The sequence below is a fragment of the Staphylococcus sp. FW104-15G4D genome (assembly GCF_058790135.1).
Map to the genome: position 1 here is coordinate 1 of NZ_JBYTCH010000004.1, position 57,671 is coordinate 57,671.

Consider the following 57,671-nt stretch of genomic DNA (forward strand, 5'->3'; position numbering starts at 1 on the left):
GTGACAATGGCAAGGAGGTCACACCTGTTCCCATGCCGAACACAGAAGTTAAGCTCCTTAGCGCCGATGGTAGTCGGACTTACGTTCCGCTAGAGTAGGACGTTGCCAGGCAAATAAATCGTATGGATGCGATGAGCCGAATCGAGACCGCAAGGTCTCTTTTTTTATGCGAAAAAATAAAAGGTGAGAAATCACCAAGAGCCATAGCTATAGAGGAGAACTATTCTCTGCGAAGAGAAAGCGTTTGAAGCTGATGAATTAAGGAAAGAACGCCACGAGTTTAGTCGGGCTAAACGAGTCAGAGAGAGACGCAAATGAAGAAAGATGCGAGCGCTTGTCTCGAAGCAGAGGAAGGGCCTTAGCGCTGATGGTAGCCGGCTTACGTTCTAAAGTAAAATAAGTATTTTTAATACTTAATTTTACTTACTTAATGGCTAAAGCCATTAAGAACCAATTGCCAGGCAAAACGAGAGACCGTAAGGTCTCTTTTTTTATGCGAAAAATAAAAGATGAGAAATTACCAAGAGCCATAGCTATAGAGGAGAACTATTCTCTGCGAAGAGAAAGCGTTTGAAGCTGATGAATTAAGGAAAGAACGCCACGAGTTTAGTCGGGCTAAACGAGTCAGAGAGAGACGCAAATGAAGAAAGATGCGAGCGCTTGTCTCGAAGCAGAGGAAGGGCCTTAGCGCTGATGGTAGCCGGCTTACGTTCTAAAGTAAAATAAGTATTTTTAATACTTAATTTTACTTACTTAATGGCCAAAGCCATTAAGAACCAATTGCCAGATAGTAATATACCGCAAGCTTTTTTTATTTAAGAACTAATAGAAAACAGATGAAATTGGGTCATACGAAAAAGCTTGAAAATAATACTTACAATAGTAAGATTATTTTCAAGCTTTCCTTGTACCTTTTAAATTAATAAAGAGTATAACATTTTATTTTCATTAATATATATATTTGATGGATCAAATTGATTTACGCGTTCTTTTAATTGAATGAGATCGTTATGGTGCTTAAGTTGAATACCAATAATAACAGTACCTGTTGTTTGAGAGGACTTTTTAAGATATTCAAATTTAGTAATATCATCTTGAGGACCTAGTACATCATTAACAAACTCTCTTAAAGCCCCTGGTCTTTGAGGAAAATTAAGGATGAAGTAATGTTTCATCTCTTCAAATAATAATGAACGCTCTTCAATTTCTTTCATTCTATTAATATCATTATTACCACCGCTTACAACACATACAACAGTTTTACCTTTAATTTTTGCTCTATAGTTTTCAAGAGCAGCTACACTTAAAGCGCCTGCGGGTTCAGCTACTATAGCTTGTTTAGAGTACATATCTAGTATAGTAGAACATACTGCTCCTTCATCTACTTGTACATAATCATCTACATTATGCTTAGCTATATCAAATGTAATATCTCCAACTCTGGCTACTGAAGCACCATCAACAAATTTATCAATGTGATCTAAAGTGATGACCCGTTTGTTTACGACTACAGATTCATACATACTGCAGGCGCCTGCAGGTTCAACACCAATAATTTGTGTGTTTGGGGAATAAGCCTTGAAATATGTGCTAATACCAGATATTAAACCTCCACCGCCTATAGCAGAAAATAAATAATCAAATTTTACTCCATCTGCTTCGGATTGTTCAATAATTTCTTTGGCAAGTGTTCCTTGGCCTGAAATTGTAAATACATTATTAAATGGATCAATAAAATTCATTTCATTTTCTTTAGTATAAGCTAAAGCTTCTTCTAAGCAATGATCAAATGTATCACCAGTTAGCACGACTTCAACATTATCGCTACCAAAAAATTGAACTTGGTTTATTTTCTGAAGAGTTGTAGTAACTGGCATAAAAATTACAGCTCTAAGATTTAATTTCTTAGCAGTGTATGCCACGCCTTGAGCATGGTTACCAGCACTAGCACAAGTGATACCTCGATTTTTAGCTTCTTCAGATAATACTGAAATAGCATTATATGCGCCTCTTAATTTGAAAGAACGAACCCACTGTAAGTCTTCTCTTTTTAAATATACTTTACAATCATATTTTTGAGAAAGATAGTGGTCAAGCTGTAATGGCGTTTCTTTCACGATATCTTTGAGGCGTAAAAAAGCTTCATCTATATCTTGTGTCGAAACGGTTGTTTTAACTGTCATAATATTCAACACCCTTAAAATGTTTTTTCATATTTTTCTATTAGATCTTCATATTGTAAAGTAATGGCAATATCATCAAGTCCATTTACTAATTTATTCTTCCATGTTTCATCTATTTTAAATTCAAAAGTTTGTTCTGAAGATGATACGGTTTGCGAAGGTAGATCTACCGTAATTTCTTCAAATTGAGCCAGATGTTCTCGTGCTTCCTTATCAAGTGTAATAGGGAGCATTGCATTCTTCGTACAATTCATATAGAAGATATCACTGAAACTACCTGCGATAATGATATTAAAACCATAGTCTTTTAAAGCCCAAGCAGCGTGTTCACGACTTGAACCACACCCAAAGTTGTCTCCCGTTATTAAAATAGAAGCATCTTTATATTCTGGCTTATTAGGGTTAAATTCTGGATTATCTGAACCATCAGGTAAATAACGCCATTCATCAAATGCGAAGGGACCAAAGCCGGTTTTAGAAATACGTTTGAGATGAACTTTGGGTATAATTTGATCTGTATCTATATTGTCGTAGAAAAGGGGAACAACTTTACCTGTGTATGTTGTAATAGGTTGAATTTCCATCTATACGACCACCTTTCTTACGTCTACAAATTTACCGTTAATAGCAGCAGCTGCTGCCATAGCAGGAGATACAAGATGGGTTCGTGCACCTTTACCTTGACGTCCTTCGAAATTACGATTACTTGTGGAAGCACAGTGCACACCTTCAGGAACTTGATCGGGATTCATACCTAAACACATTGAACAACCTGGTTCTCTCCATTCAAAACCTGCTTCTTTAAAAATGACATCTAGACCTAGTGCTTCAGCTTCCTTCTTAACTGTTCTGGAGCCAGGCACTACAATAGCTGTGATATTAGGATGAACTTTATTACCTTTAACAATATGACTTGCTTCTACTAAATCAGAGAGTCTTGCATTCGTACATGAACCTAAGAATACATAGCCTAATTCAATATCTTCGGCTTTTTGACCTGGTTTGAGTCCCATGTAGTTATAGGCACGTTCATCATTAGAATCTTTAATTTCTGGGAAAGGAGAGCTAAAATTAACTCCCATTTCTGGATTTGTTCCCCATGTCACCTGAGGTTCTAAGTTTGAAACATCTAATTCAATAACTTTATCGAAGTACGCATCCTCATCGGAATATAAAGTTTGCCACCAATCAATAGATTGATCAAAATTAGTAGCGTAAGGACGACCTTTAACATATTCAAAAGTCGTCTTATCAGGTTGCATCATACCGTATTTTGCGCCTGCTTCAATTGCCATATTACAAATTGTCATTCGAGCTTCCATAGACAAACTCTTAATCGTTTCTCCTGTAAATTCAAGGGCATATCCTGTACCAAAATCAACGCCATATTGGTTAATTAAATAGAGTATTATATCCTTGGCATAAACGCCGGTAGGTAGTTTACCATTTATTTCGATTTTTAAATTCTTAGGTTTAGTTTGCCAAAGTGTTTGAGTAGCAAAGACATGTTCAACTTCACTTGTACCAATTCCAAATGCGATTGCACCAAAAGCACCATGTGTCGCGGTGTGAGAATCGCCACAAACAATTGTCTTTCCTGGTTGAGTTAAACCTGTTTCAGGTCCTACCATATGAACGATACCTTGTTCATCAGATCCCATATCAAAGATATGGACGCCAAAGTCTTTGGCATTCTTTTGTAGGGTAGTAATCTGTTTATTTGCTATTTCATCTTTTATGTTAAAAATGTCGATAGTCGGTACATTATGGTCTAAAGTAGCAAACGTGAGATCAGGTCTTCTTAATGAACGATTCTGAATTCTGAGTCCCTCAAAAGCTTGAGGAGAAGTAACTTCATGTATGAGATGTAGGTCTATATATAATAATTGTGGTTCACCTTCATTCCCATGTAGAACATGTTTATTCCATACTTTATCGAATAGTGTTCGTCCCATAATACTTCTCCTCCCTTTTATAAATAATTATTCTTTAGTAGTTTAAATATTTCAGAAGTTTTGTGACTTCCACCTAAATCTGCTGTAGTATGGCCAGACTTAATGAGTTTAAATACATGTTTTTCAAGTTCTATTGCGGCTTGTTCTTGATTTAGACTTTCTTTTAAACAAAGTGCCAAAGATAGCACCATACCAAATGGATTAGCTTTATCTTGGTTAGCGATATCAGGTGCCGAGCCATGAATAGGCTCATATAATCGTGTCCCTTGTTCCCCAAAACTTGCGGAAGGGGATAAACCAAGTGAGCCTGGTATTACTGATGCTTCATCACTCAAAATGTCTCCAAATAAATTTTCGGTAACAATAACATCAAATTGAGTAGGGTGTGTGATTAAATGCATGCTACAGGCATCTACTAACAAGTGGTTGACTTCAACATCTGGATAATCCGCTTTAACTTCATTCACCACTTGACGCCAAAGTTTACTTGAAGATAATACATTTTCTTTATCAACGGATGTTAGTTTTTTTCTTCTATTTTGAGCTAAATTAAATGCAACTCTAACGATTCTCTCTATTTCTTCACGAGTATAAGTAAGTGAATCTAGAGCTGAATGATTATCATAGTGACTTGGTTCACCAAAATAAATACCGCTAGTTAGTTCTCTGACAATCACTAAATCAGTACCTTCAACTAGCTCTTGTTTTAATGGAGATAAATGACTGGTACCCTCACTTACAATGGTTGGACGTATATTTGCATATAAATTTAAAGCTTTTCTAAGTTTTAATAGCCCATGTTCTGGACGATTTTTAGGATTTGACCATTTGGGACCACCAATTGCACCAAGTAAAATGGCATCTGAAGATTTACATGCTTCTAATGTTTCTTCAGTAAGAGGTGTACCATAGTTATCGATTGCCGCACCTCCAAAATGATGATGTTCTATTTGATACTGGAAGTCATATTTATGACTGATTAGTTCGAGAAGCTCTAATGTACCATTTATAATTTCTGGTCCTATACCATCGCCAGGTAAAGCTACGATTTTGTAACTCATGAATGAATACCTTCTTTCTTTTGTGTTTCAGAAATATATTTCGCATGAGCTTCTATATAGGCTTTACAAGAAGCCTGTAAAATATCATGATCAATTCCTATACCGTTGACTGGTGTACCTTCGATGATTAAACTAACGTGAACTTCTGCTTGCGCATCTGCACCTTCAGTGATTGAGTCAATCCTATAATCGATAAGTTCTGTCTTTCTTTGGAAAATACGATCAACAGCATTATATATAGATACGATTGAACCTGTTCCAATACTTGAATCTTGATAAGTTTTTCCATTTTTATCTTTAATCACGACCACAGCACTTTGTAGCCCTTTAGATACATATTGCAGTTGTAAATTTTCTAATTGATAAATCGCTCGTTGCTCATGCTCAGATCCTTGAATGATTGCATGGATGTCGCGATCAGAAACTGATTTTTTCTTATCAGCAACTTCTTTAAATTGTTTAAATAAGTTGATTTGATCCTCAGTGCTAATGTCATAGCCTAATGATTTTAGTTTCTCAGCAAAAGCATGCTTTCCAGACAATTTACCAAGAGGTAATTCAGTTGTACTTACTCCGACTAATTGAGGCGTCATAATTTCATATGTTTCACGATGTTTGAGTACACCATCTTGATGTATCCCCGATTCATGACTAAACGCATTTTGACCGACGATTGCTTTGTTTCTTGGAACTCGAATTCCTGCGTATCGTGATATGAGGTCTGATGTTTTCTTAGTTTCATCAAGTTTAATTTGGGATTCAATACCATAATGATCACGTCGAACATAAAGTGCTAATGCAACTTCTTCAAGCGCAGCATTACCCGCACGTTCACCAATTCCATTCACAGTACCTTCGATGCGTCGTGCACCACCTTCAATGGCTGCCAGACTATTAGATACAGCCATACCCAGGTCATCATGACAATGGGCACTGAAAACGATTGGTTGTTCAGAATGGATGGATTTGGTTAATGTTTTGAAAATTTGTTCATATTCTGTAGGATAACTGAATCCTACAGTATCTGGGATGTTAATAATGGTAGCGCCAGCATCAATAGCAGTTTGCACACAATCAATTAAGAACGGAATTTCGGTTCTAGTCGCATCTTCAGGGGAAAATTGTACTACTTCAAAGAATTGTTTAGCGTATGATACATGTTCTTTGATAGATGCTAATACTTCCTCTTGAGACATTTTTAATTTATGCTCTAAATGAATAGGGGATGTTGCAATAAACACATGTACTTGCGGTTTAGCAGCTAACTTTGTTGATTCATATACAGCGTCTATATCTGACTTTTTACATCTAGCTAAGCCACAAACTGCTGTAGTAGTTAATGCCTTTGCAATTGATTCAACTGATTTAAAACTTCCAGAGCTTGAAGCGGGGAAACCAGCTTCTATGACATCGACTCCCCATTTTTCTAATTGCTTAGCAATTTTCAATCTTTCGTCAAAGGTAAAGTTGACTCCCGGTGTTTGTTCTCCGTCTCTTAGTGTTGTATCAAAAATTTGAATATGGCTTTCCATTTTTAACATCTCCTTATTATTTTTGAATACTTTTAGCTTTAATAAATGGCATCATTTTTCTTAATTCACGACCAACCGCTTCGATTTCATGACCATGTTGTTGTTCACGTAATTGGTAAAATTCTTTAAAGCCATTTTCATTATCTTTAACAAAACGATTAGCAAAGTTACCGTTTTGAATATCTTCTAATACAGTTTTCATGTTGTTTTTAACTTCTGGAGTGATAACACGTGGTCCAGATACATAATCACCAAATTCAGCTGTATTTGAAATAGAGTAGCGAACGTTTTCCATACCGCCTTCGTACATTAAATCAACGATTAATTTCATTTCATGTAATACTTCGAAGTATGCTAATTCTTTTTGATATCCAGCTTCTACTAAAGTTTCAAAACCACTTTGAATTAATTTATGGATACCCCCGCAAAGTACAGCTTGTTCACCGAATAAATCAGTTTCAGTTTCTTCTTTGAATGTAGTTTCAATAACACCAGCACGTGTTGCACCAATACCTTTGGCATAACTTAGTGCGATATCACGTGCATGACCTGAAGCATCTTGTTGTACACCGAATAATGCTGGTACAGCAGTACCTTCTACAAAGGTACGTCTTACTAAATGACCAGGACCTTTAGGTGCTACTAAGAATACATCTACATCAGCAGGGGGTTGAATAACTCCAAAGTGAATGTTAAATCCGTGCGCAAAAGCTAATGCATTGCCTGCTTCTAAGTTAGGTTCAATTTCATTTTTATATACATTACCTTGGATTTCATCAGGTAATAAAATCATTACTACATCTGCTTGTTTAGTAGCCTCATTCACTGGATAAACATCAAATCCATCTTCTTTAGCTCTATCGAAAGAATGACCAGGTCGAATACCAACGACTACATCATAACCATTGTCTTTTAAATTTTGAGCGTGTGCATGTCCTTGTGAACCGTAACCAATTACTGCAATTTTTTTACCTTGTAAAGCATCTTTTTCAACTGATTGATCATAATAAACTTTTGTCATAGTGAATTCCTCCAATTACTTCCTAAAAATTCTTAATTTTCAAAATATTTATGTTATAAAAATATGTAAGATGATAGTTATGTCTCAATCATCAGTTTTTTCACATCGCTAGCGCATCAAACAATTTTTTAAACACTCGTAACACTTAATACATTGATTTGTTGTTCTAACTTTTTTAATACAATATTGAAAGCAGCTTCGTCTTCAATGTGTACTTTCAGTTCTAGATTAGAAATACCTTCATTATCTGACCTCTTAACATGCAGCTCATCAATGTTACATTGTAATCGAACAAAAGCACTTGTAATACGATGTAATGTACTCACTTGGTCGGCGACCACAAATTGAATTGTACGTTTCATTATAATCCCTCCATCTCGTGATTAGATTTACCACTAGGTACCATAGGATTGACAGGTTCTACAGGAGAGATGCGAACTTCAATTAATGCTGGACCATTATGATTGAAAGCTGCATCGATTTGTGATTCAAGTTTGTCCGGTGAATCAATTAGATATCCATTGATACCATATGCTTCAGCCATTTTAATAAAATCAGGTTGATCATTAAATACTGAATGAGAGAAGCGCTGGTTAAAGAATTTGTCTTGCCATTGTTTAACCATACCTAACGTACCATTATTAATTAACACTATTTTCACGTTCAGGTTGTATTCAGGCAATAGCGCCATTTCTTGATTAGTCATTTGGAAACCACCATCTCCGACGAAGCATACGACAGTTTTATCAGGGGAAGCGAGTTGTGCACCAATCGCAGAAGGAATACCAAATCCCATCGTACCTAATCCGCCACTAGTTACCCATTGACCATGGTCTTTGAAAGGGTAGAACTGAGCAGCCCACATTTGATGTTGACCTACATCAGTAGTGACGATTGCATCGCCATTTGTAATTTTTCCGATGTATTCAATTGCCTTTTGAGGTTTACTAAATGTATCATCTTCATTTTTATCGTATTTGAATGGATGTTTTTGCTTATTCTGTTTACAATAATGAATCCATTCTTCATGATGAGCTGTTGTGACATTCTCAGAAGATAAAGCTTCTAAAACGAGTTTACAATCGGCAACAATACCTAAATCTGTTTGAATGACTTTATTGATTTCTGAAGGATCGATGTCTACGTGAACTATCTTAGCGTTTGGTGCAAATGCATCAGGTTTGCTAGCTAGTCGGTCATCAAAACGACTACCTAAATTAATGAGTAAATCACATTCAGTGAGTGCCATATTACTTGCATATGAACCATGCATGCCTCCCATTCCTAAGAACAGGGGATGTTCGTAAGGTATTGCACCAAGACCTAATAGTGTGGTTACGGTAGGGATTTGATGTTTAGTGACAAATTCTGTTAATAATTGATTTGATTTAGAATGATTGATACCTGAACCTGCGAGAATAATAGGCTTTTTAGATTTACTAATATATGAAACTAATGTCTTAATGTCTATATCTTCTGGTTCACTTTTAACTTGATAATGAGGCAAATTGATTTCATTTGATAAACCAACGTTTGTTGATAAAATTCCCATGTCTTTCGGGAAATCAATGACGACAGGACCTTTTCTTCCTGAATTAGCCACATGAAATGCTTCATGAACTATTTTTGGAATATCCTCAACATTTTTAATTTGATAATTTTGTTTAGTAATTGGTGTTGTCATAGAAAGTAAATCTGCTTCTTGGAAGGCATCTTTTCCAATTCCTGGTGTTGCTACTTGACCTGTAAAAACGACTAAAGGTAAAGAATCACTATGTGCATCTGTGATACCAGTAATTGCATTTGTAGCTCCTGGGCCACTAGTGACAACAACTACACCAGTTTTACCTGAGACACGTGCATATCCTTCTGCGGCATGGGTTGCACCTTGTTCATGTCTTGCTAAGATATGCTTGATTTGCCCATCATAAAATGTGTCATAAAGTGGCAATACAGCACCGCCTGGGTAACCAAAAATAAAATCAACGTCCTCATGTTGTAAAGCTTCGACTAAAAGTTGAGAACCACTACGCATTTGATTAACAGTTTGTTGTTGAAGATATTCTGGTTCTTGTGATTCAGAAACATTAAATGTATCAGTATTTTCTTTACTAATCGCGGTTACCGTTGTAAAAGAGGGGCTTTCTTTTTGATTAGACATCGTAATCATCTCCTAATTAAATAAGGTTTTCTGGAACTTGCATAATACCACCTGTATTAGCACTTGTGACTAAAGAGGTGTATCTAGCCAGATATCCTGTTTTTACTTTTGCTTTAAATGGTTGTAGCTCTTCACGTCTGCGATAAAGTTCTTCTTGTGGCTGGTCAACATCTAACTTTCTATTTGTTAAATCAATTGTAATTTCATCTCCATCTCTAATTAATCCGATAGGGCCACCAGATGCTGCTTCTGGGGAAATGTGTCCCACAGCAATACCTCTTGTAGCACCTGAAAATCTACCATCAGTAATTAAAGCCACATCTTTTCCTAATCCTCGGCCAACAATAGAGGAAGTAGGAGCTAACATTTCAGGCATTCCCGGACCGCCTTTAGGACCTTCATAGCGAATAACTACAACATGACCTTCACGTACAGTATGATTGTCAATTGCTTCAACAGCTTCATCATGAGAGTTAAAACAAATAGCTTTCCCTTTAAAGACTTTAATAGAGGGATCTACACCACCTACTTTAATCACTGCACCTTTGGGAGCTATATTACCGAAAAGTACTGAAAGTCCACCTTCATGATCGTAAGGGCTATCAAGAGGATGTATAACATCAAAGTTTGTAATTTCCTTTCCTTTATTATTTTCTTTTAATGTTTTACCAGTGACTGTAATTCTTTCTGGGTGTAACGTACCATCTTTTTTCATTAACTCATTGATAATAGCTGGAACACCACCAGCTTCATGTACATCGTGCATAGAGTAAGAAGAGCTAGGTGCGATTTTTGAAAGGTAGGGTGTTCTTTTCGCAATTTCATTAATACGTTCTAAGTCATAATCAATGCCTGCTTCATTTGCGATTGCTAATGTATGCAACACAGTATTAGTTGAGCCGCCCATTGCCATGTCTAATGCAAAAGCATCATCGATTGCCTCTCGTGTAACGATGTCTCTTGGTTTTATATCATTTTTAATATTATCTACTAATCGAAAAGCAGCTTGACGAATCATTTCACGACGTTGGTCACTAACTGCTAAAGCTGTTCCGTTATAAGGTAGGGCGAGTCCTAAAACCTCCATCAAACAGTTCATAGAATTTGCTGTGAACATACCAGCACATGAACCACAAGTAGGGCAGGCGTTTTGCTCCATATCTAAAAATTCTTCTTTAGAAATTGATCCTTCTTTAAAAGCGCCGACTGCTTCAAACATTGAAGATAAAGTAAGTGCTTTACCGTGAGCAGATAGACCAGCTTTCATTGGGCCACCCGAACAAAAAATTGCAGGGACATTTGTACGTACCGCAGCAAGTATCATGCCCGGAGTGATTTTATCGCAGTTAGGAATATAAAAAACACCATCGAACCAATGTGCATTAATTACTGTTTCAGCTGCATCTGCAATAATTTCTCTCGAAGGTAATGAATATCTCATTCCAATGTGTCCCATTGCGATGCCATCATCTACACCAATCGTATTAAATTCGAAAGGGATTGCACCCGCTTCACGAATAGCTTCTTTCGCGATATCAGCAAGTTCTCTTAAGTGAACATGTCCTGGTACGATATCGATATAAGAATTACAAATTGCCACAAAAGGCTTATTCATATCTGTAGGTTTTTGAAGAGCGCCCGTCGCATGTAAAAGACTTCTTGCTGGAGCCTGTTGATCTCCTTTTTTGATCATGTCGCTTCGCATATTTGATTCCCCCGTATGAGTATTAAGAACAATAAAAAACGTCCCAATAATAATTGGGACGTTTGAAAGTCCCATTCAACTAGAAATAGGACTTAAACATTTAGTAGTTCAACTAACTAAAGTTCGAGTCCTAACGAGTATAATAAAATGATAATAATGTTTTGAGTTGTCGGTAGATAATGTGATGTATGATAAGTCATTTTATTATACTCCTTTCGGTGAATGGATAAGTATTCTTAATAATTTGAATTGTCTTAAAATTTGATAAACTTAATTTACTACATGTGAAATAGCGTGTCAATAAAAATATAGAATTTTCTAACAATTATTTTTAAGTATGTTTCTAGAATTTTCACAAAGAAATTTATAATAAAATTTGTTACAATGAATGAGTTAATAAAGGACGAAATAATAATGTATCTTCGTAAATAGGAGAATGAATGTTGATTACTATACACAATTTAGATGAGATGAAAGAATTTGCTGATGTTTTAGTGAAAAATTTAAAGTCAGGAGATTTAATTTTATTGAACGGCGATTTAGGTGCAGGTAAAACGACTTTAACACAGTTTATAGGAAAAGCTTTAGGTGTGAAACGAACTATTAATTCACCAACATTTAATATTATTAAATCTTATAAAGGGAATGAACTCAAACTTCATCATATGGATTGCTATCGTTTGGAAGACCATGAAGAAGATTTAGGATTTGAGGAATATTTCGAAGACCATGCTGTTACAGTCATTGAATGGAGTCAGTTTATTTCTGATTTATTACCTTATCAACATTTGACAATCAACATTAATGTTATAAATGAAAATGAACGTACAATAATGATTGAAGCACAAGGTGCACATTATGAAATGTTAAGGGAGGTTGTTATCAATGAATTATCTGCTCATTGATACATCTAATCAGCCGTTATCAGTTGCACTCATGCAGGATGAAAAAGTGTTAATTGAACAAACTACAAATATTAAACAAAATCATTCAGTTCAATTGATGCCTGAGATTCAAAAGTTATTTGAACAGTCTCAAGTTGATAAACAAGAAATCACAGACATAGTTGTTGCAGAAGGACCGGGTTCATACACAGGTTTAAGAATCGGTGTGACTGTGGCTAAAACGTTAGCTTACGCTTTACAAACTCGATTATATGGTGTGTCATCACTTAAAGCTCTTGCTGCAACTATTAAAGATGAGCATAGATTATTAGTACCTATCTTTGACGCAAGAAGAGAAGCGGTTTATACAGGTGTTTATCAATACGTTAATGGTGAATTAACTACAATCATTGAGGATGGATATTTATCAATTAATGATTTAAAAGATAAACTTCATGCGCTAAATCAAGAATATGTTTTTATTGGGTTTAATTTAGAAAATATAAAGCATTTATTAGATAGCGAAGTGATTGAAAGTTTACCTAAAGCTTCAGTTATGAAATCCTTAATTCAACAACCTGAAAATATCCATTCATTTACACCGAAGTATCATAAATTATCAGAGGCGGAAAGAAATTGGTTAGACCAACAGAAGAACAATTAAATATTAGGAAAATGAGTGTTGAAGATGTTCCTCAAGTCTTTGATATAGAGCGCGAAAGCTTCAATGATAGTTCATGGACGATTGATGCCTTTTATCATGAAATAGAACAGAATCAATTTGCAACATATTTTGTGATTGAATATGATGATAAAATTATTGGATATTTAGGTATGTGGATTGTTATAGATCAAGCTCAAATTACAACAGTCGCCATTAAAAAACAGTATAGAGGGTACGGACTAGGTCAATTATTACTTAAATATGTTAAAAATTACGCAAGTCATACCTGTGAAGTAATGAGTTTAGAAGTTCGTTTAGATAATGTAGTGGCGCAACATGTATATCAGAATTTAGGATTTGAATATGGTGGAAAAAGAAAAAATTATTATGGTGAAGGTGAGGATGCACTAGTGATGTGGGTGAATTTAAAATGACACAACAAACTTTAATTCTAGGGATGGAAACCAGTTGTGATGAAACAAGTGTAAGTGTGATTAGAAATGGTCAAGAAATACTTTCTAATACAGTATTAAGTCAAATTGATAGTCATAAACGATTTGGTGGAGTTGTTCCTGAAGTCGCAAGTAGACATCATGTTGAAGGTGTAACAGCTACGATTGAAGAGGCACTTGACTCAGCAAACGTCACTATGCACGAGATTGATGCTATAGCAGTGACGCAAGGTCCAGGATTAATAGGTGCATTACTAATAGGAATAAATGCTGCAAAGGCGCTCGCTTTCGCTTATGATAAACCTATTATTCCTGTTCACCATATTGCTGGCCATATTTATGCAAATCATTTAGAGCAACCACTTACATTTCCATTAATGGCTTTAATCGTTTCCGGTGGTCATACAGAGTTAGTCTATATGAAAGATCACCTGAATTTTGAAGTTATTGGTGAGACGAGAGATGATGCTGTTGGAGAAGCTTATGATAAAGTGGCTCGTACGATTAACTTACCTTATCCTGGAGGACCACAAATCGATCAGCTAGCTACTCAAGGTCAAGATGTATATGATTTCCCAAGGGTTTGGCTTGAAAAGGATAGCTACGATTTTAGCTTCAGTGGATTAAAAAGTGCAGTCATTAATAAATTGCATAATCTAAGACAAAAAAATGAAGAAATTGTAGAAGAAAATGTTGCTACAAGTTTTCAAAACAGCGTTGTTGAAGTATTATCTTATAAAGCTATTCATGCTTGTAAATCTTATGACGTTAAACGACTTATTGTGGCAGGTGGTGTAGCAAGCAATAAAGGATTAAGAACATCACTCAAAGAAGCTTGTGATAATGAAGGCATTACTTTAACGATCCCAAGTCCATCCTTATGTACAGATAATGCTGCAATGATTGGAGCTGCGGGTCATTATCTTTATCAGGCTGGATTACGAGGTGATTTAGCTTTAAACGGTGAAAATAATATAGACATAGAAGATTTTACGATGAGTAAATAAACAAAAGAGCACTATATAACGTATGAACTTAACTGTTAATATTTCGTTATATAGTGCTTTTATTATTGTATAAATATTTAAATAGTTATTACTGTAAAAGTCAACTTATTCATCTACTTGTGTTTTAGCGCGGTGATAAATATCATCTGGAAAATGAGTAATTCTAAGCAATTCAATCGCATTGCGCGTATTTGCTTTGCCTGATTTGATTTTATAGTCAAAATAAATTTCATTGTTTTGAATAGACTCATTAAAATGATAATTATGGTAATCCTTTTCTAATAGGGTGGACAATTCAATATCATGCGTAGCTGCAACAACTTGATAATTTGGCAGTTCATTTAAATAGCTGAGTACTGATTCAGAGGCAGCAATACGTTCTGTTGTATTAGTTCCTTTAAAAATCTCATCTATGAAACAGTAAATTTTAGCTTGTGTATGAATATTAAAAAGTCGTCTAATTGACTTTAATTCAGCCATAAAATAGCTGTCCCCTGAGAGTACATCATCTGCGTTAGCCATTGAAGTAAAAACGTAACCTGGTTGGTAGTTAAATGATTCAGCAGTAGCAATATTAAGGGATTGAGCCATAATAACATTCAGTGCTACAGCCTTCATGAAAGTCGATTTACCAGAAGCGTTCGAACCTGTAAGTAGAAGGTTGGTATCCAAGTTTAAATCATTAGGAACGGCCACTTCTTCATCTATTAGTGGATGAATTAAACTTTGAAAATGCATACCCTCCATGTATTGATCAGCATGAGGTATACAATAATGAGTTAACGTACGTCTATACATAGCTAAAGAGTAGTGATTATCTAGTGTACTAATATAGTCGTAACATTCTTCGACTTCATTTTGATATTTAAAATAACTATGTTGTATTAGATGAAATAAAACATAATCAACCATAAACATTAATTTGACAAGCATTATCGTACTGCCTACAACATCATTGGATTCTAATTGAGCTAGCAATCCACTAAAACGTCGAGAATTTTTAAAGTGATTAAAATTAATATTTATGTCAGGTGTTCCCTCTATCTTAGACAAAGCCTTACATTGTTTGATTACATTAGCAGTATAAAAGATTGATTTTAAATCCTGTTCATAAGTTTTCTTTAAATTTAAAGAAAGCACAATATTTAAGAAGAAGCTTCCAATAAATAAAAAGACTCCTATTTCTGGTGAAATAAATATAGATAAAAATGCAATTAAAGGTAATAAAGGACAAAACATTAAGAGATTGTTCTTAGGAATTGGTGTTAATTGATCTGGGAATAATGGGTATACAGTTTTGCCTATTTTAGAAAGTATGTAAGATACATTTAAACGAAAAGATTTATCCTCGCTATAACGCTTGATGAGTGATCGATTTTCAATCGAGAACATTCCTCTTAATGTAGCATATAATTTCATTTCTCCAATAGCGGTAAAATTAAAGTTTATTTTATGAAATAGAGCTTCAATATTTAAATCTGACCAAGTTTTATCATCTATAAGAGGATGTTGATCAGTGTAATTATCCTTATACTCTTGATATTGAGCATCAAACCTAGAATTAGGCCTTATAAATGTCTCTAATTTAGCTTTCCTATCCCAAAGCGTATTAATTTTAGCGATTGTTTTTCTCCTTTCGATAAATGAAACGGTGATATTTACAATCGCTATTAAAATAATAAAGATAAGAACGATGAGTCCAAACGTCTGATTATTAGTCATAAATGTCTCCTCAATATAGTTATAGTTAAATTATTTCATAAATAAATTTTAGACTCAAATCTTCATACTAAATATAAGATGTCAATAGGGAACGTGCGTACTTATCAACAAAATGTGTGTAAACTGTGGATAAACACTGTTGAAAAGTGTGGATATTACCGTGTATAACTCGAATAATTTTTAGCGAAAGTGTTAATTTACTTGTGGATAACTAGGATAAGTGTGTGGATAGCTATCAAATTAACAATATAGCGTGTGAATAAAATTTGTGTAATAACATACTAAAAGACACTAAAAAGTAAGAAATTCTACCTTTAAGTGTCTCAATAATAAATGGATATTTATAATTTTTCTTGTAATTCTTCCCATTCTAACATTACTTGTTCTAATTTTTGTTCGGTATTATTTTTTTCCTCAGCTAATTCTGCAGCTTTCATTGGATCATTAAATACTTCTGGCTGAGTTAATTGTGTTTCAATATAAGAAATATGAGTTTCAAATTCTTCAATCTTAGTTTCACATTGTTCAATCTGACGTTCGATTTTACGTTGATGACTTTTCTGTTGTTTTTGACTTGAATATGCTGAAGAAGAAATAGAAGTGTCATTATTGTTATTGGTTTTTGAAGAAGAATTCTTCAATTCTTCTTGAGCTTTTAGTGCAGCAGTTTCTTCAGTTTTCTCAATATAGTATTGATAGTCCCCGAGATATATCTGTCCACCTTCATGATTCAAATCAAATACTTTATTTGCAAGCTGATTAATAAAATATCTATCATGAGAAACAAATATTATTGTACCTTCAAAATGTTTTAACGCTTGTTCTAACATTTCTTTTGAATCGATATCTAAGTGGTTGGTAGGTTCGTCTAAAATCAGCACATTGTCTTTTTGCAACATTAATAAAGCTAATTGCAAACGAGCTTTTTCACCGCCAGATAGGTCATTAATTATTTTTTTAACATCTTCTTGTACAAATAAGAAACGACCTAGTACAGCACGTACATCTTTTTCATTCATAGTAGGGTACTGGTCCCAAACGTAATCTAAAATTGTTTTATTAGATTTGAATTCAGCTTGTTTTTGGTCATAGTAGCCTATTTGAAGATTTGCTCCAAAAGTAATTTCTCCACCAAGTTTGTTTTGCTTATCGGCAATTGTTTTGATAAGTGTCGTTTTTCCTACGCCATTTGGTCCTATTACTGCGATATGATCCCCCTTGAATACTTCGATATTAATAGGTTGAGTGATAGGTGAATCATAACCAATTTTTAGGTCACGAATATGCATGACATCATTGCCTGTATTTCTTTCAAAGCCAAATTGGATATTTGCGCTTCTAGCGTCAATCATTGGCTTATCTATACGTTCCATTTTTTCTAACGTTTTACGTCGACTTTTAGCCATGCCACTTGTTGAAGCGCGTGTAATATTCTTATCAACAAATGTTTCTAATTTTTGAATTTCTTCTTGTTGCTTTTCATACTCTTGCATACGTTTTTCATAGTATTGGTCACGTTGCTCAATAAATTGTTCATAATTACCTACATAACGTTTAACGTCTCCAAGGGCAACATCATAAATTTGAGTAACTATTTTGTCTAGGAAATATCTATCGTGACTAATTATGATAATGGCGCCTTTGAAATATTTTAAATAATCTTCTAACCATTTAGTAGTCTCTAAATCTAAGTGGTTTGTTGGCTCATCTAGCAATAGTAAGTCGGGTTCATTTAATAACATTTGAGCAAGAGAAAGTCGTGTTTTTTGACCACCACTAAAATCATTAATGGGTTTGTTAAAATCACTTTCAGTAAAATTAAGCCCGTGAAGAACTGTTTTTATTTTACTTTCATACTGATAACCTTCAAGTTGTTCAAACCGGTTTGTTAATGATTCATAACGTTCCATATGCTCTTGATAAGTTTTGGTTTCATATTCATTTGTATGTTGTGCCAACCAATCTGTTTCCTCTTTAATTAAGTTTTCCATATTTTTTATATGTTCAAATGGTTTTGACATCTCTTCGAAGACAGTAGCCGTGGAGTTAAGTGTCATTTGTTGCGTGAGGTAACCCATTTTTAAATTTTTTATTTTCGATATATGACCACTATCGTAACCTTCTACGCCGGCTATGATTTTCATTAATGTAGATTTACCTGCACCGTTTCGACCAACGACACCAATTCTTTCACCAGTTTTAACTTCAAAGTCTACATCAGTAAAAATATCTTCACCATCGAACGATTTCGAGATGTCATTAAGTTGTAAAAGTATCATTCGATTCTCACCTTTCTAATTCTATTAAATAGTTATAGACTATATGTAATCAATAAGATTTAAAAAATTTTAATTTTATGTGAATTTTAAATAGTTAAGCATTATTTTTTAATAATAGGGTACATCTACCTCATAAGGTATGACGATTAAGCTATTTATTGACTCAATTATCTTTATTTTACAGCATTCGCGCATTACATGAAACTGAGATATTTATTTTTAAAAATCAATAATGTATAATATTTAAGTATTCATTGAAGGCAATTATTTGTTTATTTAAACGCCTTACAACTTGCACGATAAAACGTTTGAATACATAAATATAATTCATTCAAACTTTAAGGGGGACATATTGGATGCCAGAAAATATTAAAATTCCTCGTGCTACATTAAAGCGTTTACCTTTATATTATAGATTTGTGAGTACATTAAAATCTAAGGGTATCGACCGTGTGAATTCTAAAGCAATCAGTGAAGCTTTACAAATAGATTCGGCAACGATTCGTCGTGATTTTTCATATTTTGGTGAATTAGGTAAAAAAGGCTATGGTTACAACATCGATAGTATGCTTGAATTTTTCAAGTCTGAACTAAGTGAAAGTGATGAAATTAAAATTGCGATAGTAGGTGTTGGTAATCTAGGTCGCGCGTTACTTACTTATAATTTTTCAATACACGCTGAGATGACAATTACTGAAGCTTTCGATATTAGAGAAGATCTAATTGGAGAGAAAGTGGGTAAAGTCGTTGTTAAAAATATCAATGAAATTCAATCTACATTAGCAGCAGAAGAAATTGACGTTGTGATATTAACGACTCCTGAAAGTGTAGCACAACAGGTTGCTGATCAACTCGTTGAAGCGGGTGTGAAAGGTATACTTAACTTTACGCCAAGCAGAGTTAAAACACCACAAGATGTACAAGTTCACCATATTGATTTGGGTATTGAACTACAATCACTATTGTTCTTTATGAAGAACTATAGTAATAATAATTAATAACTTTTAGCATCCTAATTTAGGATGCTACTTTATTATGTAAAAATGATATAGTATACGTAATAAAATAAAGGGGGCACAAGCCATAATGAAATTTGAAGCAAACTGTACATTTAAAGCACATATCCCTCAAATGATAAGGGTTCCTGGAAAATTAGTAATCAATGAGAATACTTTACAATTCAAAGCTTATGGCAAAGAATATACTCCATTTGATATAGAGTTAGATATTAATAAAGTTGTGAGATATAAGTGCTCGAAAGGACTGCTGGGAAGTAAATTATTTGTTTACTATAACAATCATGAGTGGTATAAATTTAGTCATTTTTCAAAAGAGGATTTAAAATCATTGAGTAAAGAATTGAAAATACATTAGGTTTCAAAAAATATTGAACTTGCAATTTTTCATTTTTTCTAATATAATACCTTAGTATTTATATCGGAAATAGGTGATTAAATGACATGGATGATAATTAGTGGACTTATTGTCGGAGTATTATTAGGGTTCGTAATGCAACGAACAAGATTCTGTCTAGCGGGCGGTTTCAGAGACATGTATGTCCAAAAAAGTAATAAAATGTTTTATGCATTGCTCGTAGCTATAACAGTTCAGAGTTTGGGATTACTCATATTAACAAGCTTAGGTATTATTGAAGTGCCTACACATACATTTCCAGTATTAGGGACGATTATAGGATCATTTATATTTGGCGTTGGTATTGTATTAGCTGGTGGCTGTGCCACAGGTACGTGGTATCGTGCTGGCGAAGGTTTAATTGGAAGTTGGGTGGCATTAATTTTATATGCTATAACTTCTGCAATTACTAAAACAGGAGTACTCCTTCCTGTTATGAATATGATTAATAAGCCTACGAACGTGAATGCGAGTGTAAGTCATTCAACAGGGCTTCCTAATTGGGTACTTGTTTTAATTTTAGCAATTATTACAATTACAATGGTTGTGAAAACTATACGTAAACCGAAAGTGATGGTGCCTAAGTTAAAACAAAAATATACAGGTATTAGACACTATTTATTTGAAAGAAAATACCATCCATTTATAGCTGGTATTGCCGTAGGACTTATTGCTTTACTAGCATGGCCCATGAGTGAATCAACTGGTCGACCTTATGGACTTGGGATTACGACTCCATCTGCTAATTTGATTAACTTTCTAATATCCGGTGACACTAAGTTCATCGATTGGGGCGTTTTATTAGTGCTCGGTATCTTTATTGGTTCATATATTGCTGCTAGAGGGTCTAAAGAATTTAAATGGAGACTTCCAGATAAGAAGACGATTCGTAACAGTGCTATTGGTGGCATATTGATGGGATTTGGTGCTTCAGTAGCTGGTGGATGTTCAATTGGTAATGGGTTAGTAGAAACCGCAACAATGAGCTGGCAAGGATGGTTAGGTTTAGCATCAATGATAGTTGGTGTATGGTTCATGAGTTATTTTATTTTTATTAAACCAATGAAAAAGTTTCAACAATCATCTAATGAAAAATCTAAACGTAAACAAGTGAGTCAACAAACTCAGACAACATAAGGTAAGGAGGATAAGAAATTGGTACATGAATTAGGTACTGTTGGAATGGTGTGTCCATTTCCACTTATTGAAGCGCAAAAGAAAATGGAAGAGTTAGAGCAAGGCGATGAATTAAAAATAGACTTTGATTGTACGCAGGCAACAGAAGCCTTACCAAACTGGGCAGCTGAAAATGGATATCCAGTCACTAATTATGAACAATTAGATGATGCTTCTTGGACGATAACTATTCAAAAACCTTAAATTTAATTTAGACGTAAGCTAGTGATATCATACGATGTCACTGGCTTTTTTATTTTAATATATTCAAATACTCAAGTTATGATGTCACTTAATCTTACAATTAGTGTAATTTTATCTTACCGATTTTTGCACTTCTACTAAACACTCTTTATGATGTTGCTAAAGGAAGTGGTAAGAATGAATATGGATGATACAATTTTCTTATTTCTATGTACATTATTAGTTTGGTTAATGACTCCAGGATTAAGTTTATTTTATGGAGGTCTAGTCCAATCTAAGAATGCATTAAATACAGTAATGCAAAGTATGGCTGCAATAGTTATCGTTACCTTTGCGTGGATGATTATTGGTTTTTCTATTAGTTTTGATCAAGGTAATGATTGGTTAGGTGGCTTAAAATTTCTAGGTCTAAACCATGTAGGCTTTGCTATTTCTAAAACTATTAGCCCTCATGTCCCTCTCGCACTCTTCATGTTATTCCAAATGATGTTCTGTACTATAGCAGTTTCTATTTTATCAGGTTCAATTGCTGAAAAAATGAGATTTATCCCTTATCTTATTTTTGTCGGTTTATGGGTTGTATTTATCTATAGTCCAGTAGCTCACTGGGTGTGGGGCGGCGGATGGATTAGTAAACTCGGTGCTATTGATTATGCCGGGGGTACAGTTGTGCATATTACCTCAGGGGTGTCTGGTCTTATATTAGGAATAATGATTGGTGTAGGTAAAAAGCAAGAGAAACATACCCCACATAACTTACTAATAACTCTCATCGGAGGTATTTTAGTATGGTTGGGTTGGTATGGCTTTAATGTAGGTAGTGCATTTACTTTCGACCAAATCGCAATGATTTCATTTGTTAACACAGTCATCGCTGCAAGTGCAGGTGCGCTAGGATGGTTAATTTTAGAGTATGCTTTGAAAAAAACGACAAGTCTTTTAGGATTATTATCAGGCGCTTTATCAGGTCTCGTTGCTATTACTCCAGCAGCAGGTTATGTTAACTATTTAAGTGCCATGATCATAGCTATAATTGGTGGTATCGGTTGTTATGTCGTTATTAATTTAATTAAAGTGAAGTTACAATATAATGATGCTCTAGATGCATTTGGTATTCATGGTGTAGGGGGAGTATTAGGCGCAGTTTTAACAGGTGTGTTCCAGTCTCATAAAGTAAATGATGCTATTGAAAATGGACTCATATATACAGGTAACTTTAAAGTCATTTGCATTCAATTAGCAGCAGCAATAGCAACTGTCGTATTTAGTGCAATAGTTACATACATGATAGCTAGAGTAATTAAATCATTCACTCCTTTAGCAACTACTGAAGAGGAGGATAAAACAGGTCTTGATGCAATCGTTCATGGAGAAAAGGCCTACTTCTATGGCGAATTGAACAAATTCAATCGCCGTATGAAATTTTAAAAATTATTTTCAAAAATAAATACACTCACCTTCATATCAATTAAACTTTAGTATTTAAAATGTAATTGATTTAAGTATTTAAAGCGATTACATATGTGATAGAATAAGTTTAAGTTATTGAATATATGATAGGTGAGTTTTCTTATGAAAAATATTTCTGATATCGCCAAGCTAGCGGGTGTATCAAAAAGTACTGTTTCAAGGTTTTTAAACAATGGATCCGTTAGTAATAAAACAAAAGAAAAGCTGACAAAAATTATTAAAGAGTATGATTATCAACCTAATCAATTTGCTCAAAGTTTAAGAGCAAGACGTACAAATCTTATTGGAGCAATTATTCCACGTATGAATTCATTCGCAGTTGATGAAACTATTAAAGGTGTCATCAACCAATGTCATTTACATAACTATCAACTCTTATTAAATTATACTGGACTTGAACTAGAAGCAGAACTTGCAGCATTAGAAACATTATCAAGAAGTAAAGTAGATGGTATTGTTTTAATGGCTACAAACATTACTGAACAACATATTCAAATTATAGAAAAGATTAACGTACCGGTTATTATTGTAGGGCAAGAACATGCACAATTGCATAGTATATATCATGATGATTACCAAGCTGGATTTGAAATAGGTATGAGAATAGGTCAAAAAGGACTACACCAAGTCACTTTATTTAGCGTTAGTGAACGTGATGTTGCTGTTGGTATTAAACGTAAAAAGGGACTAATAGATGCTCTAAAACAATATAATATTGAACCTAAGATTTATGAAACTACATTTAAATATGAAGAAGCTCTGGTAGATGTTGAGAGATATTTATCCAATATAACGGAAGTTGATGCAATTGTCGGTGCAACGGATTCAATTGCCTTAGCAATTCACAAATTTTGTGCGGATCATAAGAAAGATCTATCTCCTCATGCAATTTTTGGATTTGGTGGTGATCCAATGACACAAGTAGTGTCTCCGATAATTGAAACAATTCACTTAAATTATAAAGAAGCAGGAGAGCAAGCACTTAAAGAAATTAATCAATTATTAAATCATCAAACTACAGAACTTAAAATAAAAATTCCTGTCATTAAGTAAAAGGTGAGGGATTTTTATTTTATAATAATTTGGAACCGATACCACTACGATGATTAAATTTGTTAAGATATATACTTAAGAAAATTTATTTATCATAAAAACGTTAAAGTATTGTGGTTTTCATTTTCATAAATAAGCGTTCTTAACAAAAATTCTACATCGTAGTGTTAAGCTAATATGTTAAAATAATAAAGTTAAGTAAAAGTCAAATCAGTCGAGATTAGGAGTGAAAACATGGCGGAATGGACACGTGAAGCACGTTATCAACGAATAGAGGATGTTGATACAGAGACATTTAAAAATTTAAAACAACGAGTCGATGCTTCTCCTTATAGACAGACATACCATATTCAGCCTGAAACAGGATTGCTCAATGATCCAAATGGTCTCATTTATTATGACGGCTATTATTACATATCACATCAATGGTTCCCTCTAGGGGCGGTTCATGGTTTGAAATATTGGTTTAATTATAAAAGTGATGATTTAGTACATTTCAAAGCACAAGGTCCTATATTAGAGCCTGACACAAAATATGATAGTCATGGTGTTTATAGTGGTAGTGCATTTGAGTTTAATGGTCATCTTTATTACATTTATACCGGTAATCATAGAGACAATTATTGGAAACGTACCTCCAGTCAAATGATTGCTCGCGTTAAAGAAGATGGTTCAGTTGAGAAGTTTCCTAAACCAGTAATTCATGGACAACCTGATGGATACACAAGTCATTTTAGAGATCCTAAAGTGTTTAAAAAAGATGATCAATTGTATGCAATTATAGGAGCCCAAAATAATAATGAACAAGGGCGGTTACTACTATATCAAAGTGATGATGTTGTTAACTGGACATTTCTTGGTGAAATTCAAACGAATTTAAATCATTTTGGTTACATGTGGGAATGCCCTGATTATTTCGAATTAGATGGACAGGGTGTTATTTTATTTTGTCCGCAAGGGATTGAAGCGGATGGAAATAAATATCGCAATATTTATCAATCTGGCTACATGATCGGTCATTTAAATATTGAAAATATGACATTTGATCATCAAGAGTTTCAAGAGTTAGATAGAGGCTTTGATTTTTATGCACCTCAAACATTTATAGATAAAGATGGAAAACGCATATTAATTGGTTGGATGGGCTTACCAGAAAGTGATTATCCGACAGATAGTGAAGGTTGGGCACATTGTTTAACGATTCCAAGAGAACTTACTCTCGAAAATGGTAAATTAAAGCAACGACCATTAAAAGCTCTAGAAACTTTAAGAACGAACAAAGAGACTGCATTAGGGTATGCAAATAAATTTAACCGCAAATTGCACCCCTATGAAGGCAAACAATATGAAATGATTATTGATATTTTAGAAAATGATGCAACTGAAATTTATTTTGAGCTTAGAAGTTCTAGAAATGAGTCTACATTGATTACCTATAATCAACGTGAGAATTCGCTCACATTAGATCGGTCAGAAAGTGGTTTATTACCTACAAATGTGGATGGCACAACGCGTTCAACCATTTTAGATACACCTTTAAACCAGTTACACATTTTTGTAGATACGTCGAGTATAGAAATATTTTGTAATAATGGTGAACGTGTACTTACATCCCGTATTTTCCTAAGTGAAGCTTCTACGGGTATCAAAGCATCTACTGAGTCAGGACAAGTATATTTACAATTTACGAAATTTGAACTAAAGGGATGATATATAATGAGAAGGTTGTTTGCAATAGGTGAAGCACTTATCGATTTTATACCACATGTCACAAATTCAGAACTTAAAGACGTAGAACAATTTAGTCGTCAGGTAGGTGGGGCACCTTGTAACGTAGCAGCAACAGTGAGTAAACTAGGTGGTCATTCCGAAATGGTCACGCAATTAGGACATGATGCATTTGGTGACATTATTGTTGAAACCATTGAACGCATTGGTGTAGGTGTAGACTATATTCAACGTACCAATGAAGCAAATACAGCACTAGCTTTTGTAAGTTTAAAAGAAGATGGTCAGCGAGATTTCTCGTTTTATCGTAAGCCTTCTGCTGACATGCTTTATGATCCCTCACATATTGAAGATATAGAGGTTACTGATCAAGACATTCTACATTTCTGTTCTGTGGATTTAGTTGAAAGTTTAATGAAACAAGCACATTCAAAAATGATTGAAAAATTTGAGAAGGCTAATGGAACGATAGTATTTGATCCTAATGTACGCTTACCTTTATGGGAAGACCCAGAAGCATGTCGTCAAGCAATTCATGAATTTATTCCTAAAGCGAATGTAGTAAAAGTTTCAGATGAAGAACTAGAATTTATAACAGGAATGAAAGATGAAACTAAAGCTATACAGTCACTATTTAAAGGTAACGTGGCTGTAGTGATTTATACTAAAGGTCCGAAAGGGGCACAAGCGTTTACTAAGAACCAATTTACTATAGAACATCAAGGTTTCAAAGTTAAAGCTATAGATACTACAGGTGCCGGTGATGCCTTTATAGGAGCCGTTATTAGTCGTATATTATCTTCAGATATTATTGATGTTGCTCAATTATTTGAAAATGAAGGTAATAGCATTCTCGAATTTGGTAATAAAGTGGCAGCTATAACAACTACAAGATATGGCGCCATTGAAAGTTTACCCACAACAGAAGAAATTGAAAAAGGTTCCTAAACTCATAAAGAAACCCAGCTTATTCACTATAGAGTGATAAATAAGCTGGGTATTTTAAAGTGTGTTAGATTTTTTTAACATTACGCACAGACGCGAAACAATTTTCACCATTTTTGAAATAAACGATACGCTCTTTAGAATCAATCGATTCAATGTTATGTCTATTCACTACAAAGCTGTTATGACATCTAAAGAAACGTTCATCAAGTTGAGCTAACTCTTTAAGATTACCGTAAAATTCAATTTGACGGTTATCTAAGTGTGCGATTAATCTGTGTGACTTAGTTGATGATTCAAAGAACATAATATCGTCATATTGAACATACACAGAGTTACTACCACGTTTTAACTCAATTGTTTCAACATTACTTTCTTTAGATAGCAACTTAAGACGTGTATGAGCAGTTTCAAGACAGTCAATGATTCTTGTTTTTAGTTCTGAAGGATCATCTTTGAAAATGAAATCCATAGCAGCCACTTTATAAACAAAAGTGAGATAAGTAAGTTCGCTGTGACTTGTTACAAAAATAATGTTACCCACAGGGTCATGTTTACGAATTTCACTACCAAGTTTAATACCATTCATATCAGCTTCTAATTGAATGTCTAAGAAATAACAACCAATATCATTCATTTCTTTTGATTGCTCAAGCACTTCATAAGGATCATCAGTTGCGAGAGCTAGTTCCATAGGTTTTTCTTCTATCATGATGTAATTTTTGATAATTGAAACCATGTTTTCTCTTTGTCTAGGATCGTCTTCGCAAACGAATATCTTCATCTATATTTCACATCCTTATGCTTCCGTATTAATAATTTCTACTTTTTGAACGAAATATCCATTTTCGATAACAGTATCTAATAGGACGTTCTCATTTTGGTCAGTCAGTTCTTTAAGCGTAGATAGACCTAACCCTCTGTTATCGCCTTTAGTTGAAAAGCCTTCTTCAAATAATTCATGTATTTTAGGGGTATCATCGCTACATTTATTCATCACAATGAATGTAACAGATTCTTCATTATTAATAAAAGCAATTTGAATAAGTGGATCATCAAGAACTTCTGAAGCTTCAATGGCATTATCCAAAATAATTCCTGAAATACGGCTGAACTCTATAGTGTTCATTTCGATTTTATCAATTTCATCAGGAACCTCTATACTAATCGGTATTGCTTTCTCTTGAGCTTGAAGAATTTTAGTAGTAATTAACCCTTTAATTTCTCTAACTTTAAGATTTTCAATACCATTTATTTTTATAGAGCGCGTTTTCATATTATCCTTCATAGGAACAATTTGTTCATTGAAATATTTTTTAAGACCTTGCATATCATCTTCACGAATAAAATCTGAAAGCGTAGAAAGAATATTGACGTAATCATGTCGGAACTTACGCATCTCATTATTGATACTTTCGATACGTAGCGTATATTCATAGTACGTTTCAATTTCTTCAAGATTACGCTTATACTTCATTTCACGTAGAGTGAACGTTGACATGATTAGAATTACTACACTTAAAAATACGATAAGAGCTACTAATAAGACAGCGTATAATTTGAGACTGTCATTTGCTTGCATATCTGTTTGAGAAACCATATAAAGTAAAATAAAAGATACTAATAGTACAATAGTAATAATAAATAAGTATCTTTTATTGAGTGATAGGTATGATTCTTTAAGTTTTTTAAATAATAATTGAGTTAAATAAGCTATAATTAGAGCTATAACTACAAAGAAACTGAAGTGTATCGTTAATAAAACTAATCTATTGGGAATCCAATCTTTTATAGTTAAATATATGTATACCGTTATGAAATTAGTTAAATATAAAATCATATTGGTGAATAAAACAACAATCACGGAATATAACTTAATCTTGGTGTAGAAGAATATTGTAATAATTATTACTAAAGCAATAAGAGCTTTACTATGCCAAAAATAATAAAGTATAGTAGAAGGGATTACAATCGATAAAATGATTAAATAATCCCTCAAATTAAACTTCATATTAATAATAACTTTTGTAACCCAAAATATTAAAAAAACCTGTAGGGCTGCAAATGGTAAAAAATTAATTTCATCCATAACTTACACACTTTCTGTAAAGTTTACTCGTAAAGTTTAGATAATTCCTTAGGTACCTCAGGTTCATCGAAATAAGAAGCGCATGGATTTGCTCCTGCTACAAAACCAATGAATTCAAATATCATAGTAAAGAATTTTATAAATAAATTAAATAATCCTTCCATAATCATGTATCCTCCTTAGGGAAAAAAATAGATAATAGTGTCAATGACTCTAAAAATTCGCCAAATAAAATAAGTTTATTAACTGGCTCAAATGTAACGAATGAAACTACTAGAATAAAGCAATATAAAACAATGGAGAGTATTTTCTTACGTTTTAGTAGGCGTTTAGGTATGGGTTGTTTTTTCGTTGCTGCAGGTGCATTCTTAATAACTATAATAAAACCTATCAATGCCAAAAATAATAATATTAGATATTTTACATCAAACTTTATTATCAAATATGGGAATAAAATAAAAAGAATTATATTTTGAATATGACATAATAGGGATGATTTTGCGTGTGCACCATGAGCATTACTTCTAATTAAAAAATAACTTAAATGAGTTAAAAGTGTGTAATAAAAAGTCTGGAAAATTAATGCTAACCCGTATACAATAATTGTTTTTTCAATATTTGTTAATACTACCTGCATACCTAAGCGAACTTTCAAAAATTGTATATGATCTAAGTTGTTTTTGCGTTGTAAATAGTTAGCAAATTCATCAATTTTTCTATCTATTATATTCAATCGTCTATTACTCTCCTCATAATACATTATACAATTTTGCGCAACTCATTTTAAATATTATGCCTAACTGTTTAAAAAATATACCTAAGTGTTATTTTTAATTCCCAAGTGATATTTTAACATAAATAGAAATACACTTAAGTACATTTTTTGACGAGTTAAGGAATTATCGTACTTTAATGTAAAAACCATGTTTTAATAGACTCATATCACAGAGATGTGATAGAAAGATAGTTGAAAAATTTGCTTAATCTTAATTGAATGATTCTTCCCAAATCATTCAAATCCATTATTTAGTTGGAAGGAGTGAAGTGTAATGGCTGCAGATATCGTATCTACAATCAGTGATTTCATTAAATGGATCATTGATACAATTAAAAAATTCAAAAAATAAGTTTTGAATTCTTTCATTGTAACTTTGTTTTCTTCGTATAGTATGACTAAGTAATGGGTTGTTAAGCCATCCCAACTTAATAACCCAAAGTTAATAGCAAGTGAGCAGCATTTGCTATAAAGCTGTAGTTTCCTTGGACTCAGTGTTACGTATTATTCTTAGCTACCTTTAATTAGGTAATTATTTCTAGCATGTAAGCTATCGTAAACAACATTCAATTTATCATTAATAAAATAGATAAATTCACTAAAATTTTTTCATAATTAATAACATCCCCAAAAAATAGATTGAAAAAATAACTGTAAAAACATTCCCTTAATAATAAGTTATCAAAGCCGTGAGTCCCTCCCAAGCTCACGGCTTAATTTTATTTATATAAATTAGGTTTTAGATTTCTAAGTACAGGTATAGACTCTCTTTGTTGATCAACCAATTCTAAATCTACATTAGTGGTGAGGACACCTTCATCACTGCCCAATTCTTGAACAATCTCACCATTTGGATTGATAACTGTCGAATATCCAGCGTACTCCGTGTTTCCATCATTACCGCAACCATTAGCTGCAACTACATACATATCATTTTCAATAGCTCTTGCTTTAAGCAATGCCAACCAATGATTAAGTCTAGCACTAGGCCATTGTGCAACGTAAAATGCAATTTTAGCACCATTTTTAGCTGGATATCTTAACAATTCAGGAAACCGTAAATCATAGCATATGATTTGTGTAGCTAGGGTACCATCTGACAATTGAAAAGGTTCAGGTACTTTATTGCCATCAGTCAGAAACTCAGGTTCTCTAAGCATTGGTACAAGATGGACTTTATCGTACTCATTTATTAACTCACCATCTTTATTCACTGAAAATGCCGTATTATACACGTTATTGTCTCTAATATTTGATACAGAACCTGCAATAATATCAACATTGAATTGTTTAGCCAGTTGAGCTATAAATGAAAAACTTCGTTTTAAATTAGTATCTGCTTTAACCTTTAAATCCTCTAAAGCGTATCCGTTGTTCCACATTTCAGGTAAAACAACGACCTCCGTATCATCGTTCAAGTATTCTTTAAACCATTTTTTTATTTTGGATTCATTTTCATTAGCATTTCCATAAGTTATATGAAATTGAAAAAGTTGAATTTTCATCTTCTTCACTCCCTATTACGAGTTATTTATAAGATACTAAAGTTACGTATTAAACGCAAAAAAGCGTCTGTGTAATACCTACACAGACGCAGTTAATTAAATTATTTTTTAATAATAAAACGATCTTCTACAGGTTTAATTTCTTTTTCATTCGCACTCTCACGTACATCACCGAAAGGCATTTGTTCGATTAATTTCCATGTATTCGGAATATCAAATTGGCTTGCAGTAGATTCGTCTACAATTGGATTATAGTGTTGTAAAGATGCACCGATGCCTTTAGTAGCTAAAGCAGTCCAAATAGCATACTGATGCATCGCGTTAGCTTGGTTTGACCAAATTTCAAAGTTTTCATAGAAGTTAGGCATTTTATCTTGTAATGCATTAATAACACTTTGATCTTCATAATAAAGAATTGTGCCATGAGAATGTTTGAAATTATCAATTTTTTGGCGAGTAGGTTCAAAATCTCTGTCAGGACCCATTGTTTCTTTTAAAATAGATTTTGTATTTTCCCAGAATTGTTCATTTTTGTCATTCAAAAGTAAAACTATTCTTGTTGATTGAGAGTTGAATGCAGAAGGTACATGCTTTACAGCATGTGCGATTAATTCTTCTAGTTCTTCATCACTAATAGATATTGTTTTTTCTAAATTATAAATAGTTCTTCTAGTTTCAATTGCTTCGTTAAATGATTGTTCATTTTCAGTATTATTAAAAATCCCCATTTTTAAAATACTCCTTTGCTTTTGATTTATACATACTATAATAATTATACTTTTCATAATGCACAAATAATTACTATGAAATTTCAACAAGATTAATATTCATTTTCAAAAGTCTTATTTGAATGCAAAAATCTAATATTTTCTATATACTAAAGATGATAAAAGAATTTAAAGAGGAGGTGATTGACTTATGAATAACAATAAAATCAAGCATTCGTTTGTATTAACAGGTTTTGCATTTATGTTGAGTACACCCTTATTTGATAATCATGCACATGCAGCAGAGGAGAATATACAGCCCATTTCTTCGAATAATGATATTAATAAAGCAGAATCTGAAAATCAGACTTTTAGTGACGACAATTCAATAAGTCATCAGCCTCAATCTAATGAAAATAACATAAATCCACTTGCAACTTCTGAAAATGATGAGAACGGAGAGTCTGATTCGAATGCAATAAATGATTTAAATTCAGACTCAGACAACGACACGGATTTAGATAGCGATTCAGATTCAGATAGTGACTCAGACTCAGACAGTGCTTCCGACTCAGATAACGATTCAGATTCAGATAGTGCTTCTGACTCAGATAGTGATTCAGATTCAGATAGCGACTCAGACTCAGACAGCGATTCCGACTCAGGCAGTGATTCAGATTCAGACAGTGCTTCTGACTCAGATAGTGATTCAGATTCAGATAGCGACTCAGACTCAGACAGCGATTCCGACTCAGGCAATGATTCAGATTCAGATAGTGCTTCTGACTCAGATAGTGATTCGGACTCTGACAGCGATTCAGATTCAGGCAGTGCTTCCGACTCAGATAGTGACTCAGCGTCTGATAGCGATTCAGATTCAGACAGTGACTCAGGTTCTGGACATGATCATACATCTGATCAGGGTCACGATAACCCTTCTGGTGGGGGTAGTGATGATAATTCGCACCCGGGTGGAGGACACTCTGGCTCACATCATAATAATCCCGGTAGTTCAAATGGACACGGTTCAGGAGATAATCATCCTTCTGAAGGAAATGATAATAGTAGTTCAAGTGGTCATAATAATGGCAGTGGTGATGATAATTCAAATCAAAGTGGCGAACATCATCCATCTAATTCAAATAATAACGAGCAACCTTCAAGTAATCATACGGGAGGTAACTCATCAAATACAAATCATCATGCTAGCAATAGCAATAATTCTTCCACAATACATCCTGAGGATAGTAATGATGGATTGTTAAATCCTAATAAAGGTAATGAGGATAATGAAAATAGTAGCAATGGTGGTGCCCCATTAAAAAGAAACTCTAATGCCAAAGATGATTTAAATTACTCACAATCTAATCATCAAACGCCTAATTATGATAGAAATCAATTTATTTGGAATAGATCAGGATCAGTTATAAATCATAGAAGCAATTCTCAGAATTTTAATAAAGATGAGCAAAGTAAAGATTCTGAAGAAAATTCTTTATTAGATAGATTTAGAAGCTTAGCAAGTGGTGCATACAAATATAATCCATTTTTAATTAATCAAGTTAGAAATTTAGATACTGAAAATGGAGAAATTACCGATAGTGACATCTATAGTTTATTTAAAAAGCAAAACTTTAGTGGAAATGAATATTTAAATTCTTTACAAAAAGGTTCAAACTATTTCAGATTTCAATATTTTAATCCACTAAATGCAAGTAAGTATTATGAAAACTTAGATGAACAAGTATTAGCTTTAATTACCGGTGAAATTGGTTCCATGCCTGATTTAAAGAAACCTAACGATAAAGACAAAGGGAGTCGTAGTGCTTTTAAAAATCATAGCGCAGATGAAATCACTACAAACGACAACGAGCAATCCGATGATTACAACAAAAACAAAAAATTAGATCGTGTGCTTATCACTTTAGGCAGTGCGATTGTAGCAATTTTTGCCGGTGTAGTAGGTATGTTTATTTATAATAGAAGAAAAAATCAACAGTAACAAAGAAAGCATCTAATCATGTACGTTTCGCAATATTTTACATGATTAGATGCTTTTTTAGTTTAATATGAAATGTAGAATAAAGTTGGCATGTTCTTGAGCTTTCTTTAAAGCTTCGCCACCAAAAACTTGCATTAAAACGACTGTACCATTTTGTAACATATGAATACCAATTGGAACAGCAATTCTTTTAGTAAAAACATAAGCAAGTGAAAAGATCATGCCCATACCAAAATACATAGGAATAAATTTCATATCATTGTGTGCAAGGGCAAATACAAGTGAACTTACTATAGAAGCAATCAGAAAGCTAACAACGCGATTGGCTTTAATTGCATTATATAATTCGCCAAAGAAAACCTTTCTGAAGACAAACTCTTCTAAAATAGGGCCAACGATAGAAATTAAAATAATAAAAATAGGCATTTTTTTAGCAATTGCCATTAAACGTTCAGTGTTTGGACTTGTTTGCTGACTACCCATGATTGTAAAGTATATCAAGCTTATAATAACTTGATATACCATAACAAGACAAAAACCTAATAGTGCCCAAGGAATGATGTATCTCTTAGGTTCCTTTCTACCAGCTTCAAGAGTAGTAGGATTTTTTACCTTTAAATTTATTAAAATTATGATAATAGCAGCTAATATAAAAAGAGAAACTTGCGTGAATATCATGAATTTAGCAGTTTCAATTTGAGACATATGACCAAGTAAATGACTTCTAAGTATAAAACCAGGTAACATTTGAGCCAAGCCATACGCGAGTACCGTTAGTAAGGACACCCAAAGTCTTCTCATAACTTACCTCCATCTATTTCTAAGTATAATTTATTTTATCGTAAATAATATAGATGTACAAAATTTATTCGCTAACCTTTTTGCTTGAATTATTGACCAAATTTGATTAATATAAAAATAGCTTAGCACTCTAATAATTAAAGTGCTAAATCACATGTGAATGAAGGAGGAACAATCATGCTTAAACCATTAGGAAATCGTGTGATTATTGAAAAGAAAGAGCAAGAACAAACAACTAAAAGCGGTATTGTATTAACAGATAGCGCTAAAGAAAAATCAAATGAAGGTGTAATCATCGCTGTAGGTCCAGGACGCCTACTAGACAATGGTTCACGAGTTGCTCCTGAAGTAAGTGAAGGTGACACTATTGTGTTCCAACAATATGCTGGAACAGAAGTTAAACGTGGTGACGATACTTACTTAATTTTAAATGAAGAAGATATCTTAGCAGTAATTCAATAATTATAAATTTATATTAGACAGATAAAACATCTATGTAAGAAATCTTAATAAATGGAGGTCATTTCGAGTATGGCAAAAGATTTAAAATTCTCAGAAGATGCACGTCAAGCAATGCTAAGAGGTGTAGATAAATTAGCAAATGCTGTTAAAGTAACAATTGGTCCTAAAGGTCGTAATGTTGTCTTAGATAAAGAATATACAACTCCATTAATCACAAATGATGGGGTTACGATTGCTAAAGAAATTGAGTTAGAAGATCCTTATGAAAATATGGGCGCGAAACTTGTTCAAGAAGTTGCAAATAAAACAAATGAGATTGCTGGTGATGGTACTACAACTGCAACAGTTTTAGCTCAATCAATGATTCAAGAAGGCCTTAAGAACGTAACAAGTGGCGCGAACCCAGTTGGTTTGAGACAAGGTATTGATAAAGCCGTTAAAGTAGCTGTAGAGGCATTACATGACATTTCTCAAAAAGTTGAAAACAAAAATGAAATTGCACAAGTAGGTGCTATTTCAGCTGCTGATGAGGAAATCGGTCAATACATTTCTGAGGCGATGGATAAAGTTGGCAACGACGGGGTTATTACTATTGAAGAATCAAATGGTTTCAACACTGAACTTGAAGTCGTTGAAGGTATGCAGTTCGATCGTGGTTATCAATCTCCATATATGGTAACTGATTCAGATAAAATGATTGCCGAACTTGAACGTCCATATATTCTTGTTACAGATAAAAAAATCTCTTCATTCCAAGATATTCTACCTTTATTAGAACAAGTCGTTCAATCTAGTCGACCAATTTTAATTGTGGCTGATGAAGTAGAAGGTGACGCTTTAACTAATATTGTTTTAAACCGTATGCGTGGTACATTTACTGCTGTTGCTGTTAAAGCTCCTGGTTTCGGTGATCGTCGTAAAGCAATGTTAGAAGACTTAGCTATCCTTACAGGTGCTCAAGTAATTACGGATGATTTAGGTCTAGAATTAAAAGATGCATCAATCGATATGCTAGGTACAGCTAATAAAGTAGAAGTCACTAAAGATAATACAACTATTGTAGATGGTGACGGTGATGAAAATAGTATCGACGCTCGTGTAAGTCAAATTAAAGCACAAATTGAAGAAACTGATTCTGATTTCGATAGAGAAAAATTACAAGAACGATTAGCTAAATTAGCTGGTGGTGTAGCAGTTATCAAAGTAGGTGCTGCAAGTGAAACTGAATTAAAAGAGCGTAAACTTCGAATCGAAGATGCTTTAAACTCAACACGTGCCGCAGTTGAAGAAGGTATTGTTGCTGGTGGTGGTACAGCCTTAGTTAATATCTATAAAAAGGTAAGCGAAATTGAAGCAGAAGGCGATGTTGAAACAGGAGTAAATATTGTTCTTAAAGCATTACAAGCTCCAGTACGTCAAATTGCTGAAAATGCAGGTTTAGAAGGTTCAATTATAGTTGAACGATTAAAAAATGCAGATGCTGGTGTAGGATTCAACGCAGCGACGAATGAATGGGTAAATATGCTTGAAGAAGGTATTGTAGATCCAACTAAAGTAACTCGTTCAGCACTTCAACACGCAGCAAGTGTAGCAGCAATGTTCTTAACAACTGAAGCAGTAGTAGCTACGATTCCTGAAAAAGAAAATAACGAACAACCAGGTATGGGCGGTATGCCAGGAATGATGTAATTAAATCATTATGGTTGTCATTATTACTCCTTTTAGAGATTATTTTCTCTGAAAGGAGTTTTTTTATCTATTATTTTTTGTAATTATTGTAATTAGAGTATTTTAGTTCGTAAAAATATATTATAATAAAATTAACGATAATGCGAAGGAGAATTAATGTATTTATGTAATGTTTTATAAGCTTTTATTATAAGTACTCATAATAAGTTAGATAAACGCTATCGTTTAAAAATTTTGGGAGGATATTACAACTATGAAAAACAACAAGCTTAGAGATTTAAAACAATTTCCATCTTTACCAAGTAAAAAATATTTTAGCTACGGCACAGCGAGTGCTTTAACTTTAGCTTTATATCTTTTTGCGGGCAATGGTTCCGCTCAAGCTGAAGAAATTAACAAGACTAATAGCACTACATCACCTAAAACTATTCAAACTGAAAGCAATAAAACTAATACAACAACTTCCAATAATGAGACTCATCATAAATCATCTAAAAATTTAAATGATTATATTGATGGAACTCCAAATGAAGATTCTGACGAAGATGAGGACAGTGGAACATATGAAGTTCCTATCTTATACGTTACTGTATGGTTGGATGATCAAGGTAATATCATTAAAGATGCAGTAGAAGATAATAAAACGCCTGCCTCTGAAAGAGTGCCGGTAAAAATTCCTGGGTACCAACATTTTAGAACATCAATTTCTGATGGTATAACTAAATTCATTTATAGAAAAGTAAATACATCTCAAACAGCAAACACAGCCACAAGTAGTTCAACAAAAAAGGATGACACTAAACCATCAGAAGTAAATTCTGAAAAACCAACGACTCAAAAAGATTCAGAACAACCAAAACAATCAGAACCTGTGAAACCAACGACACAGAAAGAGCCAGAGCAACCGACTCAATCAGAACCTGTGAAACCAACGACACAAAAAGAGCCAGAGAAACCAGCTACACAAAAAGAGCCAGAGCAACCGACACAACCAGAACCGGTAAAACCAACGGCACAGGAAGAGCCAGAGAAACCAACTCAATCAGGACCGACAAAACCAACTACTCAGAAAGATCCAGTTATTCAAACTAAACAGCAGGAGAACAATCAAAATAATGTAAATGATAAACCTAAATTACACGTTACAGTATGGTTAGATGATCAAGGGAATATTATTAAAGATGCGGTAGAAGACGATAAAACACCTTTAAATCAAAGAGGTGTTATACAAATAGAAGGTTATAAATATATTAGAACAGAAACCGAAGATGGTATTACTAAATATATCTATAAAAAAGTTAAATTAAAACAACATAAGCAAACATTAGAAGTAATTAAACCTACTAAAAAAATATCAAAACGTAATGAAGATAAAGATGATAAAACATCTCATAATCATAAAACTTCTAAGAAAGAATTACCTGAAACAGGAGTTAAAGAACAAGAATTTAATCCAGCATTATTAATGTTACTAGCAGGTTTAGGATTAATTGGTATTTTTAGAAATAAAATCAAAGAATAGAATTATAGAGAGTGTGGAGCTAAACCCACACTCTTTTTTATGTACAAATAGTAAAATTCTCAAAATAAACAATTGCACAAAATATAGCTTGGTGGTATATTTTAAGGAACACAATGAAATATATTTTATCAATAATAAAATATAAGTTGAATATTGTTGGGTTAATTTAAATTCTTTATATTTGAGGAGAAAAAATGATGGAAAACAAAAGAATCAACAACTTAGATAAAAAAATCACACGTTTTTCTATTAGAAAATATCAAGGTTTTGGAGCAGCTAGTGTAGCAATAATAGGTTTTATCATGATGTCTAACATAAATTACGCAAAAGCTGACAGTATTGAACAAAATAATACCACCATCAATCAAAAAGTTAGTGATAGTACCAGTCATCAAATTAATATTGAAAATGGAAAATCTTTAAATGATAATCTAACTAATAATCAAGATATTGAAAATAAACTTTCAACTACTAAAACTAATACTCAACACGTTATTAATACTAGTCAACTTGAAAAAATTTTAAATCAATACAAATCTTTAGATTTAAGTAACAAGACAGAAGATTCGGTTGAATTATTTCGCGCTGATTTACAAGAAGCTGAATCTATTTTAAATAATCCTCAAAGCCAACAACAGGTTGATGATTATTATCATAAATTTTTAAATAGTGCAGGTAAATTACATAATAAAGAATCTTTACTTCCAAATCGTCAGTCAAACGGTGTTCAATCACAACATTTAACTAAGAATAATAACATTTCAAACTATTCGAATATTAGACATAAAAGAGATACATCATCATTTAGAAGTGCTCCTGAAAATAACGTATCTAATGATCCATTGAAAGCAAACGAAGTTAATCCAGAAATTCAAAATGGAAACTTTAGTCAGGTATCTGGTGGTATATTACCATCAAGGTCAAAGAGATTAACTGTAGTTACGAATGTAGATAATTGGCATAGTTACTCAACTGATCCTAATCCTGAGTATCCTATGTTTTATACACCAAGCGCAGTAGATTATTCAAGTTTTATGAGCAATAATGGTGCTCCATACGGGGTTGTACTTGCAAGAACGAATAACGGTCGTGATAGAAGTGTCAATGATGCTAAAGTAGCAGGTATTTATCAAGATATAGATGTGGTACCTGGTTCGGAATTAAACGTTAACTTTATATCTACAAGTCCAGTATTTTCAGATGGTGCATCAGGTGCTAAATTAAAAATTAGTAATATAGAGCAGGATCGCATCTTATTTGATAATCGTCTAAATGGTATGGGACCGTACCCTACCGGTAAATTATCTGCAATGGTTAACATACCAAGCGATATGAATAGAGTAAGAATTTCTTTTTTACCTATATCCAACACTGGTCGAATTAGTGTACAACGGTCTTCGAAAGAACATGGATTTGGTGATAATTCATCTTATTATCATGGGGGTTCAGTTAGTGATGTAAGAATAAATAGTGGATCCTATATCACTTCTAATGTGGCACAGGTAGAATATATAACTCAGCCTAATAGTCCTAATGATAATTTTGCACGTGCAACAGTTAATTTATCTGTTGAAAATAAAGGGCATAATCAATCAAGAGATACATATTATGAAGTTATATTACCAGCAAATTCAAAACTCATTTCTAGTAGTGGAGGAACCGGTAATTTAGATGTAAATACTAATAAATTAAGAATGTCAATTAGTAACTTAAATCCAGGAGAGAGGAAAGATCTCTCCTATACAGTAGAATTTAAAGCAACAATACCTAAAATAGTTAATTTAAATGGACATGTTAGTTATAGAACTAATGCAACATTTAGAGGAAGAGATACTCAAAGAACCGGAGATAATACTGTTAATTTACAAACTGTGACAATTCAAATGAATAAAACAGAATTACAAAGTAAAGTAAATGAAGTTGATAACTACTTACACGATTTAAATGAGGCTGATTTTACCGCAGATTCATGGCGTGCACTTCAAGACAAATTAACCGAAGCTAGAAATATTATCAATGAACAACAGAATAATGTTGCTATAGAAAATCAAGCATCCCAAGAAACTATCAATAATGTTACTAATACGTTAGATACATTGAAAAATAGTCTAAAATATAATGCACCATCCAAACCAATTATTGAAATAAATTACCTGATTCCAAATTTAACTATAACACCAGCTAATAAAGCAGATAAGTTAAATATTACATATCAAAATACTGCTAATGAGAGTACATCAATTATTGCTACTAAAACTAATGATAATTGGTCACTTAATAATAGTGTTCCTGGTATAAATATCGAACCACAATCCGGTTTAGTAACAATTAATTATCAAGCTGTTTATCCAGAAAGTTTAGTTGTAGCGAACGATATAATTCGAAACAGTGACACAAGTGAGGAAAGTAGAGAAAATATGCCACGTAAAGAGGCAACACCGGAAGCGCCTGGTATTGAAGCAAGTGAGGAGCATGTCAATGTCGAAGTAACACCTAAAGGTGAAGCGTCAAAAATAGAGATGATTTATATAAATCCCGAAGGAGAACCAGCTTCAATAAATGCTATAAAAAATGGAGAAACTTGGACATTAGATAAGCAAGTGTCACATATTAATATTGACGATCACACTGGTAAAGTAACGGTTGGTTATCAAGCAGTACAAGCAGAAAGTGAAATAGTAGCAACCGAAACAAAAGGAAACAGTGACTCAAGTTCAGAAAGTAAATTAAAAATGCCACGTAAAGAGACAAAGCCAGAAGCACCAGATATTGAATCTAACGTAGAGCATGTCAACGTAGAAGTAACACCTAAAGATGAATCAACAAAATTAGAAGTAAAATATACAGATACAAATGGCCAACCAAGTTCGATTATCGCAAATAAAAATGGAGAAGTTTGGGCACTAAACAAAGAGGTTCCACATATTGAATTAGACGAAACTACCGGAAAAGTAACGGTTGGTTATCAAGCAGTACAAGCAGAAAGTGAAATAGTAGCAACCGAAACAAAAGGAAACAGTGACTCAAGTTCAGAAAGCAATCTAAAAATGCCACGTAAAGAGACAACGCCAGAAGCGCCTGATATTGTAGCAAGTGTAGAGCACGCCAATGTCAAGGTAACGCCAAAGGGTGAAGTGACTAAATTAGTCATCAATTATACTAATCCAGAGGATCAACGTGTTACCATTAACGCAAGTAATAATGGAGGAATTTGGTCATTAAATAAAAATGTTTCGCACATAGAGGTAGATGAAGCAACCGGAAAAGTAACAATAGGCTATCAAGCAGTACAAGTAGAAAGTGAAATTATAGCAACAGAAATAAAAGGCAATAGTGATTCAAGTCCTGAGAGCAAAGTGACTATGCCACGTAAAGAGACAACACCGGATTCTCCGGCTATCGAAGCAAGTGAAGAGTACATCAATGTAGAGGTAACACCGAAAGATGAATCAACGAAATTAGTGATCAATTACACAAATCCAGAAGGCCATTCTGATTCAATCATCGCAAACAAAAATGGAGGTGCTTGGTTATTAAACAAACAAGTACCGCATATTGTGATAGACGATAGAACCGGAAAAGTAACTATAGGTCATCAAGTCGTACAAGCAGAAAGTGAAATTATAGCAACAGAAATAAAAGGCAATAGTGATTCAAGTCCTGAGAGCAAAGTGACTATGCCACGTAAAGAGACAACACCGCATTCTCCAACAATCGAAGCAAACGAAGAGCAAGTCAATGTAGAGGTAACACCGAAAGATGAATCAACAAAATTAGTGATTAATTATACTAATACAGAGGGGCAAAGTGATACCATTATCGTAAGTAAAAATGGAGAAGTTTGCTCATTAAATAAAAATGTTCCGCACATAGAGGTAGATGAAGCAACCGGAAAAGTAACAATAGGCTATCAAGCAGTACAAGCAGAAAGTGAAGTTATAACAACTGAAACAAAAGGAAATAGCGACTCGAGTCCAGAAAGTAAAGTGACAATGCCACGTAAAGATGTCGCTCCAGAAGGGCCTGTACTAAAATCAGATCATGACAATGCGAGTGTAAGTATAATTCCTTCAATTAATTCAGACAAAATAACTATCAAATATCTAGATGTCAATGACCAAATCGCTACAGCAATAGCCACTAAGAAAAATCAAAGCTGGTCATTGAATAATAACATTTCAGGTATTTCAATTAATTCTCAAACAGGAACTGTGACAATTAGTTATGTGGCTGTGCAACCGGAAAGTGATATTACTGCTACTGCGTCAAATGGTAACAGTGATAATAGTATTGTCAAACATACAATTATGCCTGCTAAAGAAGTTAAACCTCAACCACCAGTGGTAAGATCTAACATAGAAGAAGCAAATGTCGAAATTATACCACATAATGATGTTACTAGATTAGATGTTCACTATGTTGATTTGAAAGGGCAACCGGCTACTATTACAGCAACTAAAGTTGGCAATGGATGGACTATTAATAATAATATTTCTAATATAAAACTTGATGAAAGCACCGGTAAACTTACAATGGGACACCAAGCGGTGTTAGCAGAAAGTGAAATAGTAGCAACCGAAACAAAAGGTAACAGTGACGAAAGCGCTGAAAGTAAAGTGACAATGCCACGTAAAGAGACAACACCAGAAGCACCAGATATTGAATCTAACGTAGAGCATGTCAATGTCGAAGTGACACCTACAAGTGAATCAACAAAATTAGAAGTAAAATATACAGATACAAATGGCCAACTTGATTCAATCATCGCAATTAAAATTGGCGAGACTTGGTCATTAAATAAAGATTTACCACATATTCAATTAGATGAACATACTGGAAAAGTCACAATTGGTCACCAATCGGTGTTAGCAGAAAGCGAAATAGTGGCAACCGAAACAAAAGGTAACAGTGACGAAAGCGCTGAAAGTAAAGTGACAATGCCACGTAAAGAGACAACACCAGAAGCACCAGATATTGAATCTAACGTAGAGCATGTCAATGTCGAAGTGACACCTACAAGTGAATCAACAAAATTAGAAGTAAAATATACAGATACAAATGGCCAACTTGATTCAATCATCGCAATTAAAATTGGCGAGACTTGGTCATTAAATAAAGATTTACCACATATTCAATTAGATGAACATACTGGAAAAGTCACAATTGGTCACCAATCGGTGTTAGCAGAAAGCGAAATAGTGGCAACTGAAACAAAAGGAAATAGTAACACAAGTCCAGAAAGTAAAGTGACTATGCCACGAAAAGAGTCAACACCGGATTCTCCAACAATTGAAGCAAGTGAAGAGCGTGCGAGTGTCGAAGTAACACCAAAAGGTGAATCAACAAAATTAGAAGTAAAATATACAGATACAAATGGCCAACTAAGTTCATTCATTGCAAATAAAAATGGAGGAGTTTGGTCACTAAACAAAGAGGTTCCACATATTGAATTAGACGAAACTACCGGAAAAGTCACACTAGGGCACCAAGCGGTGTTAGCAGAAAGTGAAATAGTAGCAACCGAAACAAAAGGTAACAGTGATGAAAGTGCAAAAAGTAAAATAAATATGCCTCGCAAAGAAGTAACGCCTGATTCTCCAGTAATTGAAGCGAATGAAGAACGCGTCAATGTTGAAGTTACACCAAAAGGTGAATCAACAAAATTAGTAATCAATTATACAAATTCAGAAGGTCAACCTGATTCAATTATCGCAATCAAAAAAGAGGAAATATGGTCACTCAATAAAGAAGTGCCACATATTCAATTAGATGAATATACTGGAAAAGTCACACTAGGCCACCCAGCTGTACAAGCAGAAAGCGAAGTTGTAGCTACTGAAACAAAAGGTAATAGTAACACAAGTCCAGAAAGTAAAGTGACTATGCCACGAAAAGAGTCAACACCGGATTCTCCAACAATTGAAGCGAATGAAGAACGCGTCAATGTTGAAGTTACACCAAAAGGTGAATCAACAAAATTAGTGATCAATTATACAAATTCAGACGGCCAACCTGATTCAATCATCGCAAGCAAAAAAGAGGGAACATGGTCACTCAACAAAGAAACACCACATATTGAGATCGATGACCATACTGGAAAAGTCACTATAGGCTATCAGGATGTACAAACAGAAAGCGAAATAGTAGCAACCGAAACAAAAGGTAATAGTGATACAAGTACAGAAAGTAAAATTAATATGCCACGAAAAGAAGCAACACCAGATGCACCAATAGTTGAGAAAGATGAAAGTAAAGTAAATGTGAGTATAATACCAAGCGGTTTATCTACAAAAATTGAAATCGAATATATAAATCCAGAAGGGCAATCTGATACAATCATCGCAAGTAAAGATGAAGGTACTTGGAGCTTGAGTAAAGAAATAACGGGCATCAATATAGAACCGGCTACTGGTAAGGTAACTATAGACTATTACGTTGTTTATCCTGAAAGTGAAATTACTGCAAGTGAAGTACATGGTAATAGCGACCATAGTAAATTAAATAGTGTGATTATGCCACGTAAAGAAAATGCACCTGAACCTCCAATTGTGACTGTAAATGAAAAAGAAGCTATAGTTATTATAAAGCCTAGAATTGAAGCAACTAAAGTTGAAATTACTTTTAAAAATAAAAAAGGTAAGGCGACATATATAAATGTTTATAAAAACGGTTCAGAGTGGTCTGTAGACCAAGTTATAGAAGGTATTATTTTAAACGCTCACACAGGAGAAATAAAAATAACTCATCTAGCTGTTAAAGATGGTAGTGAAATAATCGCTAGAGAGTATAAAGGCAATAGTGACGCAAGTATAGCTATTTGTATAAAAGCACCTACTAAAGTTACAAGTAAAGAAAGCTATAAAATTAAATCTTTAAAAGTGAAATTGAATGATAGAAGTAATGAAATGATGTATACCAAAAAGGATAAACTCTTAGAATTGCCACATACTGGTGAAAGTGAAAAAGCGAATAATACATTACTATCCAGTATTCTAATTCTTGGTTTAATGTTATTACGTAAATCACGTAAAAAAGAGATTTAAAAAAAGAAGAGTTGCTCTAAATATTTAAGAGAGCAACTCTTCTTTTTCTATTTTAGATCATCAATAGCTTTAGCGATAGACTCAAACACGTGAGGAATATCGTCTTTTTCAACACAACTAAAGGCAATTCGTATATCCGTATCATTTAAGGCAATAATACCTATTGAATATTTATCAATTAAATGTTTGCGTAATATTTCTGGATCAACATGCTTAACTTTTAATGCCATGAAGTAACCTGAATTAAAATCATATGCTTTCCAATAGTATGCATATTTCTCATCATAAACAACTTCCTTAGTAACTTCGTATCGATCTTTTAATGTTTGAATATTCTCCTCAATTTCTTTATCAAATTGTTTATTATTTTTTAGAACATGCTTGATAGCACTTTGGGATGGTAATGGCCCGCTTGAAATATTACTTCTAATTAAACCTTTAACTTTTGCTTCAAGTACATTTTGAGTTATATCATTTTTAGTACCAAAAGTCATGAAGCCTACACGGAATCCCCAAGCAAAAAATTCTTTAGTAGCACCATCTAAGCGTACAGGTAAAATATTATGAGAATTCACCTGTGATAAAGCCGTAAAAATAGATTGTGTGTATACATCTTCATAGAATAAACCATAGTAAGCATCATCAACTACTGCAATCACTTTTGTTCCTTTATTAGCAAGTGTTTCAATAGCATTTACGATAGTTTTAACTTCTTCAGCTTTTGGCGTATAACCTGTTGGGTTATTTGGATAATTTAGAATCATGATTACTTTATCTTTATTAAAGTTTTCTAAAGTTTCCACTAGTGAATCAGTTGTATAATGTCCTTCTTCATTGAAAATAGGATATGTTTCGATATTGGCTTTATGGCGAGTGTTAAACACTAGTTTATAGTTGCCCCAATTGTGCGTTGGTAATAAAATAGTATCATTTTCATCTACAAATAAGTCTGCAACTAAAGATAATCCATGAGTTAAAGCATTAGTCACGATGGGTCTACTTATCGCTTCTTTTGATAAATCAGGATTTTCATTTAGCATTTTAATTTGCCATAAGTCACGTAAGTCTTCAATACCTTGTGGAGGTGCATATGGAAAAACTTCATCTGGAGTTAATTCATTAAATATATTATTCAATGAATCAGCATACATTTTACCTTCATCATTTGTTGCCATACCAATCGTAGCGTTATATTTAGTACTTTTGGCATCAGCAGATTGAGATAGAATACCTTTAGGATAGAACATTTCTTTACCTAAATCAGATAACATGTCATATACTTCTGGATTGGATTGTTGTAATTCGTTATTTAAATTTTCGGCTAAAGGGCTTGTCATTTTCTAACCTCTCTTTAATAAAGTGTTTATATATATATTATCTTTAATTTGAATAAAGATAAAGCATTGATGATAGGGAATTAGGAAAATAAATTTTATTACTAATAGCGAACATATGTTCTATAATTTGTGTTAGAATATGCTTAGGTCATCAAATTATATGACACTAATCAATTCTGGGAGGTGTAGTATAATGACGTGGTGGCAAGATGGTTTAATAACATTGATTACAGGTGGCGTACTTGTCGTCTTTCGTATTTGGTTAGAAATTAAGTGGAAAGACAAGTAGATGACCGAACACAAAAAACCCCAAGTCTGCTGGTACCAGACCTGGGGTTGTGTAGTATAATTCGTGGATACAAGTTTATTGTAACATTGTACTAAATTGACCGCAATCAATATTTAATTGTGGTAACTCCTAAATTTGATATCGTCTTCTAAATTATTGGGAAAGTTAAACTCATATACCGTTTTTATACCTGGTATTATTTGATATACTTTTTATGTGTTGAGGTGAATAAAATGAAGCACTTAACAAAAATATTCGTTGGATTAGCAATTGTGCTATTTGTAGTAGGCTATTATCTTCAAGCTACAGGTCATGAAGAGCAAGGAATTAAATTGCTACTTGCTGCAATTATGTTTATGATTTGTGCTTTTATCGATAGAAGTAATAAACGGAGAAAAAAATAGTGTACATTATTTAAGACTTAAGGGAAGTGTATCGTTCTCTTAAGTCTTTTTGTATATATTGTTTATACTCAATATTCTCTTGATATATAGGATTTTTCACAGAATTTAGTATATACACTTTACAAATCTGTATATATTGTATATATTATGTATATACAGAAGAAAAGGGGGACATCAATGAAATTAATTTTGAAAAACAACAGTGAATATCCCATTTATGAACAAATCAAGCAACAAATTAAAGAAAATATTTTGAAAGGTTATGTTGCTCCTGGAGAACACCTTCCATCAATGCGTGAGTTAGCTAAAGATTTACAAGTGAGTTTAATTACTACAAAACGAGCTTATGAAGATTTAGAAAAGGATGGATTTGTGACAACTATAAGAGGTAAAGGTACCTTTGTGAAGGAACAAGATAACTCAATTCTTAAAGAAAAGCAGTTCTTTGTAATTGAAAATTTGGCTAAAACAATGTCAAAAGAAGCAAAAACAATTGGGATGCCTTTAGAAGAATTGACTGAAATATTGTCTTTAATTTATGAGGAGGAAGACTGATGAATGCGATTGAGCTTAAGAATGTAAGTTATCAAACAAAAGATTTTCAGTTGAAAGATATCTCCTTTGAAGTTCCTAAAGGCTTTGTTACTGGTTTTATAGGTGGGAATGGTGCTGGTAAAACTACAGTTATTCGTTTAATTATGGATTTAATTCAATCTAAAAATGGTCAAATTTCTGTATTTAATGAACAAATGAAGGATAGTGCAGTAGAAATAAAAAATAAAATAGGCTTCGTTTATTCCGAAACGTATTTTAATGACAAATGGACCATTAAAAAGTTAGAGAATATCGTCGCCCCGTTTTATAACAATTGGGATCATAAAATTTTTATGAGTTATCTGCAATTTTTTCAATTACCTTATAAGAAGAAAATCAAAACTTTTTCAACAGGTATGAAAATGAAATTGTCATTAGCTATTGCATTTAGTCACCATGCTGAATTATTCATCTTAGATGAGCCCACATCTGGACTAGATCCTTTAGTTAGAAATGAACTACTAGAGATTATTCAACAAGAATTAATTGATGAAGATAAAACAGTCTTCATATCGACACATATCATATCTGATTTAGAAAAAATTGCGGACTATATAGTTTATTTACGTGATGGTCAAATTATTTTTAATGAATCACGAGACACTTTATTTGAAAAATATAAAATAATTAGTGGTTCCAATGAAGACTTAGATGTGGAGTTGGAGGAATTGTTAATTTATAAAGAAGTTAGAAAAACTGGCTACATAGGCCTCACTGAACACTACCAAACATTTAAAGAATTATTTGGAAATAGAGTAGAAATTAAAAATCCATCAATTGAAGAACTAATGATATATTTAGAAAAAAATAAAAATCAACTAGATTTTAAATATCACCAACGAAATGAGAAACTAATATGAAACAATTATTAATTAGAAATCTTAAACTTCGAAGATGGACACTTTTGATTTATGGTTTATTACTCATATTCTTTCCGTTTTATCACTTAATCGATAGGCAACATTTACCGTATCTTGTTATTTCAGGACCTATAGGTATTATATTAACTATTATATGCTTAGTTGATGCTGGACATTTATTTAGAATCAATCGTAGATTAGGTGGATCTCAGTCTTACTTATTTTTTGGTAGTCTGCCAGTTTCAAGGAAAGATTTATTAAATGCAAATTACATCAGTTGCATAGTTTTAACAATTATTGGTGCAATAATCATAAGTTTATATGGCTATGAAACAAGTTCAATAAAGACAGATTCGATAACTTTTTCTACAACCTATTCTTTTATAATAGCGAATTTCTTTTCAATCCCTATCGCTTTTAATAAAAGTACAGAACAGAAACATAAAGACGTGCCTTATTTAGCATATGTATTTGGAGTTATCATTGTATTACCATTTGTCTTATCTGCTTTATTTATCTTAATAAACGTTTTAGTTCACAAAGATAGTCATATTCCAGTTGTATATTCGTACTTCTTAAATTATGGCCTATTGATTATTAGCATCATATGTTTAGTAGTGAATTATTTAATTCAAATTAGAAAAATAAAACATTAACCACTTAAGGGGGTCTACTATGAAATTAGAACAAATCACTAAAAAATATGGTCAAAATACAGTTATTGACGATATAAACTTTGATTTTGGTAATAGCCAAATAGTTGGTCTTATTGGTAAAAACGGTGTTGGTAAAACAACATTAATGAAAGTCATGAATGGTAATATTATTAATTACCAAGGGAAAGTTGATTTATCGAAAGATGAAAACGTAGGTTACTTAATCGAACATCCTAAACTTTATGACAACAAGTCAGGTTTATATAATTTAAAATTGTTCGCTCAAGTTTTAGGAAAAGGCTTTGATAAAGAGTATTCTGATCACATTATTGATGCTTTTGGTATGAGACCTTATATTAAGAAAAAAGTGAAAAAATATTCAATGGGTATGAAACAGAAATTAGCCATTGCGGTCTCTCTTATGAATAAACCAAAATATTTAATTTTAGATGAGCCTACAAATGGTATGGATCCAGATGGATCAATTGATGTTTTAAAAACTATCCAATCATTAGTCAAACAATTAGATATGAAAATATTAATTTCAAGTCATAAATTAGAAGATATTGAACTTATTTGTGATAGAGCTGTCTTCCTTAGAGATGGTAACTTTGTTCAAGATGTGAACATGAAAGATGGGGGACCAGAAGATAGTACAATCATTACTATTGAACATGATGATTTTAATAAAACTTTAGAATATCTAACTGAACATTATAAAGTGCAACAATCACAAAAAGATGCTGGTGAGATTATCATTAAAGCTCAAAGAGACTATAAACCACTATTAAAATCATTGTCTGAACAAGGTGTTTATCCTAAGTATATTGAAACGCGTAAAAGTTCTCTACGTGATACTTACTTTAATATTAATCAAAGAGGTGATAAATAATGAGAAGTTTACAGCTAGTCAAGTTCGATTTAATTAGTATTTTAAAAAGTCCTTTAACATATCTTGCATTAATACTAGTTATAGGAATGACAGTCTTCCAAGCAAGTATGCAAGCAGCATATAGCAAGTCTCATGAAGTAAATAACGAAATGGTCTTCGTACTGGCCAACTGGTTATTCTTATTCGCGGGATTATTATTTATCATTAAAACTATCACTAGAGATTATTCTCAAGGTACAATTCAATTATATATGAGTAAGGTAAGTAGTCGTATTGGTTATATTATTGCTAAAACAATTTCAATGATATTAATTTCGTTCTTATTTACTTTACTTCAATATCTTGTAATTATTGTTATTCAAGCATCTACAAAAGGATCAAATGTTGACGGAGATAAATTCTTAAATAATATATGGTTTTACCTTATATTTTTCTTATTCTTTGGCTTATTCTTATTATTACTTACGTTAATTATTGAAAAGCCGGCAGTAATTTTTACTTTAGGTATTTTCTTATTACTTATCGTTCCATTTGTGCAACCTTTAATAGGTTTAATTCCAAATATTGGTGACGATATTCAAAAATCATTTAAATATATTCCATTTACTTATCTCACTGAGAAAATGACTGAGGAGATTAAATTCTCGCATTGGCAATGGTTTATTTCAATTGCTTCAATAGTAGTATTATTTGTAGCTAACATCTTATATGCTGCTAAACGAGATATTTAAGTTCAAAAATACTGAGGCTTTAGCCTCAGTATTTATTTATATAAAAGCTGATTAATTATGGAGTTATATACATTTTTCCAAAATGATGAATCTGTTTTAAATCTATTTGAAATAAGTAAGTGAGTTTCTTTAACTTTATCATCATATTGAGGATGATCTTTATCTGGTAATTTATCATTTCTCAAATCAACAACAAATTTTTCGACTTCCTTAGCTCTAGGTCCCCATACGGTTATTTGTTCATATGCACTGTTCATAAAAACAAAAATAGGAATCGATCTAGACTTACCATTTGTAAGATATTGATCAATTAAACGTGTGTCGTCATCTCTATGAAATACTCTAACTTCTAAATTTAATTCTTCACTTACACGTTTAAGTATTGGAAGGTTCATCATTGCATCACCACACCAATCTTCAGTGATGACTAATACCTTTGAGTAATTTGCATCTTTAAGCTTTGTAATACGGTCATCTTCTTCTGGTAATTTAAAGGATTTGTATATTGATAATAAATTATTTCTATTATCTTTCATTCGGTCAATGTACTCTTCTAGTGGCTGACTTTTTTTAAAATAAGTTTCTAAATTAGTCATAGAAATAACCTCCTTAATTATTTAGAATATTATAACAATTTTTTAACTTTAAAGATATTAAATTAACTCAATCATAATTTAATTATGAATGTGACTAAGTTGTTAGATGAAACTCCAAATTTCATATGCTATATTTAATAGAACAAGAGTGAAAGTGGTGACTCAAGTGCGTATACAAAACAGATGGGTGATTTCAACCCTTTTTTTAATTGGAGCAATTATTCTACTTTTCGGAATTATGTACTATAGAAGTATTAAAACAGTAGATTTATCCAATTATACTGTGAATGATATAGGTTTAAATGATCGTTTTAATCAGAAAGGGTATGTCATTAATAAAAAAATTAAATTAGATCGATTTAAATTTTATAATGACGAAAAGCATAAGGATTTAACGGTTAAAGTGAAAAATAAAAAGCACATTGTTAAAGGAATTGTTTTAATCAAGGATAAAAGTGTTAAAACGAATTTCGGAGTTAGAATAGGTGACTCAATTGATGAAGTTATTAACGAGTTAGGAGATAGTTATAAAAGACATATGGTTGGTAAGCATTATAAATCTATTACATATACTGACCGCCAAAATAAAATGAAACTGAATATATTATATAAAGATGATATCGTAAAAAGAATAGAGTTTTTCAGTAAATGATAAATCTTGATAACTATTCTTTAATTCAAATTCAGGAAGAGTGACGATACATGGATAAAATTACTTTTTTAAATGAATTAGAATTAGCTTTAGATGATCTTCCTAGACGAGAAAAAGATAATAAAATGTACGAATATGAAAATTTATTCTATGAAGAAGAGTTAAAAGGTAGAAGTGAAGAACAAATAGTGAATAAATTGAAAGATCCGTATGATATAGCAAAAGAGATAAAAGCTAAAAGTGCTATCAGTTATGCTAAATCAAAACCAACAATCCAAAACATAACTAGAGCTATTATAGCCTCCTTAAGTCTAGGTATACTTTCATTATTTATTATATTAGTTCCAGTAGCGATTATTGCATTTCTGATTTTACTTTTGGTGTTTACAGCAGTCTGTTTACTATTCTCCCCATTGATCCTTATTAGTTATTCGATAATTAATGGGTTTTATAATTCACTGAGTAATATATTATTCTCTATCTCTTTAACAGGTTTAGGAATTATTTTTATTGTTTTAACATTAAAAATTATTGGATTAGTACATAATTTAATATTGAAATATTTATCATGGTACATTAAAACAGTTAAAGGAAGCGTTAGGAAATGAGGAAGCTTTTCATTAGCGGTTTAATTATATTTGCAATTTTCTTTATCAGTGGAACAGTTACTTGGTTTGCTTTTGATAAAGCTAAATATGAAAAGCAAAACTATAATAAGACTTTTAATAATCATTTCAGTCAGTTGTCAGTAAGTACAATTGGTTCTGAAATAAACATTGTTAAAGGTAATAAATTCAAAGTGGATTATCAAGGTGATAACGATGTATATGTATCTAAAAAAGGTAAAATGCTCAAAGTTACCGAGAAACGTGCTACTAATAGAGGATACGGATTAAACTTTAATCCTTTTCATTATAATAAGAAAAAACTCACCATTACAGTACCAGATAAACAATTGAAAGATCTTAGCGCTAAATCCGTAATAGGTGATGTACATTTGAGGAATTTTAATGCATCAAGTGCCACAATTATAAATAGTCGTCACTTTTCTATGGAACATTCAAATTTAAAATATTTAAATGTGGATGGTTCAAATAGCTTAGCTTATATTTGTGATTCATCAGTTAAAAAAGGAAACTTAAAAATCGATACTGGTAAGTTGACTCTTAGCCGTAGCGAATTCCAAGATTCAATCTTCCTATTGAATGAGGGAGATATTAATATGAATAAAATGAAATCTTCGAATGATATTAAAGCTTCAACAAAAAAAGGAGATATAAATTATAACTTTGAAGCTAAGCCTAAAAACACACTACTTAAGTTACATCCTGGACGTGGTGAAAAAGTAGTCAATAATAATAATTTTAAAGATGGTAAAGTAGGTAAGAGTAAAAACATTTTGGAATTTTATACGGTTGATGGTGATATTGTCATCAATTAAGTAACGCATTTTTTATTTAAATATTTGATTATTAACCCATAAATGAGTGTTGTACAATCACTCATTTATGGGTTTTATTCTATTTTTGAAAAATTATTTTAATATGTGGCAAATGTTAAATCGGTATCAATTTTTCCGTTTAGTTGATTTATTGTTAGAGTATTATTTTTAAGCCATTGATAAAAGTCTATTTTAGTCGGAGAACTATTTTCTCCAAGTCCTATCCACGTTGTTAAAGTTTGAGGTTCGTATAACGATGTGTGAATTGTTCCAGACCAACTCTTAAATAATTTACTATAAATATTATATTGAGGGTCATTAAATAATTTAAAAGCATTTTCTTTTCTTAAATCACTTCTTGTGGTGTTAATCACTCTCTCCAACCGTTCTTTAGATTCTTTAGTGTAGTTACGATTTTCATGTGTTAATAATTCAAAGTGATTTGTACATATAGGTTCATATCTAATATCTATAGAACGAGGTGTTACTTCGACAATGGCATAATTAGATTCTTTATCCATTAAAATATAACTAAAAGAGCTTCTATGAGGTAATTCTTTTAAAAGTTGTATAGCTTCATTAACGTTTTTACAATATTCAAGTATAAGTCTACCTATCATGTAGCATACAAAGCCATTTGCTGGTTTCTTGCGATGCATAAAATTATAAGCCATTGATAAACCATACTCATTCATTCCATCCATCCTGCCAGTTACTCTAGAAGTAGGTCCTATTTGAGCTAAACCACTATCATTTGGTTTGTATAGTAAATATCGACCATCATAAGTAGAGGGATGATAATCATAATTACGTAGTAAATAGTCTTTCCCTTTAAAAACTGTACAACCACTATCTTTTAAATCAGTAAAACGATAGTGTCCAAAATTTAATATAATTTGTTTAGTAGGTAGATTCAAAACGTCTTGCATACCTATTAGCTCGTCCCAAATTTTAGGAGCATAAATTTGAAAAATATTATATGTTTCTCTGACATCGATATCAAATCTTGGATTTCTTTTTTTCCATTCTTTTTCACGATTTTTTAATAAAGGAGTTCTTTGTAACCATTTCGCTGTTTCGACTCCTAAGTCATAATGAGAACCACGAAAAGTCATGATATCGGATTGAACATTTTGCATGTTAGTCATCCTTTCATTTCAAATATTTACTTTAATGTAATCGTAAATTAACTTAATGTTAATTGAATTACTATGGATGAAATATTACAATCGAATTGTATTTTAGTGAGGGAATTTTTTAATCTATGGGAGTGATATCTATGATTTCAGATAGTTGTAGAGCGATTGCTGATTCTGTTAAGTCATGGTGGTTAAGTTAATATTTATTTATAAGAGTAACAATTGGTTTGGAATCTCGTTATTAATTTCAGTTTGATTATTTAAATTAATCTTTAATTGACATATTACCATAAATATATATTTAGTTGAGAATGATTAATTTTTGAAACGGGTATTTATTTATTGATAGAGATAAGTATGCTATCATAGTGAATTGTAGATATGCATATTAATTTTAGAGGTGAAAAGTAATGTGGAACTTTATTAAAGGTTTATTTAAATTTGTATTTAGCTTATTAGCTATCACTACAGTTGTAGTAGGCGTAGGTGTAGTTGCCTTTGCTTATATCTTCAAAAAAGATTTCGAAGATATTGAAAGAAAAACTAAAGAAATTGTTTCAGATATTGAAAATAATAATTAATTAGTTCTAATAGTTTAGTACTAATTTGAGATAATTGTTGGCAATGCTTTAATAAGCTATTGCCAACTTTTTTTTATGAGAAAGTAATATCAACAATATCTAAAATAGGGACTTTCTGATGATAGGTAGTACCTGGCTTTATCCCTTCAATTTCAAGATTTAATGAATCAATGCGATGTATATTAAGATTAACAAAATTAATATAACCTTCTTCATAATATTTTATATTAACAGGTTGAGATTTTTGTAATGCTTCGTGCAAGCGGATATTTAATTGAGCTAATTGATCGTCTGAAAGTACTGGTCTATCTATTTTATTTTGATCAATCATGTATTGATGGATAGTTTCGAATTGTTCGGGTAGCGTAGCGAACGGTTATATATATATTGAAGGATATAGACTATTTTGTTTAAAATGAATCATATTTTAAGAAAAAATGAACAAAGTAAAAATATTAAATAGTCTTTTTTTATTACGTGTAATAAGTTTAATATGTATGATGTAAAAAGAGTTCGAATAGTGTATACTTATACTATTAAAATTAGAAATGAGATTATTATGAAAATAGTAGAAGTAAAATCTAAGAATGGTATCAATTTTATGATTTTAGATGGTAATAATGAACCTATAGTAGATGCAGTAAGATATTTGAAGTATCTGGATAGTGTTAATAAAAGTTTAAATACCAAGAAAACCTATGCCTATGCACTAAAAAAATTTTTTGTTTACTTAGAAAGTAAAAAGATATGCTATAAAGAAGTTAGTTTTGATAACTTTGTTGATTTTATAAGATGGATGAAAACACCTTTTGAATATGAGAATGTCCTCTCTTATCACCGAAAAGGAAAAAGCATTAGTCCTAAGACAATTAATCTGACTATTACTGTAGTATCTAATTTTTATGATTATCTCTATAGGAGCAAAAAATTAGATGTTAATTTCTATGATTTTATACATACGGAAAGTAAATACTCTAAAAAATATAAAAGTTTCATGCATCACGTAAACAAGGACTATGGAATGTTGAAAAATATTTTGAAAGTAAAAGAACCAAAGAAAAAACTAGAAGTGTTAACCAATGTTGAGGTTAAGAAATTATTAGGAGCAGCTAATAATATTAGAGATAAATTCTTAATACAATTATTATATGAAACAGGATTACGTATAGGTGAGGTATTATCATTACGCATTGATGATATCAAATTTGATTTTAGAAAAGGTCACCAAATAGTTTTGAAAAATAGATTTAATAGCAATGGTACTTATTTAAAAACTGGTGAAAGAAAAATATTTATTTCTCAATCGTTAATTGATTTATATGACGATTATGTGTACGAAATAATTGACGAACTTTCCATATGTTCTGATTATCTTTTTGTAAAAATAAAGGGTAGAAATGTAGGAGAAGCTATGCATTATAGTGATATATATTCATTATTTAAAAGGCTAAAACATAAAACATCTATAAATGTTCACCCCCATTTATTTCGCCATACACATGCAACTGTTTTTTATAATGAAACTAAGGATATTAAACAAGTTCAAGAAAGACTCGGTCATAGTAATATACAAACGACTATTAATTTATATGTTCATCCCACTGAAGAAGATATACGTGAAGATTGGAATAAAGTTAAGCATCAATTTCAAGTTTTTAATAAAGGGGAATAACTATGTCAATACCAATTAATTTGCCTACAAACAGTACTATGATTAATGAATTATGTACATTACAAAGTAGAACTATAAACATAAAAGGAGAAGTGCTAATAACTGAAATATATGATGATTACTTTTTAAAAAATGATGAATGGCACATTTCAGCTTTTAACAAGTTCGAGCAATTTCAAGATAGTATCAAGAACTATAAAGACAAAAGAAAAAATATTTTCTTTAGGATTAAAAGTGAAAATTTGAATTTAGAATTTAAATACCTTTTTTTGAAACTTATAGTTAAAGAGGATTGGTCTTTATCTAATGTATTTAATACTGGAGCAGTGAAACTTAACAAGATTGCTGAGTTCTTTAATGAAGTTTATCCAAATTTAAATTCTTTACTAGATTGTGATATTGATATGTTAGAAAAGTACTGGTTTAGTTGGTTGACTAAAAATAATATACCTATAAAAAGAAAATCATCAACAATAGTTTTTGGTGATTATGAACATAAAAGTGGACTAGCTTCTTTTTTAAAGAATATGTATATTAATCTAAATAAATTTATTGATAAGCGAGAAGAATGGGAAAAAGATAAATGGGATATTAGAAATTTAGAAAAATATGGATTG

The 57,671-nt window shown here is 32.4% G+C and carries 52 protein-coding genes, 1 rRNA gene and 1 pseudogene (1 of these 54 running past the window's edge); 32 read left to right on the top strand and 22 right to left on the bottom strand.

What is annotated here, in order from left to right:
- Positions 1-111: ribosomal RNA gene (gene rrf / locus AC3WQX_RS10375) — 5S ribosomal RNA — on the top strand; the annotation flags it as partial.
- 803 nt (positions 112-914) lie between these two features.
- Here the strand turns inward: rrf and ilvA are convergent.
- The 9 genes from ilvA to ilvD form a co-directional block, all read right to left on the bottom strand.
- A complete protein-coding gene (gene ilvA / locus AC3WQX_RS10380) occupies positions 915-2,183 on the bottom strand; it encodes a threonine ammonia-lyase IlvA (protein ID WP_492740152.1) in 1,269 nt (422 codons plus the stop codon).
- 14 nt (positions 2,184-2,197) lie between these two features.
- The gene (leuD, locus tag AC3WQX_RS10385) at positions 2,198-2,767 is read right to left on the bottom strand and encodes a 3-isopropylmalate dehydratase small subunit (RefSeq protein ID WP_002436916.1); all 570 of its coding nucleotides are present in this window, start codon (positions 2,765-2,767) and stop codon (positions 2,198-2,200) included.
- On the bottom strand, positions 2,768-4,138 hold the full coding sequence (gene leuC, locus AC3WQX_RS10390; protein WP_023349991.1) for a 3-isopropylmalate dehydratase large subunit: 1,371 nt from the start codon (positions 4,136-4,138) through the stop codon (positions 2,768-2,770).
- A gap of 17 nt (positions 4,139-4,155) precedes the next feature.
- Positions 4,156-5,199: a 3-isopropylmalate dehydrogenase gene (gene leuB / locus AC3WQX_RS10395; RefSeq protein WP_023349992.1), complete on the bottom strand. Its 1,044-nt coding sequence runs from the start codon at positions 5,197-5,199 to the stop codon at positions 4,156-4,158.
- Positions 5,196-6,731 carry a 2-isopropylmalate synthase gene (locus tag AC3WQX_RS10400; RefSeq protein WP_030063836.1) on the bottom strand — a complete coding sequence of 512 codons (1,536 nt, stop codon included), beginning with the start codon at positions 6,729-6,731 and terminating at the stop codon, positions 5,196-5,198. The genes leuB and AC3WQX_RS10400 overlap by 4 nt, the downstream gene beginning before the upstream one ends.
- 16 nt (positions 6,732-6,747) lie before the next feature.
- Positions 6,748-7,752, bottom strand: coding sequence for a ketol-acid reductoisomerase (ilvC, locus tag AC3WQX_RS10405; protein WP_023349994.1), 1,005 nt, complete (start codon positions 7,750-7,752; stop codon positions 6,748-6,750).
- A 128-nt stretch (positions 7,753-7,880) separates the two neighbouring features.
- Positions 7,881-8,114, bottom strand: coding sequence for an ACT domain-containing protein (locus AC3WQX_RS10410; RefSeq protein WP_002436904.1), 234 nt, complete (start codon positions 8,112-8,114; stop codon positions 7,881-7,883).
- On the bottom strand, positions 8,114-9,787 hold the full coding sequence (ilvB, locus tag AC3WQX_RS10415; protein WP_226859642.1) for a biosynthetic-type acetolactate synthase large subunit: 1,674 nt from the start codon (positions 9,785-9,787) through the stop codon (positions 8,114-8,116). The genes AC3WQX_RS10410 and ilvB overlap by 1 nt, the downstream gene beginning before the upstream one ends.
- 142 nt (positions 9,788-9,929) lie before the next feature.
- Positions 9,930-11,618, bottom strand: a complete 1,689-nt coding sequence (gene ilvD, locus AC3WQX_RS10420; protein ID WP_002436914.1) for a dihydroxy-acid dehydratase — start codon at positions 11,616-11,618, stop codon at positions 9,930-9,932.
- A 443-nt stretch (positions 11,619-12,061) separates the two neighbouring features.
- Here ilvD and tsaE point away from each other — a divergent pair, with 443 nt between their 5' ends.
- The 4 genes from tsaE to tsaD are packed head-to-tail and all read left to right on the top strand — an operon-like array spanning position 12,062 to position 14,625.
- A complete protein-coding gene (gene tsaE / locus AC3WQX_RS10425; RefSeq protein ID WP_168992761.1) occupies positions 12,062-12,523 on the top strand; it encodes a tRNA (adenosine(37)-N6)-threonylcarbamoyltransferase complex ATPase subunit type 1 TsaE in 462 nt (153 codons plus the stop codon).
- Complete coding sequence (gene tsaB / locus AC3WQX_RS10430) at positions 12,504-13,166, top strand: tRNA (adenosine(37)-N6)-threonylcarbamoyltransferase complex dimerization subunit type 1 TsaB (RefSeq protein ID WP_002436924.1); 663 nt, start codon at positions 12,504-12,506, stop codon at positions 13,164-13,166. The genes tsaE and tsaB overlap by 20 nt, the downstream gene beginning before the upstream one ends.
- Positions 13,139-13,600, top strand: coding sequence for a ribosomal protein S18-alanine N-acetyltransferase (gene rimI / locus AC3WQX_RS10435; RefSeq protein ID WP_002436921.1), 462 nt, complete (start codon positions 13,139-13,141; stop codon positions 13,598-13,600). Before tsaB ends, rimI begins: the two co-directional genes overlap by 28 nt.
- The gene (tsaD, locus tag AC3WQX_RS10440; RefSeq protein ID WP_030063841.1) at positions 13,597-14,625 is read left to right on the top strand and encodes a tRNA (adenosine(37)-N6)-threonylcarbamoyltransferase complex transferase subunit TsaD; all 1,029 of its coding nucleotides are present in this window, start codon (positions 13,597-13,599) and stop codon (positions 14,623-14,625) included. The genes rimI and tsaD overlap by 4 nt, the downstream gene beginning before the upstream one ends.
- Before the next feature lie 105 nt (positions 14,626-14,730).
- Here tsaD and AC3WQX_RS10445 read toward each other — a convergent pair whose 3' ends face one another.
- Together AC3WQX_RS10445 and AC3WQX_RS10450 are read right to left on the bottom strand one after the other, a co-directional pair.
- The gene (locus AC3WQX_RS10445) at positions 14,731-16,347 is read right to left on the bottom strand and encodes a MutS-related protein (RefSeq protein WP_023349997.1); all 1,617 of its coding nucleotides are present in this window, start codon (positions 16,345-16,347) and stop codon (positions 14,731-14,733) included.
- 341 nt (positions 16,348-16,688) lie between these two features.
- Entirely contained in the window at positions 16,689-18,626 is a 1,938-nt protein-coding gene (locus AC3WQX_RS10450) for an ABC-F family ATP-binding cassette domain-containing protein (RefSeq protein ID WP_023349998.1), read from the bottom strand.
- A 356-nt stretch (positions 18,627-18,982) separates the two neighbouring features.
- Between AC3WQX_RS10450 and AC3WQX_RS10455 the strand changes: the two genes are divergently transcribed.
- The 8 genes from AC3WQX_RS10455 to AC3WQX_RS10490 all read left to right on the top strand — a co-directional run bounded on the left by AC3WQX_RS10455 (position 18,983) and on the right by AC3WQX_RS10490 (position 26,618).
- Positions 18,983-19,624, top strand: a complete 642-nt coding sequence (locus AC3WQX_RS10455) for a redox-sensing transcriptional repressor Rex (RefSeq protein WP_002436898.1) — start codon at positions 18,983-18,985, stop codon at positions 19,622-19,624.
- Positions 19,625-19,712: 88 nt separating this feature from the next.
- Positions 19,713-20,000 (top strand): hypothetical protein, encoded by a 288-nt coding sequence (locus tag AC3WQX_RS10460; RefSeq protein ID WP_002436909.1) that lies wholly within the window; start codon positions 19,713-19,715, stop codon positions 19,998-20,000.
- A gap of 81 nt (positions 20,001-20,081) precedes the next feature.
- Positions 20,082-21,176 (top strand): YeeE/YedE family protein, encoded by a 1,095-nt coding sequence (locus tag AC3WQX_RS10465; protein ID WP_023349999.1) that lies wholly within the window; start codon positions 20,082-20,084, stop codon positions 21,174-21,176.
- A gap of 18 nt (positions 21,177-21,194) precedes the next feature.
- Positions 21,195-21,419 carry a sulfurtransferase TusA family protein gene (locus tag AC3WQX_RS10470; RefSeq protein WP_023350000.1) on the top strand — a complete coding sequence of 75 codons (225 nt, stop codon included), beginning with the start codon at positions 21,195-21,197 and terminating at the stop codon, positions 21,417-21,419.
- Between the two features lie 177 nt (positions 21,420-21,596).
- Positions 21,597-22,847, top strand: coding sequence for an ammonium transporter (locus AC3WQX_RS10475; RefSeq protein ID WP_037551078.1), 1,251 nt, complete (start codon positions 21,597-21,599; stop codon positions 22,845-22,847).
- A gap of 144 nt (positions 22,848-22,991) precedes the next feature.
- Positions 22,992-23,942, top strand: coding sequence for a LacI family DNA-binding transcriptional regulator (locus tag AC3WQX_RS10480; RefSeq protein ID WP_023350002.1), 951 nt, complete (start codon positions 22,992-22,994; stop codon positions 23,940-23,942).
- 234 nt (positions 23,943-24,176) lie between these two features.
- A complete protein-coding gene (locus tag AC3WQX_RS10485) occupies positions 24,177-25,652 on the top strand; it encodes a sucrose-6-phosphate hydrolase (RefSeq protein WP_492740156.1) in 1,476 nt (491 codons plus the stop codon).
- A gap of 6 nt (positions 25,653-25,658) precedes the next feature.
- Positions 25,659-26,618, top strand: coding sequence for a carbohydrate kinase family protein (locus AC3WQX_RS10490; RefSeq protein ID WP_023350003.1), 960 nt, complete (start codon positions 25,659-25,661; stop codon positions 26,616-26,618).
- Positions 26,619-26,682: 64 nt separating this feature from the next.
- Here AC3WQX_RS10490 and agrA read toward each other — a convergent pair whose 3' ends face one another.
- From agrA to AC3WQX_RS10510, 4 genes are read right to left on the bottom strand one after another with little or no spacing between them, the layout of a single operon-like run.
- Complete coding sequence (agrA, locus tag AC3WQX_RS10495) at positions 26,683-27,399, bottom strand: quorum-sensing response regulator AgrA (protein WP_002436958.1); 717 nt, start codon at positions 27,397-27,399, stop codon at positions 26,683-26,685.
- Between the two features lie 15 nt (positions 27,400-27,414).
- Complete coding sequence (gene agrC, locus AC3WQX_RS10500; protein WP_002436956.1) at positions 27,415-28,704, bottom strand: quorum-sensing sensor histidine kinase AgrC; 1,290 nt, start codon at positions 28,702-28,704, stop codon at positions 27,415-27,417.
- 23 nt (positions 28,705-28,727) lie between these two features.
- On the bottom strand, positions 28,728-28,868 hold the full coding sequence (gene agrD, locus AC3WQX_RS10505) for a cyclic lactone autoinducer peptide AgrD (protein WP_030063609.1): 141 nt from the start codon (positions 28,866-28,868) through the stop codon (positions 28,728-28,730).
- Positions 28,869-28,870: 2 nt separating this feature from the next.
- Positions 28,871-29,437, bottom strand: coding sequence for an accessory gene regulator AgrB (locus AC3WQX_RS10510; protein WP_002436953.1), 567 nt, complete (start codon positions 29,435-29,437; stop codon positions 28,871-28,873).
- A gap of 316 nt (positions 29,438-29,753) precedes the next feature.
- Here AC3WQX_RS10510 and AC3WQX_RS10515 point away from each other — a divergent pair, with 316 nt between their 5' ends.
- A complete protein-coding gene (locus AC3WQX_RS10515; RefSeq protein WP_049307263.1) occupies positions 29,754-29,831 on the top strand; it encodes a delta-lysin family phenol-soluble modulin in 78 nt (25 codons plus the stop codon).
- Positions 29,832-30,198: 367 nt separating this feature from the next.
- Here AC3WQX_RS10515 and AC3WQX_RS10520 read toward each other — a convergent pair whose 3' ends face one another.
- Positions 30,199-30,984, bottom strand: coding sequence for a carbon-nitrogen family hydrolase (locus tag AC3WQX_RS10520; RefSeq protein ID WP_002436943.1), 786 nt, complete (start codon positions 30,982-30,984; stop codon positions 30,199-30,201).
- A gap of 101 nt (positions 30,985-31,085) precedes the next feature.
- Positions 31,086-31,712, bottom strand: a complete 627-nt coding sequence (locus AC3WQX_RS10525) for a nitroreductase family protein (protein WP_492740160.1) — start codon at positions 31,710-31,712, stop codon at positions 31,086-31,088.
- Positions 31,713-31,902: 190 nt separating this feature from the next.
- Here AC3WQX_RS10525 and AC3WQX_RS10530 point away from each other — a divergent pair, with 190 nt between their 5' ends.
- Entirely contained in the window at positions 31,903-33,693 is a 1,791-nt protein-coding gene (locus AC3WQX_RS10530) for an SdrH family protein (protein WP_049318048.1), read from the top strand.
- A gap of 57 nt (positions 33,694-33,750) precedes the next feature.
- On the opposite strand, the gene mroQ is transcribed toward AC3WQX_RS10530, so the two are convergent.
- Positions 33,751-34,494 carry an intramembrane glutamic endopeptidase MroQ gene (gene mroQ, locus AC3WQX_RS10535; RefSeq protein WP_023350005.1) on the bottom strand — a complete coding sequence of 248 codons (744 nt, stop codon included), beginning with the start codon at positions 34,492-34,494 and terminating at the stop codon, positions 33,751-33,753.
- Positions 34,495-34,671: 177 nt separating this feature from the next.
- On the opposite strand from mroQ, the gene groES reads away from it, so the two are divergent.
- From groES to AC3WQX_RS10555, 4 genes are all read left to right on the top strand, one after another.
- Positions 34,672-34,956, top strand: a complete 285-nt coding sequence (gene groES, locus AC3WQX_RS10540; protein WP_002435917.1) for a co-chaperone GroES — start codon at positions 34,672-34,674, stop codon at positions 34,954-34,956.
- A gap of 69 nt (positions 34,957-35,025) precedes the next feature.
- Positions 35,026-36,645, top strand: a complete 1,620-nt coding sequence (gene groL / locus AC3WQX_RS10545; protein WP_002435951.1) for a chaperonin GroEL — start codon at positions 35,026-35,028, stop codon at positions 36,643-36,645.
- Positions 36,646-36,898: 253 nt separating this feature from the next.
- Entirely contained in the window at positions 36,899-38,167 is a 1,269-nt protein-coding gene (locus tag AC3WQX_RS10550) for a cell wall anchor protein (protein WP_492740164.1), read from the top strand.
- A 197-nt stretch (positions 38,168-38,364) separates the two neighbouring features.
- Positions 38,365-45,210, top strand: a complete 6,846-nt coding sequence (locus AC3WQX_RS10555; RefSeq protein WP_492740166.1) for a SasC/FmtB family protein — start codon at positions 38,365-38,367, stop codon at positions 45,208-45,210.
- Between the two features lie 47 nt (positions 45,211-45,257).
- On the opposite strand, the gene AC3WQX_RS10560 is transcribed toward AC3WQX_RS10555, so the two are convergent.
- The gene (locus AC3WQX_RS10560) at positions 45,258-46,547 is read right to left on the bottom strand and encodes an aminotransferase class I/II-fold pyridoxal phosphate-dependent enzyme (protein WP_023350008.1); all 1,290 of its coding nucleotides are present in this window, start codon (positions 46,545-46,547) and stop codon (positions 45,258-45,260) included.
- A gap of 193 nt (positions 46,548-46,740) precedes the next feature.
- Between AC3WQX_RS10560 and AC3WQX_RS10565 the strand changes: the two genes are divergently transcribed.
- The 7 genes from AC3WQX_RS10565 to pmtD all read left to right on the top strand — a co-directional run bounded on the left by AC3WQX_RS10565 (position 46,741) and on the right by pmtD (position 50,973).
- A complete protein-coding gene (locus AC3WQX_RS10565; protein WP_016898690.1) occupies positions 46,741-46,836 on the top strand; it encodes a Trp-rich small protein in 96 nt (31 codons plus the stop codon).
- A gap of 233 nt (positions 46,837-47,069) precedes the next feature.
- Positions 47,070-47,240 (top strand): SE1626 family protein, encoded by a 171-nt coding sequence (locus tag AC3WQX_RS10570; protein WP_023350009.1) that lies wholly within the window; start codon positions 47,070-47,072, stop codon positions 47,238-47,240.
- 177 nt (positions 47,241-47,417) lie between these two features.
- Positions 47,418-47,795: a PSM export ABC transporter transcriptional regulator PmtR gene (gene pmtR / locus AC3WQX_RS10575; RefSeq protein WP_002453644.1), complete on the top strand. Its 378-nt coding sequence runs from the start codon at positions 47,418-47,420 to the stop codon at positions 47,793-47,795.
- Positions 47,795-48,694, top strand: a complete 900-nt coding sequence (pmtA, locus tag AC3WQX_RS10580) for a phenol-soluble modulin export ABC transporter ATP-binding protein PmtA (protein ID WP_002435942.1) — start codon at positions 47,795-47,797, stop codon at positions 48,692-48,694. The genes pmtR and pmtA overlap by 1 nt, the downstream gene beginning before the upstream one ends.
- Positions 48,691-49,350, top strand: coding sequence for a phenol-soluble modulin export ABC transporter permease subunit PmtB (pmtB, locus tag AC3WQX_RS10585; protein WP_002435912.1), 660 nt, complete (start codon positions 48,691-48,693; stop codon positions 49,348-49,350). The genes pmtA and pmtB overlap by 4 nt, the downstream gene beginning before the upstream one ends.
- 19 nt (positions 49,351-49,369) lie before the next feature.
- Positions 49,370-50,242, top strand: coding sequence for a phenol-soluble modulin export ABC transporter ATP-binding protein PmtC (gene pmtC / locus AC3WQX_RS10590; RefSeq protein ID WP_002435900.1), 873 nt, complete (start codon positions 49,370-49,372; stop codon positions 50,240-50,242).
- Positions 50,242-50,973 (top strand): phenol-soluble modulin export ABC transporter permease subunit PmtD, encoded by a 732-nt coding sequence (gene pmtD / locus AC3WQX_RS10595; protein WP_002435946.1) that lies wholly within the window; start codon positions 50,242-50,244, stop codon positions 50,971-50,973. Before pmtC ends, pmtD begins: the two co-directional genes overlap by 1 nt.
- A gap of 32 nt (positions 50,974-51,005) precedes the next feature.
- Here pmtD and AC3WQX_RS10600 read toward each other — a convergent pair whose 3' ends face one another.
- Positions 51,006-51,569 (bottom strand): thioredoxin family protein, encoded by a 564-nt coding sequence (locus AC3WQX_RS10600; protein ID WP_023350010.1) that lies wholly within the window; start codon positions 51,567-51,569, stop codon positions 51,006-51,008.
- A gap of 166 nt (positions 51,570-51,735) precedes the next feature.
- On the opposite strand from AC3WQX_RS10600, the gene AC3WQX_RS10605 reads away from it, so the two are divergent.
- The 3 genes from AC3WQX_RS10605 to AC3WQX_RS10615 are packed head-to-tail and all read left to right on the top strand — an operon-like array spanning position 51,736 to position 53,662.
- Entirely contained in the window at positions 51,736-52,221 is a 486-nt protein-coding gene (locus AC3WQX_RS10605; protein WP_030063588.1) for a hypothetical protein, read from the top strand.
- 50 nt (positions 52,222-52,271) lie between these two features.
- A complete protein-coding gene (locus AC3WQX_RS10610) occupies positions 52,272-52,829 on the top strand; it encodes an HAAS signaling domain-containing protein (protein WP_023350012.1) in 558 nt (185 codons plus the stop codon).
- Positions 52,826-53,662: a DUF4097 family beta strand repeat-containing protein gene (locus tag AC3WQX_RS10615; protein ID WP_002435918.1), complete on the top strand. Its 837-nt coding sequence runs from the start codon at positions 52,826-52,828 to the stop codon at positions 53,660-53,662. The genes AC3WQX_RS10610 and AC3WQX_RS10615 overlap by 4 nt, the downstream gene beginning before the upstream one ends.
- Before the next feature lie 98 nt (positions 53,663-53,760).
- Here the strand turns inward: AC3WQX_RS10615 and AC3WQX_RS10620 are convergent, their stop codons facing one another.
- The gene (locus tag AC3WQX_RS10620) at positions 53,761-54,801 is read right to left on the bottom strand and encodes a C45 family autoproteolytic acyltransferase/hydrolase (protein ID WP_047796473.1); all 1,041 of its coding nucleotides are present in this window, start codon (positions 54,799-54,801) and stop codon (positions 53,761-53,763) included.
- A 410-nt stretch (positions 54,802-55,211) separates the two neighbouring features.
- Between AC3WQX_RS10620 and AC3WQX_RS10625 the strand changes: the two genes are divergently transcribed.
- Positions 55,212-55,382, top strand: coding sequence for a hypothetical protein (locus AC3WQX_RS10625; RefSeq protein WP_002435939.1), 171 nt, complete (start codon positions 55,212-55,214; stop codon positions 55,380-55,382).
- Between the two features lie 73 nt (positions 55,383-55,455).
- Here AC3WQX_RS10625 and AC3WQX_RS10630 read toward each other — a convergent pair.
- Positions 55,456-55,758 (bottom strand): annotated as a pseudogene (locus AC3WQX_RS10630) (YolD-like family protein); the annotation flags it as partial.
- 183 nt (positions 55,759-55,941) lie between these two features.
- Between AC3WQX_RS10630 and AC3WQX_RS10635 the strand changes: the two are divergent.
- A complete protein-coding gene (locus AC3WQX_RS10635; RefSeq protein ID WP_000706211.1) occupies positions 55,942-57,054 on the top strand; it encodes a tyrosine-type recombinase/integrase in 1,113 nt (370 codons plus the stop codon).
- Positions 57,055-57,056: 2 nt separating this feature from the next.
- On the top strand, positions 57,057-57,671 hold the 5' end (the start) of the coding sequence (locus AC3WQX_RS10640; RefSeq protein WP_492740174.1) for a site-specific integrase. The gene runs 1,449 nt beyond the window's last position; only the first 615 of its 2,064 coding nucleotides appear in the window; its start codon is at positions 57,057-57,059; the stop codon falls past the right edge of the window.

What these genes read in the sequence shown, in the direction of transcription:
- AC3WQX_RS10620 (WP_047796473.1), bottom strand. Translation starts at nt 54,801, where the DNA reads ATGCAAAATGTTCAATCCGATATCATGACTTTTCGTGGTTCTCATTAT.
- AC3WQX_RS10455 (WP_002436898.1), top strand. Translation starts at nt 18,983, where the DNA reads ATGCCAGAAAATATTAAAATTCCTCGTGCTACATTAAAGCGTTTACCT.
- pmtC (WP_002435900.1), top strand. Translation starts at nt 49,370, where the DNA reads ATGAAATTAGAACAAATCACTAAAAAATATGGTCAAAATACAGTTATT.
- AC3WQX_RS10410 (WP_002436904.1), bottom strand. Translation starts at nt 8,114, where the DNA reads ATGAAACGTACAATTCAATTTGTGGTCGCCGACCAAGTGAGTACATTA.
- AC3WQX_RS10465 (WP_023349999.1), top strand. Translation starts at nt 20,082, where the DNA reads ATGACATGGATGATAATTAGTGGACTTATTGTCGGAGTATTATTAGGG.
- ilvC (WP_023349994.1), bottom strand. Translation starts at nt 7,752, where the DNA reads ATGACAAAAGTTTATTATGATCAATCAGTTGAAAAAGATGCTTTACAA.
- ilvA (WP_492740152.1), bottom strand. Translation starts at nt 2,183, where the DNA reads ATGACAGTTAAAACAACCGTTTCGACACAAGATATAGATGAAGCTTTT.
- tsaB (WP_002436924.1), top strand. Translation starts at nt 12,504, where the DNA reads ATGAATTATCTGCTCATTGATACATCTAATCAGCCGTTATCAGTTGCA.
- AC3WQX_RS10635 (WP_000706211.1), top strand. Translation starts at nt 55,942, where the DNA reads ATGAAAATAGTAGAAGTAAAATCTAAGAATGGTATCAATTTTATGATT.
- AC3WQX_RS10525 (WP_492740160.1), bottom strand. Translation starts at nt 31,712, where the DNA reads ATGGGGATTTTTAATAATACTGAAAATGAACAATCATTTAACGAAGCA.
- AC3WQX_RS10520 (WP_002436943.1), bottom strand. Translation starts at nt 30,984, where the DNA reads ATGAAAATTCAACTTTTTCAATTTCATATAACTTATGGAAATGCTAAT.
- AC3WQX_RS10485 (WP_492740156.1), top strand. Translation starts at nt 24,177, where the DNA reads ATGGCGGAATGGACACGTGAAGCACGTTATCAACGAATAGAGGATGTT.
- AC3WQX_RS10610 (WP_023350012.1), top strand. Translation starts at nt 52,272, where the DNA reads ATGGATAAAATTACTTTTTTAAATGAATTAGAATTAGCTTTAGATGAT.
- pmtA (WP_002435942.1), top strand. Translation starts at nt 47,795, where the DNA reads ATGAATGCGATTGAGCTTAAGAATGTAAGTTATCAAACAAAAGATTTT.
- tsaD (WP_030063841.1), top strand. Translation starts at nt 13,597, where the DNA reads ATGACACAACAAACTTTAATTCTAGGGATGGAAACCAGTTGTGATGAA.
- AC3WQX_RS10560 (WP_023350008.1), bottom strand. Translation starts at nt 46,547, where the DNA reads ATGACAAGCCCTTTAGCCGAAAATTTAAATAACGAATTACAACAATCC.
- agrA (WP_002436958.1), bottom strand. Translation starts at nt 27,399, where the DNA reads ATGAAGATATTCGTTTGCGAAGACGATCCTAGACAAAGAGAAAACATG.
- leuC (WP_023349991.1), bottom strand. Translation starts at nt 4,138, where the DNA reads ATGGGACGAACACTATTCGATAAAGTATGGAATAAACATGTTCTACAT.
- AC3WQX_RS10480 (WP_023350002.1), top strand. Translation starts at nt 22,992, where the DNA reads ATGAAAAATATTTCTGATATCGCCAAGCTAGCGGGTGTATCAAAAAGT.
- AC3WQX_RS10600 (WP_023350010.1), bottom strand. Translation starts at nt 51,569, where the DNA reads ATGACTAATTTAGAAACTTATTTTAAAAAAAGTCAGCCACTAGAAGAG.
- AC3WQX_RS10565 (WP_016898690.1), top strand. Translation starts at nt 46,741, where the DNA reads ATGACGTGGTGGCAAGATGGTTTAATAACATTGATTACAGGTGGCGTA.
- groL (WP_002435951.1), top strand. Translation starts at nt 35,026, where the DNA reads ATGGCAAAAGATTTAAAATTCTCAGAAGATGCACGTCAAGCAATGCTA.
- AC3WQX_RS10445 (WP_023349997.1), bottom strand. Translation starts at nt 16,347, where the DNA reads ATGACTAATAATCAGACGTTTGGACTCATCGTTCTTATCTTTATTATT.
- AC3WQX_RS10490 (WP_023350003.1), top strand. Translation starts at nt 25,659, where the DNA reads ATGAGAAGGTTGTTTGCAATAGGTGAAGCACTTATCGATTTTATACCA.
- AC3WQX_RS10450 (WP_023349998.1), bottom strand. Translation starts at nt 18,626, where the DNA reads ATGATACTTTTACAACTTAATGACATCTCGAAATCGTTCGATGGTGAA.
- ilvD (WP_002436914.1), bottom strand. Translation starts at nt 11,618, where the DNA reads ATGCGAAGCGACATGATCAAAAAAGGAGATCAACAGGCTCCAGCAAGA.
- AC3WQX_RS10625 (WP_002435939.1), top strand. Translation starts at nt 55,212, where the DNA reads ATGTGGAACTTTATTAAAGGTTTATTTAAATTTGTATTTAGCTTATTA.
- pmtD (WP_002435946.1), top strand. Translation starts at nt 50,242, where the DNA reads ATGAGAAGTTTACAGCTAGTCAAGTTCGATTTAATTAGTATTTTAAAA.
- pmtR (WP_002453644.1), top strand. Translation starts at nt 47,418, where the DNA reads ATGAAATTAATTTTGAAAAACAACAGTGAATATCCCATTTATGAACAA.
- mroQ (WP_023350005.1), bottom strand. Translation starts at nt 34,494, where the DNA reads ATGAGAAGACTTTGGGTGTCCTTACTAACGGTACTCGCGTATGGCTTG.
- AC3WQX_RS10530 (WP_049318048.1), top strand. Translation starts at nt 31,903, where the DNA reads ATGAATAACAATAAAATCAAGCATTCGTTTGTATTAACAGGTTTTGCA.
- AC3WQX_RS10460 (WP_002436909.1), top strand. Translation starts at nt 19,713, where the DNA reads ATGAAATTTGAAGCAAACTGTACATTTAAAGCACATATCCCTCAAATG.
- leuD (WP_002436916.1), bottom strand. Translation starts at nt 2,767, where the DNA reads ATGGAAATTCAACCTATTACAACATACACAGGTAAAGTTGTTCCCCTT.
- agrC (WP_002436956.1), bottom strand. Translation starts at nt 28,704, where the DNA reads ATGGATGAAATTAATTTTTTACCATTTGCAGCCCTACAGGTTTTTTTA.
- agrD (WP_030063609.1), bottom strand. Translation starts at nt 28,868, where the DNA reads ATGGAAGGATTATTTAATTTATTTATAAAATTCTTTACTATGATATTT.
- AC3WQX_RS10550 (WP_492740164.1), top strand. Translation starts at nt 36,899, where the DNA reads ATGAAAAACAACAAGCTTAGAGATTTAAAACAATTTCCATCTTTACCA.
- groES (WP_002435917.1), top strand. Translation starts at nt 34,672, where the DNA reads ATGCTTAAACCATTAGGAAATCGTGTGATTATTGAAAAGAAAGAGCAA.
- ilvB (WP_226859642.1), bottom strand. Translation starts at nt 9,787, where the DNA reads ATGCGTAGTGGTTCTCAACTTTTAGTCGAAGCTTTACAACATGAGGAC.
- leuB (WP_023349992.1), bottom strand. Translation starts at nt 5,199, where the DNA reads ATGAGTTACAAAATCGTAGCTTTACCTGGCGATGGTATAGGACCAGAA.
- AC3WQX_RS10515 (WP_049307263.1), top strand. Translation starts at nt 29,754, where the DNA reads ATGGCTGCAGATATCGTATCTACAATCAGTGATTTCATTAAATGGATC.
- AC3WQX_RS10570 (WP_023350009.1), top strand. Translation starts at nt 47,070, where the DNA reads ATGAAGCACTTAACAAAAATATTCGTTGGATTAGCAATTGTGCTATTT.
- AC3WQX_RS10615 (WP_002435918.1), top strand. Translation starts at nt 52,826, where the DNA reads ATGAGGAAGCTTTTCATTAGCGGTTTAATTATATTTGCAATTTTCTTT.
- AC3WQX_RS10400 (WP_030063836.1), bottom strand. Translation starts at nt 6,731, where the DNA reads ATGGAAAGCCATATTCAAATTTTTGATACAACACTAAGAGACGGAGAA.
- pmtB (WP_002435912.1), top strand. Translation starts at nt 48,691, where the DNA reads ATGAAACAATTATTAATTAGAAATCTTAAACTTCGAAGATGGACACTT.
- AC3WQX_RS10555 (WP_492740166.1), top strand. Translation starts at nt 38,365, where the DNA reads ATGGAAAACAAAAGAATCAACAACTTAGATAAAAAAATCACACGTTTT.
- AC3WQX_RS10475 (WP_037551078.1), top strand. Translation starts at nt 21,597, where the DNA reads ATGAATATGGATGATACAATTTTCTTATTTCTATGTACATTATTAGTT.